At 62.4% G+C, this 56379-nt stretch carries 53 protein-coding genes (1 of these 53 cut by a window edge); 23 read left to right on the plus strand and 30 right to left on the minus strand.

All coding sequences use genetic code 11. The features are described 5' to 3' along the window. The first annotated feature begins 29 nt into the window (after positions 1 to 29). Entirely contained in the window at positions 30 to 371 is a 342-nt protein-coding gene (locus BLU76_RS14845) for a type II toxin-antitoxin system RelE/ParE family toxin (RefSeq protein WP_063325158.1), read from the plus strand. A 10-nt stretch (positions 372 to 381) separates the two neighbouring features. Then, positions 382 to 684 (plus strand): XRE family transcriptional regulator, encoded by a 303-nt coding sequence (locus BLU76_RS14850; protein ID WP_057448352.1) that lies wholly within the window; start codon positions 382 to 384, stop codon positions 682 to 684. Positions 685 to 911: 227 nt separating this feature from the next. On the opposite strand, the gene BLU76_RS14855 is transcribed toward BLU76_RS14850, so the two are convergent. The 3 genes from BLU76_RS14855 to BLU76_RS14865 all read right to left on the minus strand — a co-directional run bounded on the left by BLU76_RS14855 (position 912) and on the right by BLU76_RS14865 (position 4934). Continuing rightward, complete coding sequence (locus BLU76_RS14855; RefSeq protein WP_092144053.1) at positions 912 to 1271, minus strand: DUF6124 family protein; 360 nt, start codon at positions 1269 to 1271, stop codon at positions 912 to 914. Between the two features lie 477 nt (positions 1272 to 1748). Then, positions 1749 to 3395: a Na+/H+ antiporter gene (locus tag BLU76_RS14860; RefSeq protein WP_092223254.1), complete on the minus strand. Its 1647-nt coding sequence runs from the start codon at positions 3393 to 3395 to the stop codon at positions 1749 to 1751. Positions 3396 to 3578: 183 nt separating this feature from the next. Then, complete coding sequence (locus BLU76_RS14865; RefSeq protein ID WP_092223255.1) at positions 3579 to 4934, minus strand: type III effector protein RopAA; 1356 nt, start codon at positions 4932 to 4934, stop codon at positions 3579 to 3581. A 178-nt stretch (positions 4935 to 5112) separates the two neighbouring features. Between BLU76_RS14865 and BLU76_RS14870 the strand changes: the two genes are divergently transcribed. From BLU76_RS14870 to BLU76_RS14885, 4 genes are all read left to right on the plus strand, one after another. Continuing rightward, positions 5113 to 5475 (plus strand): ArsC family reductase, encoded by a 363-nt coding sequence (locus BLU76_RS14870; RefSeq protein WP_063322771.1) that lies wholly within the window; start codon positions 5113 to 5115, stop codon positions 5473 to 5475. Positions 5476 to 5507: 32 nt separating this feature from the next. Beyond that, positions 5508 to 6542 carry a 2,3,4,5-tetrahydropyridine-2,6-dicarboxylate N-succinyltransferase gene (gene dapD / locus BLU76_RS14875; protein WP_063322772.1) on the plus strand — a complete coding sequence of 345 codons (1035 nt, stop codon included), beginning with the start codon at positions 5508 to 5510 and terminating at the stop codon, positions 6540 to 6542. Between the two features lie 174 nt (positions 6543 to 6716). Then, positions 6717 to 7922, plus strand: a complete 1206-nt coding sequence (locus BLU76_RS14880) for an aminotransferase class V-fold PLP-dependent enzyme (protein ID WP_092223257.1) — start codon at positions 6717 to 6719, stop codon at positions 7920 to 7922. Then, a complete protein-coding gene (locus tag BLU76_RS14885) occupies positions 7919 to 8326 on the plus strand; it encodes a SufE family protein (protein WP_092223259.1) in 408 nt (135 codons plus the stop codon). The genes BLU76_RS14880 and BLU76_RS14885 overlap by 4 nt, the downstream gene beginning before the upstream one ends. A 126-nt stretch (positions 8327 to 8452) precedes the next feature. Here the strand turns inward: BLU76_RS14885 and tcdA are convergent, their stop codons facing one another. Next, positions 8453 to 9271 (minus strand): tRNA cyclic N6-threonylcarbamoyladenosine(37) synthase TcdA, encoded by an 819-nt coding sequence (gene tcdA / locus BLU76_RS14890; protein WP_063322775.1) that lies wholly within the window; start codon positions 9269 to 9271, stop codon positions 8453 to 8455. 278 nt (positions 9272 to 9549) lie between these two features. On the opposite strand from tcdA, the gene dapE reads away from it, so the two are divergent. The 3 genes from dapE (at position 9550) to BLU76_RS14905 (ending at position 11970) form a co-directional block, all read left to right on the plus strand. After that, entirely contained in the window at positions 9550 to 10701 is a 1152-nt protein-coding gene (gene dapE, locus BLU76_RS14895) for a succinyl-diaminopimelate desuccinylase (protein WP_092144038.1), read from the plus strand. After that, positions 10701 to 11510 carry a putative RNA methyltransferase gene (locus BLU76_RS14900; RefSeq protein ID WP_092223261.1) on the plus strand — a complete coding sequence of 270 codons (810 nt, stop codon included), beginning with the start codon at positions 10701 to 10703 and terminating at the stop codon, positions 11508 to 11510. Before dapE ends, BLU76_RS14900 begins: the two co-directional genes overlap by 1 nt. A gap of 82 nt (positions 11511 to 11592) precedes the next feature. Next, entirely contained in the window at positions 11593 to 11970 is a 378-nt protein-coding gene (locus tag BLU76_RS14905; protein ID WP_003198200.1) for a hypothetical protein, read from the plus strand. Positions 11971 to 12117: 147 nt separating this feature from the next. On the opposite strand, the gene BLU76_RS14910 is transcribed toward BLU76_RS14905, so the two are convergent. Beyond that, positions 12118 to 12327 carry a cold shock domain-containing protein gene (locus BLU76_RS14910; RefSeq protein ID WP_003198198.1) on the minus strand — a complete coding sequence of 70 codons (210 nt, stop codon included), beginning with the start codon at positions 12325 to 12327 and terminating at the stop codon, positions 12118 to 12120. A gap of 234 nt (positions 12328 to 12561) precedes the next feature. Here BLU76_RS14910 and plsB point away from each other — a divergent pair, with 234 nt between their 5' ends. The 4 genes from plsB to BLU76_RS14930 all read left to right on the plus strand — a co-directional run bounded on the left by plsB (position 12562) and on the right by BLU76_RS14930 (position 16840). Then, positions 12562 to 15060, plus strand: coding sequence for a glycerol-3-phosphate 1-O-acyltransferase PlsB (gene plsB, locus BLU76_RS14915; protein WP_092223263.1), 2499 nt, complete (start codon positions 12562 to 12564; stop codon positions 15058 to 15060). Between the two features lie 187 nt (positions 15061 to 15247). Continuing rightward, positions 15248 to 15622 (plus strand): hypothetical protein, encoded by a 375-nt coding sequence (locus tag BLU76_RS14920; RefSeq protein WP_092144030.1) that lies wholly within the window; start codon positions 15248 to 15250, stop codon positions 15620 to 15622. Positions 15623 to 15713: 91 nt separating this feature from the next. After that, positions 15714 to 16118 (plus strand): YbaY family lipoprotein, encoded by a 405-nt coding sequence (locus BLU76_RS14925; protein ID WP_063322781.1) that lies wholly within the window; start codon positions 15714 to 15716, stop codon positions 16116 to 16118. Between the two features lie 32 nt (positions 16119 to 16150). After that, positions 16151 to 16840 carry a DUF4197 domain-containing protein gene (locus BLU76_RS14930; RefSeq protein ID WP_092223265.1) on the plus strand — a complete coding sequence of 230 codons (690 nt, stop codon included), beginning with the start codon at positions 16151 to 16153 and terminating at the stop codon, positions 16838 to 16840. Positions 16841 to 17025: 185 nt separating this feature from the next. Here BLU76_RS14930 and BLU76_RS14935 read toward each other — a convergent pair whose 3' ends face one another. Continuing rightward, complete coding sequence (locus tag BLU76_RS14935; RefSeq protein WP_092144024.1) at positions 17026 to 20091, minus strand: efflux RND transporter permease subunit; 3066 nt, start codon at positions 20089 to 20091, stop codon at positions 17026 to 17028. 6 nt (positions 20092 to 20097) lie between these two features. Continuing rightward, a complete protein-coding gene (locus BLU76_RS14940) occupies positions 20098 to 21198 on the minus strand; it encodes an efflux RND transporter periplasmic adaptor subunit (protein WP_092144020.1) in 1101 nt (366 codons plus the stop codon). Between the two features lie 93 nt (positions 21199 to 21291). Between BLU76_RS14940 and BLU76_RS14945 the strand changes: the two genes are divergently transcribed. Continuing rightward, positions 21292 to 21927: a TetR/AcrR family transcriptional regulator gene (locus BLU76_RS14945; protein WP_092223267.1), complete on the plus strand. Its 636-nt coding sequence runs from the start codon at positions 21292 to 21294 to the stop codon at positions 21925 to 21927. Positions 21928 to 22046: 119 nt separating this feature from the next. Here the strand turns inward: BLU76_RS14945 and BLU76_RS14950 are convergent, their stop codons facing one another. Continuing rightward, positions 22047 to 22829: a class I SAM-dependent methyltransferase gene (locus tag BLU76_RS14950; protein WP_092144014.1), complete on the minus strand. Its 783-nt coding sequence runs from the start codon at positions 22827 to 22829 to the stop codon at positions 22047 to 22049. A gap of 91 nt (positions 22830 to 22920) precedes the next feature. Between BLU76_RS14950 and BLU76_RS14955 the strand changes: the two genes are divergently transcribed. Further along, the gene (locus tag BLU76_RS14955; protein ID WP_092144011.1) at positions 22921 to 23541 is read left to right on the plus strand and encodes an energy transducer TonB; all 621 of its coding nucleotides are present in this window, start codon (positions 22921 to 22923) and stop codon (positions 23539 to 23541) included. A gap of 1 nt (position 23542) precedes the next feature. Here the strand turns inward: BLU76_RS14955 and BLU76_RS14960 are convergent, their stop codons facing one another. From BLU76_RS14960 to ppc, 7 genes are all read right to left on the minus strand, one after another. Beyond that, positions 23543 to 24241 (minus strand): extensin-like domain-containing protein, encoded by a 699-nt coding sequence (locus BLU76_RS14960; RefSeq protein WP_092223269.1) that lies wholly within the window; start codon positions 24239 to 24241, stop codon positions 23543 to 23545. A 16-nt stretch (positions 24242 to 24257) separates the two neighbouring features. Beyond that, entirely contained in the window at positions 24258 to 25079 is an 822-nt protein-coding gene (locus BLU76_RS14965; protein ID WP_092144005.1) for an isocitrate lyase/PEP mutase family protein, read from the minus strand. Between the two features lie 31 nt (positions 25080 to 25110). Continuing rightward, entirely contained in the window at positions 25111 to 25971 is an 861-nt protein-coding gene (locus BLU76_RS14970) for a DUF72 domain-containing protein (RefSeq protein WP_092223271.1), read from the minus strand. Beyond that, entirely contained in the window at positions 25971 to 26282 is a 312-nt protein-coding gene (locus BLU76_RS14975) for a hypothetical protein (protein WP_063322791.1), read from the minus strand. Before BLU76_RS14975 ends, BLU76_RS14970 begins: the two co-directional genes overlap by 1 nt. An 804-nt stretch (positions 26283 to 27086) precedes the next feature. Further along, positions 27087 to 27764 (minus strand): tRNA (adenosine(37)-N6)-threonylcarbamoyltransferase complex dimerization subunit type 1 TsaB, encoded by a 678-nt coding sequence (tsaB, locus tag BLU76_RS14980; RefSeq protein ID WP_092223273.1) that lies wholly within the window; start codon positions 27762 to 27764, stop codon positions 27087 to 27089. A 93-nt stretch (positions 27765 to 27857) separates the two neighbouring features. After that, positions 27858 to 28505: an adenylate kinase gene (gene adk, locus BLU76_RS14985; RefSeq protein ID WP_072343510.1), complete on the minus strand. Its 648-nt coding sequence runs from the start codon at positions 28503 to 28505 to the stop codon at positions 27858 to 27860. Positions 28506 to 28796: 291 nt separating this feature from the next. Further along, the gene (ppc, locus tag BLU76_RS14990) at positions 28797 to 31427 is read right to left on the minus strand and encodes a phosphoenolpyruvate carboxylase (RefSeq protein ID WP_092223368.1); all 2631 of its coding nucleotides are present in this window, start codon (positions 31425 to 31427) and stop codon (positions 28797 to 28799) included. A gap of 179 nt (positions 31428 to 31606) precedes the next feature. On the opposite strand from ppc, the gene BLU76_RS14995 reads away from it, so the two are divergent. From BLU76_RS14995 to BLU76_RS15005, 3 genes are all read left to right on the plus strand, one after another. Then, positions 31607 to 31951, plus strand: coding sequence for a pilin assembly protein (locus BLU76_RS14995; RefSeq protein ID WP_072343512.1), 345 nt, complete (start codon positions 31607 to 31609; stop codon positions 31949 to 31951). Between the two features lie 283 nt (positions 31952 to 32234). Next, positions 32235 to 32648: a DUF4398 domain-containing protein gene (locus tag BLU76_RS15000; protein WP_003198164.1), complete on the plus strand. Its 414-nt coding sequence runs from the start codon at positions 32235 to 32237 to the stop codon at positions 32646 to 32648. 51 nt (positions 32649 to 32699) lie between these two features. Then, entirely contained in the window at positions 32700 to 33488 is a 789-nt protein-coding gene (locus tag BLU76_RS15005; protein WP_063325159.1) for a lipotoxin F family OmpA-related lipoprotein LptF, read from the plus strand. A 188-nt stretch (positions 33489 to 33676) separates the two neighbouring features. Here BLU76_RS15005 and BLU76_RS15010 read toward each other — a convergent pair whose 3' ends face one another. The 15 genes from BLU76_RS15010 to BLU76_RS15085 all read right to left on the minus strand — a co-directional run bounded on the left by BLU76_RS15010 (position 33677) and on the right by BLU76_RS15085 (position 50231). Then, the gene (locus tag BLU76_RS15010; RefSeq protein ID WP_003198160.1) at positions 33677 to 34006 is read right to left on the minus strand and encodes a PA3694 family proteiin; all 330 of its coding nucleotides are present in this window, start codon (positions 34004 to 34006) and stop codon (positions 33677 to 33679) included. After that, the gene (locus tag BLU76_RS15015) at positions 34003 to 34908 is read right to left on the minus strand and encodes an alpha/beta hydrolase (RefSeq protein ID WP_003198158.1); all 906 of its coding nucleotides are present in this window, start codon (positions 34906 to 34908) and stop codon (positions 34003 to 34005) included. Before BLU76_RS15015 ends, BLU76_RS15010 begins: the two co-directional genes overlap by 4 nt. An 83-nt stretch (positions 34909 to 34991) precedes the next feature. After that, positions 34992 to 36269 carry a flavohemoglobin expression-modulating QEGLA motif protein gene (locus BLU76_RS15020; protein ID WP_063322801.1) on the minus strand — a complete coding sequence of 426 codons (1278 nt, stop codon included), beginning with the start codon at positions 36267 to 36269 and terminating at the stop codon, positions 34992 to 34994. 36 nt (positions 36270 to 36305) lie between these two features. After that, positions 36306 to 36860 carry a hypothetical protein gene (locus BLU76_RS15025; RefSeq protein ID WP_072343518.1) on the minus strand — a complete coding sequence of 185 codons (555 nt, stop codon included), beginning with the start codon at positions 36858 to 36860 and terminating at the stop codon, positions 36306 to 36308. A gap of 144 nt (positions 36861 to 37004) precedes the next feature. Further along, the gene (locus tag BLU76_RS15035) at positions 37005 to 37721 is read right to left on the minus strand and encodes a TetR/AcrR family transcriptional regulator (protein ID WP_058545985.1); all 717 of its coding nucleotides are present in this window, start codon (positions 37719 to 37721) and stop codon (positions 37005 to 37007) included. 101 nt (positions 37722 to 37822) lie between these two features. Then, a complete protein-coding gene (gene lysS, locus BLU76_RS15040) occupies positions 37823 to 39325 on the minus strand; it encodes a lysine--tRNA ligase (protein ID WP_092223278.1) in 1503 nt (500 codons plus the stop codon). A gap of 108 nt (positions 39326 to 39433) precedes the next feature. Further along, positions 39434 to 40529, minus strand: a protein-coding gene (prfB, locus tag BLU76_RS15045) for a peptide chain release factor 2 (protein WP_095963568.1) whose coding sequence is annotated in 2 segments (ribosomal slippage) — positions 39434 to 40456 and positions 40458 to 40529 — 1095 coding nt in all. Because the reading frame shifts where the segments join, the coding sequence is not laid out codon by codon here. A gap of 269 nt (positions 40530 to 40798) precedes the next feature. Beyond that, a complete protein-coding gene (locus BLU76_RS15050; RefSeq protein ID WP_092143983.1) occupies positions 40799 to 41800 on the minus strand; it encodes a response regulator in 1002 nt (333 codons plus the stop codon). Positions 41801 to 41845: 45 nt separating this feature from the next. Continuing rightward, a complete protein-coding gene (locus BLU76_RS15055; RefSeq protein WP_092152525.1) occupies positions 41846 to 42856 on the minus strand; it encodes a chemotaxis response regulator protein-glutamate methylesterase in 1011 nt (336 codons plus the stop codon). Then, on the minus strand, positions 42853 to 45117 hold the full coding sequence (locus tag BLU76_RS15060) for a hybrid sensor histidine kinase/response regulator (RefSeq protein WP_092223280.1): 2265 nt from the start codon (positions 45115 to 45117) through the stop codon (positions 42853 to 42855). The genes BLU76_RS15055 and BLU76_RS15060 overlap by 4 nt, the downstream gene beginning before the upstream one ends. Continuing rightward, a complete protein-coding gene (locus tag BLU76_RS15065) occupies positions 45114 to 45785 on the minus strand; it encodes a chemotaxis protein CheW (RefSeq protein WP_092223282.1) in 672 nt (223 codons plus the stop codon). The genes BLU76_RS15060 and BLU76_RS15065 overlap by 4 nt, the downstream gene beginning before the upstream one ends. Continuing rightward, positions 45782 to 47047 carry a CheR family methyltransferase gene (locus tag BLU76_RS15070; RefSeq protein WP_092143971.1) on the minus strand — a complete coding sequence of 422 codons (1266 nt, stop codon included), beginning with the start codon at positions 47045 to 47047 and terminating at the stop codon, positions 45782 to 45784. Before BLU76_RS15070 ends, BLU76_RS15065 begins: the two co-directional genes overlap by 4 nt. Next, on the minus strand, positions 47044 to 47580 hold the full coding sequence (locus tag BLU76_RS15075; protein ID WP_092143969.1) for a chemotaxis protein CheW: 537 nt from the start codon (positions 47578 to 47580) through the stop codon (positions 47044 to 47046). The genes BLU76_RS15070 and BLU76_RS15075 overlap by 4 nt, the downstream gene beginning before the upstream one ends. Further along, positions 47580 to 49202: a methyl-accepting chemotaxis protein gene (locus BLU76_RS15080; RefSeq protein ID WP_092143966.1), complete on the minus strand. Its 1623-nt coding sequence runs from the start codon at positions 49200 to 49202 to the stop codon at positions 47580 to 47582. The genes BLU76_RS15075 and BLU76_RS15080 overlap by 1 nt, the downstream gene beginning before the upstream one ends. A gap of 318 nt (positions 49203 to 49520) precedes the next feature. Then, entirely contained in the window at positions 49521 to 50231 is a 711-nt protein-coding gene (locus tag BLU76_RS15085) for a tellurite resistance TerB family protein (RefSeq protein WP_092143963.1), read from the minus strand. 184 nt (positions 50232 to 50415) lie between these two features. On the opposite strand from BLU76_RS15085, the gene BLU76_RS15090 reads away from it, so the two are divergent. The 5 genes from BLU76_RS15090 to BLU76_RS15110 form a co-directional block, all read left to right on the plus strand. Further along, entirely contained in the window at positions 50416 to 51330 is a 915-nt protein-coding gene (locus BLU76_RS15090; protein ID WP_092223284.1) for a LysR family transcriptional regulator, read from the plus strand. A gap of 144 nt (positions 51331 to 51474) precedes the next feature. Continuing rightward, positions 51475 to 52932 (plus strand): gamma-aminobutyraldehyde dehydrogenase, encoded by a 1458-nt coding sequence (locus BLU76_RS15095; protein WP_092223286.1) that lies wholly within the window; start codon positions 51475 to 51477, stop codon positions 52930 to 52932. Positions 52933 to 53022: 90 nt separating this feature from the next. After that, positions 53023 to 54174, plus strand: a complete 1152-nt coding sequence (gene ydcS, locus BLU76_RS15100) for a putative ABC transporter substrate-binding protein YdcS (RefSeq protein WP_092223288.1) — start codon at positions 53023 to 53025, stop codon at positions 54172 to 54174. 233 nt (positions 54175 to 54407) lie between these two features. Next, a complete protein-coding gene (locus BLU76_RS15105; protein WP_003198125.1) occupies positions 54408 to 55445 on the plus strand; it encodes an ABC transporter ATP-binding protein in 1038 nt (345 codons plus the stop codon). A 1-nt stretch (position 55446) separates the two neighbouring features. Then, positions 55447 to 56379: the 5' portion of an ABC transporter permease gene (locus BLU76_RS15110; protein ID WP_092223290.1), read on the plus strand. The gene runs 15 nt beyond the window's last position; the window shows 933 of its 948 coding nt (coding positions 1-933); the start codon lies at positions 55447 to 55449; the stop codon falls past the right edge of the window.

The following is a 56379-nucleotide window of genomic DNA, read 5'->3' on the forward strand; positions in this document are numbered from 1 at the left end:
CAATGCACCTATTTCGGTACACTTCATTCATGGTTGATATTGCCCCAATACTGAACGTACGTTTTTTCCGCACAGACGCTGGGAATGAACCCGTTCGCGAATGGTTGACTGACCTGCCTCGCGAGCACAGACGGATGATCGGGACCGACATCAAGACTGTTCAGATTGGTTGGCCAATAGGTATGCCGGTGGTTCGCAAACTGGACACCGGGCTGTGGGAGGTCAGGATTGACCTTGGAGATACCATTGCCCGTGTTCTCTTCACCGTGGCGGGCTCCGATATGGTTCTACTCCACGGTTTCATCAAGAAAAGTCAAAAAACGCCAGCCACCGACATGGCAACCGCCAAGCAGCGCAAAGCAAGATTATGAGGTACCGCAAATGAACAAGCACATCGGATCTGATTTTGACGATTTCCTCGCCGAGCAAGGCATCGCCGAAGAAGTTTCCGCCGCTGCGCTCAAACGCGTTATTGCCTGGCAGATTGCCGAAGCCATGAAGCTTCAGAAAGTGACCAAAAAGGCCTTGGCACAACGGATGCACACCAGTCGCACTGCTGTTGATCGTGCGCTGGATCAGAACGATGCAGGAATGACACTGGCAACGCTTGCCAGCGCGGCGCGTGCGCTGGGTCAGAGGGTGGAAGTACGGTTGGTGCCTGAGCAGGAAGAGGCTCACGCATAAATGCTGTTGTGGCGAGGGGATTTATCCCCGCTGGGCTGCGAAGCGGCCCCAAAGCAGTCCACTCAATTTACCTGACACACAGGGTTGTCAGGTTTTGGGGGCGCTTCGCGCCCCAGCGGGAGCAAGCTCCCTCGCCACAGGGGCTTGGTGTCGATTGGCATATTTGTGAACGACACAAATCCCCTGTGGGAGCGAGCTTGCTCGCGATGAGGCCGGCGCTTATTGCATCAAGTCCGCAGCTCTACCCGATCCAAAGCCTTGTTCGCCAACAACGTCCCCAACTCGATCATCTGCGCCACTCCCAATGCTACATGCCGCCGCGAGCCGTCCAGGTCAAACGCCAGGTCGCTGAGCATCGCATTGGCCGAAGCCAGGGTTTCGCTGAGGTTGGCCAATAAGGCTTCGGTATCGACACTGTCCACCACCGTGAACATCTGCGCCGAGGGCTTGGGGGCTGACTCGCTATCGTCAGGCTTGAGGTAATGATCCAGCGCACGATCAGCGGCTTCTTGCAGCTTTTCGGGGGCGTAGTCGCCGTAGGGGAACGTGGAGGCTGGCTTTGGAGGATTCGGTGTCTCTTTGATCATGTCATTGCTCCTAGGGGAATTAGAAGCCGCCACCGAGTCTTCTCACGGACTGGAGGGTGGCAGCCGTACGCGGGGTGAGAATCCGAGTCCCTAGAAGCCCGGCCATGCCGAAGCATGCCCGCGCACGGCCGCCATAACACAATGCCCAGACGAAAAGCGCCTGCACTTTATATGGTCGGCGCCTGCGCGCCTACTAGGGGAAATCGGATTCTCACGTCCGATCGCTGATTTGGCAGCGACACCCAAAGGCTAGAGCCCTCGCTTCCGACGGACAACCTTAAAAACTTGTCGGAAACTTCGGTGCGTCTGACAGACCACCATCCCTGTGGCGAGGGAGCTTGCTCCCGCTGGGCTGCGCAGCGGCCCCAAAGCGGTCAACTCAATTTACCTGACATACCGGGCTGTCAGTTTTTGGGTGCGCTTCGCGCCCCAGCGGGAGCAAGCTCCCTCGCCACAATTAGCTTTGCGCAATGGCCTCTATTTCCCCAACCCCAAATTCGCCTCCGCCAAATCCAACTCCCCCAGCACCTCACGCAGCACGTCATCGCCAATCTGGTGATGACGACTAAGGCGATACAACTCCAAGCGCTGCGCCCGAAAAGCCTTCAGGCGCAGCCGGCGCTCCAGCAGGTCCATCTCGAGTGCCAGCGCCTGGGCTTCGGCGGAGTCGTTGAACACGTCCAACTGATGACGATACTCGGACATCAACCGCGCCTTGACCTCGGTCGCCAGCGCCGCCTGGGCGGCATCCGGCGTACTGGCAGTCTCGGTCGGTTCCTCCACTTCCAGCGCATGGATCGCCGCTTCAGCGGTCTTGCGCCAAGCATCGCGGACCTCGGCGCGACGTTTGTCATCGGGGCTCCTCTCGATGCCCCGTAGCAACAATGGCAAGGCGATGCACGCCGCGATCAACGACAACAGAATCACACCGGCAGCAATGAAGATCAGCAAGTCTCGCTCGGGAAATGCCTCGCCGGCGCCCAACAGCAACGGCACCGACAGTACGCCCGCCAGCGTCACCGCACCGCGCACCCCGCCGAAGGTCAACAGCCAGCAGGAACGTGCGTTCGGCACCAGGATCAGCTCACCCTTGCCACGCCAACGGCGCAACAGCCCCGACAGACGCCAGATGCTTTGCACCCAGACAAACCGCAGCACCAGCAACACCAGGAAAATCGCCACCACCTCCACGCAGCGGTAGAACAGCGTTGGCCACAGCGTCGTCTCGTGGCTGGTCACCGCCTTGATGATGTCCGGCAGTTGCAAGCCCAGCAGCAGGAAGATCAAGCCATTGAAGGCAAACTCCAACAGCGACCAGACACTGCGATTGAGCAGCCGCGTGCCGGTCTGGCGCGGCAGCAGGTCGAGCCAGCTCTGCATCATCCCCGCTGCCACCGCCGAGAGAATCCCCGAGGCGCCCAAGCGCTCAGCCAGCACATAGGCCGCGAACGGCAGCAGCAACATGAACACCACATGGGTAGCCGGGTCGTCCCAGCCCCGGGCAATCATCCAGGCCCGCAGCCGCCCCAACAACCAGCTCAAGGCCACGCCGACCAACAGGCCGCCAACCGCCACCAGCACGAATGTCAGGCTCGCGCCCGCCAGGGAAAATACCCCGGTGATAGCCGCCGCCAAGGCGAACTTGAAGGTCACCAGGCCCGACGCATCGTTCATCAGCGCCTCGCCCTGGAGCATGTGCATCAGCGGCCCGGGCAAACGGTCCCGGGCAATCGCCGAGACCGCCACGGCGTCGGTCGGTGACAGGACAGCCGCCAGGGCGAAGGCCACCGGCAGCGGGATACTCGGCAGCAGCCAATGAATGAAATAGCCGGCGCCCACCACCGTGAACAACACCAGGCCCACCGCCAACGTCAGGATCGGCCCTCGCAGGCGCCACAACTCACGCTTGGGCATGCGCCAGCCATCGGAGAACAGCAACGGTGGCAGGAAGAGAAACAGGAACAGTTCGGGATCGAGGGCCACGTGCAAGCCCAGGGACGGCCAGGCCAGCAGCGCACCCGCGCCGATCTGCACCAGGGGCAACGGTAATGGGACCAACCGTCCGAGCAGGCGCGAAACGCCCACCAGCATCAACAGGATCAGGACGGTATAGGCGCTTTGCATAACGGACTTCCAATGACAGCCATATACATCTGCGGCAACCGCTGGCCGGTGAAGTGCCATATTAACTGCCAAGGTGAACCGTTGCCGTTGCACATTGGTCGCACCTCAGCGGCATCAATGCGCAGTCGTCCCTTGGCCGCTCCTAACCTCCACGCGGCAGGAGCGACCGCGGATTATCGGAAGCTAAACAGCTCGCTCAGCGGCACTGAGCGTTGAGCGGGCCGAGACAAAATCGACGTCGTCACCCTCATTGTCGCTATCTTCCCCGATCTGTTCGGCCGTCGACATTTCGACCAAGGGCAACATTCCCTGCAGCTCATCTGGATGAGCGGGACCGGCGGATAGCCTGTCCAATGCGGCAGAGGCCTTGTCCGCCAACGGCTGGGTCATCACTCCCGTTGTCACCCAGGCGGCGAGCACCGGGGCCATCGTGGCTGTAACCGTCGCCTTACCAGCCGCCGCAACACCCGCAGGCGAAATCCCGGCGCTCCTGGCTGCGTTGACAGCGGCGGTCTGCGCCATACCGATCGCAGTAATACCACCGGCCAACGCTCCGAGACCACTGACCAAACCTGTCGGCGTAACCAAGGCTTGCAACGATTTGCTGCCATCACGCATCGCGTCCAGCGGCAGGCTGCCGACTCGCTTCGCAATGCCCATCGCAGCACTCCCTACGCCATAATTCTTGAGGTCTTTGTAACGCTGATGCCAGTCTTGACGCCCCAACAGGTATTCCGGGCCAATCCGGTGTTTCGATTTATCGATGGAATGTTGCAGGTCATAGGCAGCCATGCCTGAAAGCGGAGAACCGACGGCAGCTATCACAGAGTCCACCTTGCTGCCCGTTTGCGCATCAACGGTCTTCGTCACGACGGGTTGGATGACCGTGCGCAACACGTTTCGCGCGGAGAAGGTCTGGAAAGTCAGGCTGCCTTCAATAGCCTGAGTCGTCAGGCTCGGCTTCACCGCCTGGGCGGCTTCCTGCATGACCGGCTCCAGATCGGCATTTTCGGCCACCAGCCACTGGGTGTCGCTGGTGGCGCGCTTGATCAGGCCATTGCCGACCGTGTCGGCGGCGCTGCTGACCAGGCCGGCAATCGCCGACAGCGCCAACGGCGCGGTAATCGAGCCATTGCCGGTCACCGCCGGGGCGAAGTCCAGCGCGATGGACGCCGCGCCGAAGGGAACCGAACGAAGGAATCCAACGGTGTCATGGGCCGCGCGATCCAGCCGCGAGCCTTTGGTCAGCACGGCATCGACGCTTTCCGCGGTTTCCCCGTCATTGGCCAAGGTACGTGAACGATCGTCGATCAGTGCTTCGAAGGCCTCGCGATTGGCACCGTTTATATGCGGCTCGAATACCCGGGTGAGCTGGGCCTTGATTGCACCAGTCCGATTTGCCAGGTCCTGTGCAGCCGTGACAGGGCCGATCGGGATGGATGCAGCGGTCCCGGTAGTCGATGTCGTTGAATGGGACGGGAGCGTCTCTTCAGTCTGAAGCGTCAGTGGATGGGGCGGTGTCAGGGAGATGGAATCCATGGGCGGGTCTCATGTGCGAAAAAAAGTGCCGGGTTTACCTGTGCTGTGTGGTCACCTCTTTCCTATCGGTTCCGCCTCGTCCGATCCGTCGCGACAGTCAAGGCACTGAAAGGAACGACGTGGCATAATCGTCCGCTGATTTTCAGGACGATACCGGGAACGTTTTGGGGGAGCATTCATGCCCAAGGAAAACAAGCACTTACAGCTTTTCGGCATCAAAGCCTGCGATACGATGAAAAAAGCGCGTACCTGGCTCGATGAGCACGCTGTACGCTACGACTTTCACGATTACAAGACCGCCGGCATCGACCGTGAGCACCTGACCCAATGGTGCAACGAGCATGGCTGGCAAGTGGTGTTGAACCGTGCCGGTACGACCTTTCGCAAACTCGACGACGAACGCAAAGCCGATCTCGACCAGACGAAAGCCATCGAACTGATGCTCGCCCAACCCTCGATGATCAAGCGCCCGGTGCTCGATCTCGGTGACCGAACCCTGATTGGCTTCAAGCCAGATATCTATGCGGCAGAAATCAAGTAAACCTGCCCAGTCCATTTTGTAGAGGTAATTTCATGTCCACTACCCTGTTCAGCCTGGCCTTCGGTGTCGGCACTCAAAACCGTCAAGGCGCCTGGCTGGAAGTGTTCTACGCACAGCCATTGCTCAACCCGTCGGCTGACATCATCAAGGCCATCGCGCCGATCCTCGGCTACAGCGAAGGCAACCAGGCCATCACCTTCACCACCACCCAGGCCTCGCAACTGGCTGAAGCCCTCAAGGGCGTCGATGCCGCACAGGCCGCCCTGCTGACCCGCCTGGCTGAAAGCCACAAGCCGCTGGTCGCCACCCTGCTGGCCGAAGATGCCCAACTGAGTTCCACGCCTGAGGCTTACCTCAAGCTGCACCTGCTGTCCCATCGCCTGGTCAAGCCCCACGGCCTGAACCTGGCTGGCATCTTCCCGCTGCTGCCGAACGTGGCCTGGACCAGCCAAGGCGCGATCGACCTGGCCGAACTGGCCGAGCACCAGCTCGAAGCCCGCCTGCGTGGCGAACTGCTGGAAGTGTTCTCGGTGGACAAGTTCCCGAAAATGACCGACTACGTAGTCCCGGCCGGCGTGCGCATCGCCGACGCCGCGCGGATCCGCCTGGGCGCCTATGTGGGCGAAGGCACCACGGTCATGCACGAAGGTTTCGTCAACTTCAACGCCGGCACCGAAGGCCCGGGCATGATCGAAGGCCGTGTCTCGGCGGGCGTATTCGTTGGCAAGGGCTCGGACCTGGGCGGCGGTTGCTCCACCATGGGCACCCTGTCGGGCGGCGGCAACATCGTGATCAAGGTCGGCGAAGGCTGCCTGATCGGCGCCAACGCCGGCATCGGTATCCCGCTGGGCGACCGCAACACCGTGGAGTCGGGCCTGTATGTGACCGCCGGCACCAAAGTGAAGCTGCTGGACGAAAACAACCAACTGGTCAAAGTGGTCAAGGCCCGCGACCTGGCTGGCCAGCCCGACCTGTTGTTCCGCCGCAATTCCGAGACCGGCGCGGTGGAATGCAAGACGCACAAGTCGGCCATCGAGCTGAACGAAGCACTGCACGCTCACAACTAAGCGTCACACCACCACCTGTGGGAGCGAGCCTTTGTGGGAGCTGAGCTTGCTCGCGATGAACGATGACGCGGTCTTGCAGTTGAACCGTGTCGCTGCCATCGCGAGCAAGCTTGGCTCCCACAAAAAAAGCCCGCTCCCACAGGGTCCGGCGTCATTCCAGCAGGGCCCGAAAGCATGTTGATTCCCTCCCCCTGGCGCACCGACTTCCCGGCCATCGCCGCCCTGCAACGGCAAGGCCAGACCTACCTGGACAGCGCCGCCACCACGCAAAAACCTCAAGCACTGCTGGACGCCCTGACGCATTACTACGCCAACGGCGCGGCCAACGTGCACCGTGCGCAACATTTGCCGGGGGCCCATGCCACCCAGGCGTTCGAGGACAGCCGCCTCAAGGCTTCGCAATGGCTCAATGCCGGAAACTGCGGGCAGGTGGTCTTCACCCACGGCGCGACTTCGGCGCTGAATCTGCTGGCCTACGGGCTGGAACATTTATTCAACCCGGGCGACGAGATCGTCATCAGCGCCCTGGAACACCACGCCAACCTGCTGCCGTGGCAGCAATTGGCCGAGCGTCGTTCGTTGACCCTGGTGGTGTTGCCACTGGACGCCGACGGGGTGATCGACCCTGGCGCCGCCGCCGAACTGATCGGCCCGCGTACGCGCTTGCTGGCGGTGAGCCAGTTATCCAATGTGCTGGGGGCCTGGCAACCGGTGCCGGCGCTGCTGGCGCTGGCCAAGGCCCAAGGCGCGTTGACGGTGATCGACGGCGCCCAAGGCGTGGTCCATGGTCGCCATGACGTGGAGGCACTGGGCTGCGACTTTTATGTGTTTTCCAGCCACAAACTTTACGGCCCCGACGGGCTGGGCGTGCTGTTTGGCCGTACCGAAGCCCTTGGCAACCTGCGTCATTGGCAATTCGGCGGCGAAATGGTGCAACAGGCCGATTACCACAGCGCCACCTTCCGTCCGGCGCCGCTGGGCTTCGAAGCCGGCACGCCGCCAATTGCCAGCGTGATCGGGCTGGGGGCAACCCTGGATTATCTGTCCGACCTCGATCCGCAGGCGATCATCGACCACGAGGCGGCGCTGCACGACTACCTGCTCCATGGCCTGCTGGCCCGCAACGGCGTGCGCCTGGTGGGCAACCCGCGCCTGGCCTTGGTCAGCTTCGTGGTCGAAGGCATCCACAACGCCGACTTGGCCCACCTGCTGACCGAGCAAGGCATCGCCGTGCGCGCCGGGCATCACTGCGCCATGCCGCTGTTCAAGCACCTGAAACTGTCCGGGGCGATCCGCGTGTCGCTGGCGCTGTACAACGACTCCGCCGACATCGAACGCTTCTTCGACGCCCTCGACCAGGCCTTGGAGATGTTGCGATGAACCTGCCCGCCGAGGCTGCCACAGCGCTGCAGATTTTCCAGGACGCGTCAGGTTGGGAACAACGGGCCCGGCTGCTGATGCAATGGGGCGAGCGTTTGCCGCCCCTGAGCGACGAGGACAAGTGCGAAGCCAACCTTGTTCACGGCTGTGAAAGCCAGGTGTGGTTGGTGGGTCGCTTGCACGACGGGCACTGGCAGTTTTCCGCCAGCAGCGATGCGCGGTTGATCCGTGGGCTGGTGGCGTTGCTGCTGGCGCGGGTCAACGGGTTGTCCGCCGAGGCGTTGCAGCAGGTGGATCTGCCAGATTGGTTCAACCAGCTGGGATTGTCGCGGCAGCTGTCGCCGTCCCGTAGCAATGGCTTGAATGCGGTGTTGAAGCGGATGTTTGAGTTGACCCGCCAATGATTGTGGCGAGGGAGCTTGCTCCCGCTCGGCTGCGAAGCAGCCGCCTTGGATTCAGCATGATTGACGCCGCCAATGGGGGGCCGCTTCGCGGCCCAGCGGGAGCAAGCTCCCTCGCCACAAAAGCGCTCACTGCCCAGGCTTGACCCTGTCAGCCGGTCGCCGCACTCCGGCCACAATCTTATCCACAGCCTTGGTCGCCGCGACCATGCCAAACGTCGCCGTGACCATCATCACCGCGCCAAACCCACCGGCGCAGTCGAGCTTGACGCCGTCGCCGACAAAACTTTTCTGCAGGCAAATGCTGCCGTCCGGTTTCGGGTAGCGCAGTTGTTCGGTGGAGAACACGCAAGGCACGCTGTAGTGGCGGGTCACGGTGCGGGAAAAGCCGTAGTCGCGGCGCAAGGTGGAACGTACCTTGGAGGCCAGTGGATCGTTGAACGTGCGGTTCAAGTCGCAGACCTGGATCAGCGTCGGGTCGATCTGCCCGCCCGCGCCACCGGTGGTGATGATCTGGATCTTGCGGCGCTTGCACCAGGCGATCAGCGCAGCCTTGGCGTTGACGCTGTCGATGCAATCGATCACGCAGTCAATGTTCGGTGTGATGTATTCGGCCATGGTGTCGCGGGTGACAAAGTCGGCCACCGCATGCACCGTGCAATCGGGGTTGATCCCGCGCAGCCGCTCGGCCATGACCTCGACCTTGGGCTTGCCGACGGTGCTGTCCAGTGCGTGCAACTGACGGTTGGCGTTGCTGACGCAAACATCGTCCAGGTCGAATAGCGAGATCTCGCCCACGCCGCAACGGGCGATGGCTTCCGCCGCCCAGGAGCCGACACCGCCCACCCCGACAATTGCCACATGGGCCGCCCGCAGGCGCGCCAGGCCTTCGATGCCATATAAACGGGCGATGCCGGCAAACCGTGGATCTTCTGTACTCATGACCATTACCCCAAAAACCGGCGCGCATTATAGGGCTTTGCTGGAGCAAATTAAGCAAAACCTCTGTGGGAGCGAGCTTGCTCGCGATGGCGGTGTATCAGTCGACATCGATGCTGGCTGATCTGACGCCATCGCGAGCAAGCTCGCTCCCACAGGTTTTGTGTTCTACCTGTCCCGCACCAGGGGCCCATGGTGGTCGTTTTGCTATAAGATAACTGCCATTTTGCGCGAGCCTGCCCGCGCCTGTACAAGCCTTGCGTCCATTCTATATTTCCGGAGCTTCCATGACGGCCCACGCCGACCTCTCGCCGACCCTGCAACTCGCCTGCGATCTGATCCGCCGTCCGTCCGTGACGCCGGTGGATGCCGATTGCCAGAAACTGATGATGCAGCGCCTGGGCAACGCAGGCTTTACGCTCGAACCGATGCGCATCGAGGATGTGGATAACTTCTGGGCCAGCCACGGCAAGCATGACGGCCCGGTGCTGTGCTTCGCCGGGCACACCGACGTGGTGCCGACCGGTCCGGTGCAGGCCTGGCAGCTCGACCCGTTCGATGCGGTCATCGACGAGCATGGCATGCTCTGCGGTCGTGGCGCGGCGGACATGAAAGGCAGCCTGGCGGCGATGGTCGTGGCAGCCGAACGGTTCGTCGCCGACTACCCGGACCACAAGGGCTCGCTGACCTTCCTGATCACCAGCGATGAAGAAGGCCCGGCCCACCACGGCACCAAGGCCGTGATCGAGCGCCTCAAGGCCCGTCAGGAACGACTGGACTGGTGCATCGTCGGCGAACCGTCGAGCACCACGCTGGTGGGCGACGTGGTCAAGAATGGCCGGCGCGGTTCCCTCGGCGCGAAGTTGACCGTGCGCGGCAAACAAGGCCACGTGGCTTATCCACACCTGGCGAAAAACCCGATCCACCTGGCCGCTCCAGCGTTGGCAGAATTGGCCGCCGAGCATTGGGACCACGGCAACGACTTCTTCCCGCCCACCAGTTTCCAGATCTCCAACCTCAACGCCGGCACCGGCGCGACCAACGTGATCCCCGGTGACCTGGTGGCGGTGTTCAACTTCCGTTTCTCCACCGAGTCCACCGTCGAAGGCCTGCAACAGCGCGTCGCCGACATCCTCGACAAGCATCAGTTGGACTGGCACATCGACTGGGCGCTGTCTGGCCTGCCGTTCCTCACCGAACCCGGTGCGCTGCTCGACGCCGTATCGTCGAGCATCAAGGACGTTACCGGCCGGGAGACCCAGGCGTCCACCAGCGGCGGCACGTCCGACGGTCGCTTCATCGCCACCATGGGTACGCAAGTGGTGGAACTGGGGCCGGTCAACGCGACCATCCACCAGGTCAACGAACGCGTACTGGCCGCCGATCTCGACGTACTGACCGAGATCTACTACAAGACGCTGATCAAGTTGCTCGCCTGATGCTCGCCTGCCCTATTTGCAGTGAACCGCTGAACGCGGTGGACAACGGCGTGGTGTGCCCGGCCGGCCACCGCTTCGACCGCGCGCGGCAGGGTTACCTGAACCTGCTGCCGGTGCAGCACAAGAACAGCCGCGACCCCGGCGACAACCAGGCGATGGTCGAAGCCCGGCGCAACTTCCTCAACGCCGGGCATTACGCCCCGGTCGCCCGGCGCCTAGCGGAACTGGCCGCCGAACGCGCGCCCGGACGCTGGCTGGATATTGGTTGTGGCGAGGGCTACTACACCGCGCAGATCGCTGAAGCGTTGCCCTACGCCGATGGCTATGCCCTGGACATTTCCCGAGAAGCGGTCAAGCGCGCCTGCAAACGCAATCCGCATCTGACCTGGTTGATCGCCAGCATGGCCCGGGTGCCGCTGGCGGACGGCTGCTGCCAGTTCCTGGCCAGCGTGTTCAGTCCGCTGGACTGGCAGGAGGCCAAGCGCTTGCTCAGCCCCGGCGGCGGCCTGATGAAAGTCGGCCCCACCGCCGGCCACCTGATGGAATTGCGCGAGCGCCTGTACGACGAAGTGCGCGAATACATCGACGACAAGCACCTGGCCCTGGTGCCGCCGGGCATGGTGCTGGATCACAGTGAAACCCTCGAATTCAAGCTGACGCTCGCCAATGGCCAGGACCGCGCCAATCTGCTGGCCATGACGCCCCACGGCTGGCGCGCCAGTGCCGAACGCCGTGCCAGCGTGATCGAGCAGGCCGAGCCGTTCCAGGTCACGGTGTCGATGCGCTACGATTATTTCGTTCTTCAATAACCTTTTGATTCCGGGCCCGGGCAACCGCTCGGGCCCCGTTAAATCCGCGAATGGATTTTTCAAGACCGCAGCGAGGATATCCATGCGCCAACCCGATATCGAGATTTACCTCAAAGACGCCGACGTCGACCACAAGGCCATCGCCGCCTGGCTCGGCCAGGCCCTGGGCCCGTGCAGCGACTGGGTCCAGAAAGGCCAGACCTACAAGTGCAAGGCCGGCAACATCCCGGTGACCTGGCTGCCCAAGGCCGTGGGCAAATGGAACAGCCTGTACCTGGAAAGTGACCAGACCCCGTGGGAAGACGACATCGCCTGCGCCCGCGCCGCCTTCGCCGCACTGAACGTCGAAGTGCGCTGCGCGCCTGGGTCATGGGTCGAGGAAGAAGGCGAGGAATCGGCGGATCGCTGGATTCGCATCAGTGCCGACGGGGAAGAAGAGATTACCTGGAAGACGGCGTGACGCTGACTTCCAGCCCACCGAAGAGCCAATGTGGGAGCGAGCTTGCTCACGATAGCGGCAGATCAGCCAGACTAGAAGTGACTGACACACCGCTATCGCGAGCAAGCTCGCTCCCGCAATGGGTTTTGTGTAGCCAGTGAATGCGGTTTACAACCCCACCACATCCTCAGCCTGCAGGCCTTTCTGGCCTTCCACGACGGCGTATTCGACCTGCTGGCCTTCGGTCAGGGAACGGTGGCCTTCACCGCGGATGGCGCGGTAATGCACGAACACATCCGCCCCACCTTCGCGTTGGATGAAGCCGTAACCCTTGGCGTCGTTGAACCACTTCACACTGCCGGTTTCCCGTGCTGCCATGATGCTCACTCCCATTTTTATCTTATAAGTCGGCTTTTCGATGGAAAGCCGTACGAACTTTCACCACCGTCAGGCCGTCCATGGGGAGGCCGGGTAGCAACCTGGCGAGTATATGACACCCGGAAAAACTCTCAACTGACTTTACTTCGGCGCTTTTTTGCCGATTTTCGATGAATCCGGCACACTAGCGAGCCCGAGCAGCCGCTCGGTTTTATTCACTCATGCAGAAGCCGTATGACCCGCTCCCCGTTCCGCCGTCTTGTGTTTGGCACCCTGCGCCGACTGTTGTACCTCTGGGTTCGCTCAGAGACGATCAACCAGTCGTCCTTCACCCTCAACCTCGACCGCAGTCGTCCGGTGTTCTACGTCCTGCAAGATCCTTCGCTCACTGACCTGGCGGTGCTCGACACCGAATGCACCAAGGCCGGCCTGCCCCGTCCGGTGCTGCCGGTCTCGGTGGGTAACCTGCTGGAGCCGGCGGCGTTTTTCTACCTGACGCCGGCGCCGGACTGGATCGGGCGCCAGGACAAGCGCGGTGCGCCGCCCACCCTGACGCGGCTGGTCAACGCCCTGACCCACAATGCCGCCGAAGACGCGCAGATCATCCCGGTCAGCGTGTTCTGGGGCCAGTCGCCCGACAGCGAGTCCAGCCCCTGGAAGCTGTTGTTCGCCGACAGTTGGGCCGTCACCGGGCGCCTGCGTCGCCTGTTGAGCATCATGATCCTGGGGCGCAAGACCCGCGTGCAGTTCTCCGCGCCGATCCATCTGCGCGAGCTGATCGAGCATGACAAGGGCCACGAACGCACCGTGCGCATGGCCCAACGGATCCTGCGGGTGCACTTTCGCAACCTGAAGGCCGCGGTCATCGGCCCCGACATTTCCCATCGGCGCAACCTGGTCAAGGGCCTGCTGAACCAGCCGCTGGTCAAGCAGGCGATTATCGACGAGGCCGAGCGGGAAAAGATCACCCCGGAAAAAGCCAAGGCCCAGGCCCTGCGCTATGGCAACGAAATCGCCTCGGACTACACCTACACCGCGATCCGCTTTCTGGAAGTGGTGCTCAGCTGGTTCTGGAACAAGATCTACGACGGCATCAAGGTCAACCACATCGAAGGTGTGCAAAACGTTGCCCAGGGCCACGAAGTCATCTACGTGCCGTGCCACCGCAGCCACATCGACTACTTGCTGCTGTCGTACCTGTTGTTTCGCAACGGCCTGACGCCGCCGCACATCGCCGCCGGCATCAACCTCAACATGCCGGTGATCGGTGGCCTGCTGCGCCGTGGCGGGGCGTTCTTCATGCGTCGCACCTTCAAGGGCAACCCGCTCTACACCGCCGTGTTCAACGAATACCTGCACACGCTGTTCACCAAAGGTTTCCCGGTGGAGTACTTCGTCGAGGGTGGGCGTTCGCGCACCGGGCGCATGCTGCAACCCAAGACCGGCATGCTCGCCATCACCCTGCGCAGTTTCCTGCGTTCATCGCGCATGCCCATCGTGTTCGTGCCGGTCTACATTGGTTATGAGCGCGTACTGGAAGGCCGCACCTACCTGGGCGAACTGCGTGGGGCCAGCAAGAAAAAAGAATCGATCTTCGACATCTTCAAGGTCATCGGCGCCCTCAAGCAACGCTTCGGCCAGGTGGCGGTGAACTTCGGTGAACCGATCAAGCTGGCGGAATTCCTCGACGTCGAACAACCGGGTTGGCGCCAACAGGAGCTGGGCCCGCAGTTCAAGCCGGCCTGGCTCAACGCGACCACCCACCGCCTCGGCGAGCGCGTGGCCCGGCACCTGAACGAAGCCGCTGCGATCAACCCGGTCAACCTGGTCGCCCTGGCGCTGCTGTCCACCAGCCGCCTGGCCCTGGACGACCGCGCCATGGCCCGGGTGCTGGACCTGTACCTGGCGTTGCTGCGCAAGGTCCCGTACTCGCCCCACACCACCCTGCCCGAAGGCGATGGCCGGGTGCTGATCGAACATGTAAAAGGCATGGACCTGCTGTCGGAACAGAGCGATGCCCTGGGCAAGATTCTGTACCTGGATGAGCAGAACGCGGTACTGATGACCTACTACCGCAACAACGTCCTGCACATCTTCGCCCTGCCGGCGTTGCTGGCGAGCTTCTTCCAGAGCAGCTCGCGCATGAGTCGCGAGCAGATCCTGCGCTACACCCATGCGTTGTACCCGTACCTGCAATCGGAATTGTTCATTCGCTGGTCGCTGGAAGAACTGGACGGCGTGGTCGACCAGTGGCTTGAAGCATTCGTCGAACAAGGGCTGCTGCGTTTCGAAAAAGACCTGTACCTGCGTCCGGCGCCAAGTTCGCGGCATTTCGTGCTGCTGACCCTGCTGTCAAAAAGCATTGCCCAGACCTTGCAGCGCTTCTACATGACCGTCTCGCTGCTGCTCAACAGCGGCCAGAACAGCGTCAGCGCCGAAGAGCTGGAAGACCTCTGCACCGTCATGGCCCAGCGCCTGTCGATCCTGCATGGCCTGAATGCGCCGGAGTTCTTCGACAAGAGCCTGTTCCGCCACTTCATCCAGACGATGCTCGACCTCGATGTACTGCGCCGCGACGAAGCCGGCAAACTCAGCTACCACGAGCTGCTGGGCGAACTGGCCGAAGGCGCAGCCAAGCGGGTGCTGCCAGCGGAAATTCGCCTGTCGATCCGTCAGGTGGCGCTGCATCGCAGTGACGATGCAGCGGACGTCGCCATCAGCCCCGACAGTTGAAGGTTGCCGATCACTCACCGAGAAACATGGGAGGTTCCGGTGAGTTGATGGGGCAGTCAACGAGTTTACTCCGACACCGCGCAGCGGCTAAGGTGACGTCAAACGAAGAAAAGGCCTACAGAGAACTTTGGAGCAGGCCTCTAGGATGGGTTCACGTCAATGTCGACGTACTGAAAAGGAATTCAGCATGAACATCATCACGTTAACCCTGCAACTGCCCGAAGGCTTTCAACTCCCGGAAGACGCTCGCACCGAAGTCAGTGTGCGAAATGCAGCCGGTGCACAGATCAGCGCCAGCGGCGGCCAGGGCTCCAATGTGGCGCCTAAGGAGCCAGCGGCCCAGCAGCCTTGGCAATATCGCTTTCTTGTCGAGCCCAAGATGACACCCGTAGGGGAGAAACTCTCGGTCAAGGCACAAGCGTACCGAGGCGACACCGCTCTTTTTCTTGAAACCGAACAGGCCTTCACCTGGGATGGCGGCAATCAACACGTTGACATCCCGCTGAGCCTGGCGCCAGCATCGCTGGCTGAAACTGTTCAAGCACCCGCGTTCGGTTCCTGAACCGCGACGTTACGAATGGATGCTTGGACGCAAATCCGCTAAATGCTCATTGACGCCCGTGTGGCTGGCGTCAATGAGCCAGGTGCATCCAATGAAAAAACTTGCTCTGCTTGCATCCATGGCATTACTGGCCGCTTGCCAATCGGCAACGCCCCCCTCCACGACCGTTGCGGCCCTCGATGGCGAAGTGTTCTATCTGCAACGCATTGCCCTGCCACCCAACGCTACCTTGAGCGTGAGCCTGCAGGACGTTTCCCTCGCCGACGCCCCTGCGGTGGTCCTCGATGAGCAGAGCGGCCCGATCAAAGGCCAGGTCCCGCTGCCGTTCCACCTCAGTTATGATCCAACCCAGGTCAAGCCCGGCCACCGTTATGCCGTGAGCGCCCGCATCGAAGTGGACGGCCAGTTGATGTTCATCACCACCGAACAACACACCGTGCAACTCGATGGCAAGGATCCGCAGCCGTTGAAGATTCGCGTCAACGCCGCACGCTGAGTCCTTTTCAAATTCTCTTCAAGGAAGCCCTCATGCTCCGTCCTACTCTCCGTTTCACCGGCCTGTGCGCGGGCCTGTTGATCTGCGCCAATGCCATGGCCCTGTCCTTGGGCGACCTGTCGCAAAAAGACGCCACGGGCGGTCTCAAGGACGCCTTGACCCAAGGCGCGCAGGTGGCGGTCAAGCAACTGGGCACACCCGGCGGCTTCAGCAACAACCCGGATGTGAAAATCGAACTGCCAGGCAAGCTGGGCAAAGTCGCCAGCAAGATGAAGGCCTTCGGCATGGGTGAACAGGTCGATCAACTGGAAACCAGCATGAACCAGGCCGCTGAGGCTGCCGTGGTCCAGGCTCAGCCGATCCTGGTCAATGCCGTGAAGAACATGAGCGTGGACGATGCCAAGGGCATTCTCAGCGGCGGCCAAGACTCTGCCACGCAATACCTGAACAAGAGCAGCCGCGAGCAGATCCGCGCCAAGTTCCTGCCCATCGTCAAGCAAGCCACCGACAAGGTCGGCCTGGCGCAGAAATACAATGCCTTCGCCGGCCAGGCCGCGACCTTCGGTGTGCTCGACACCAAGAGCGCCAACATCGAGAACTACGTGACCGAGCAGGCGCTGGACGGCTTGTTCGAGATGATCGGCAAGCAGGAAGCCATCATTCGCCAGAACCCGGCGGCGGCGGCGACCAGCTTGGCGAAGAAGGTTTTCGGCACCCTCTGAGCCCCAACCCGAACCAACTGAAGGAGCTTGCTCGCGATGAACACACTGCCTAGCTGACAAACCACGATCCCGTGGCGAGGGAGCTTGCTCCCGCTCGGTTGCGCAGCAACCGCAAAAGCTTGGGGCCGCTACGCAGCCCAGCGGGAGCAAGCTCCCTCGCCACAGGTTCGGTGTGCAGCTGTTGATCAGGTTTTCTTGACCCTGAACCAAGCCGCATACAACGCGGGCAAAAACAGCAACGTCAACGCCGTCGCCACGATCAACCCGCCCATGATCGCCACGGCCATCGGGCCGAAGAACAGGCTGCGCGACAGCGGGATCATCGCCAGCACCGCCGCCAGTGCCGTGAGCACAATCGGGCGGAAGCGGCGCACTGTCGCTTCGATGATCGCCTGCCAGGGCGACAGCCCCGCCTTGATGTCCTGTTCGATCTGGTCCACCAGGATCACCGAGTTGCGCATGATCATCCCCGACAGCGCGATCGTACCGAGCATGGCGACAAAACCAAACGGCTGGCGAAACATCAACAGGAACAGCGTGACACCGATCAACCCCAGTGGCGCGGTGAGAAACACCATGGCCGTGCGCGAAAAACTGCGCAGTTGCAGCATCAGCAGGGTCAACACCACCACGATGAACAACGGCACCCCGGCGTTCACCGATTTCTGGCCGCGGGCCGAATCCTCTACCGTACCGCCCACCTCCAGCAGGTAACCGTCCGGCAGTTGCGCACGAATCGGCTCCAGGGTCGGGAAGATCTGCTGCACCAGCGTCGCCGGTTGTTCCTTGCCGTAGATATCGGCCCGTACGGTCACGCTCGGCAAGCGGTTGCGGTGCCAGATCACGCCTTCTTCGAAACCGTATTCCAAGGTCGCGATCTGCGACAGGGCAACGCTCTTGCCGTTGTCGGTCGGCACCGCCAGGCTCGGCAGCAACGACAACTCGGTGCGCTCATGCACCGTGCCACGCAGCAGGATCTCGATCAGTTCGTTATCTTCCCGGTACTGGCTGACGCTGGAGCCGGTAAGGGAGCTGCGCAGGAAGCTTGCCAGGGTGGCCGTGCTCACCCCGAGGGCTCGGGCACGGTCCTGATCGACGTTCAGGTACACCACCTTGCTCGGCTCTTCCCAGTCCAGGTGCACATTGGTCACATAAGGGTTTTCGCGAACTTTCTCCGCCACTTTGCGCGCCAGGGCGCGGACCTTTTCGATGTGCTCGCCCGTGACGCGGAACTGCACCGGGTAGCCGACCGGCGGGCCGTTTTCCAGGCGAGTGACCCGCGAGCGCAGGGTCGGGAACTGTTCGTTCAGGGTCGCGATCAACCAACTGCGCAAAGGTTCGCGGTCTTCGATGGTCTTGGCCAGCACCACGAACTGGGCAAAGCTGGACGCCGGCAGTTGTTGATCCAGCGGCAGATAGAAGCGCGGTGAACCGGTGCCGACGTAGGCCACGTAATTGTCGATGCCCGCGTGGTCCTTGAGCAGCGCTTCAAGGCGCTTGACCTGCTCGGCGGTGTTGCTCAGGGAGGCGCCTTCCTGCAGCTTCAGGTCGACCATCAGTTCCAGCCGCCCCGATGCCGGGAAGAACTGCTGCGGCACGAAACGGAACAACACCACCGAGCCGACGAACAACAGCACGGTCAGGATGATGACGGTTTTGCGGCGACGTACGCACCACTCCACCATCCGCCGGACACGCTGATAGAACGGCGTGCCGTACGGGTCGGTCTGGCCGTCAGCCGTGCCATGTTTGGCCGCGTGAATTTTCGCCAGGTCCGGCAGGAGCTTTTCCCCCAGGTACGGCACAAACACCACGGCAGCCACCCAGGATGCCAGCAATGCCAGGGTCACGACCTGGAAAATCGAACGGGTGTATTCGCCGGTGCCCGATTGCGCGGTGGCGATTGGCAGGAAGCCGGCCGCGGTGATCAACGTACCGGTGAGCATCGGGAATGCCGTGCTGGTCCACGCAAAACTGGCGGCCTTGATCCGGTCGAAGCCCTGCTCCATCTTGATCGCCATCATCTCCACCGCGATGATCGCGTCGTCCACCAGCAGCCCCAGCGCCAATACCAGCGCGCCGAGGGAAATCTTGTGCAGGCCGATGCCCAGGTAGTACATCGCGGCAAACGTCATTGCCAGCACCAGCGGGATCGCCAGGGCCACCACCATCCCGGTGCGCAGCCCAAGGGAGAAGAAGCTCACCAGCAACACAATCGTCAGCGCTTCCACCAACACCTGGACGAACTCACCGACCCCGGTCTTCACCGCCGCCGGCTGGTCCGACACCTTGCGCAATTGCATGCCGGCCGGGAGCGTGTTCTGGATCCGGGCAAAATCGACCTCGAGGGCCTTGCCCAGCACCAGGATGTCGCCACCGTCCTTCATGGCCACGGCCAGGCCGATGGCATCTTCACCCATGAAACGCATGCGTGGCGCCGGTGGGTCATTGAACCCCCGGCGCACATCCGCCAGATCACTGATACGGAACGTACGATCGGCGACCCGGATCGGAAAGTTGCGGATCTCTTCCACGGTCTGGAAATTCCCGGAAACCCGTAGCTGCAGTCGCTCGCTGCCGGTTTCGAAGAAGCCAGCGGTCGACACGGCGTTCTGCTCTTCCAAGGCCTGCTGGACAGCCGCCAAGGGCAGGCCGAGGGTCGCCAGCTTCACGTTCGACAACTCGATCCAGATCTTCTCGTCCTGCAAACCGAGCAGTTCGACCTTGCCCACGTCCTTGACCCGTTGCAGCTGGATCTGGATGCGGTCGGCGTAGTCCTTGAGCACGGCGTAGTCGAAGCCGTCACCGGTCAGCGCATAGATGTTGCCGAAGGTGGTGCCGAATTCATCGTTGAAAAATGGCCCTTGGATACCCGGCGGCAAGGTGTGGCGGATGTCACTGATTTTCTTGCGGATCTGGTACCACAGCTCGGGGATCTGTACCGAATGCAGGGAGTCACGGGCCATGAAGGTCACCTGGGACTCGCCCGGACGGGAGAACGAGACGATTCTTTCGTAATCGCCGGTTTCCATCAGCTTCTTTTCGATGCGCTCAGTGACCTGTCGCGAGACTTCCTCGGCCGTGGCGCCCGGCCAGTTGGTGCGGATGACCATGGCCTTGAAGGTGAACGGCGGGTCTTCGCTCTGGCCGAGCTTGGTGTAGGAAAGCGCGCCAACGACGGCCAGCAACAACATCAGGAACAGTACGATCTGGCGGTTGCGCAGCGCCCATTCGGAAAGATTGAAACCCATCGGGGATTACTCCTTGGCCGTCAGATTGACCACGCGGTTGGAGCGATCCACCGGCCGCACCTGCTGGCCGTCGAGGAGCACATGCACGCCGGCCGCCACCACCCAATCATCGGGGCTGAGGCCTTCCAGCACCGGAACAGTCTTTTCGCCGAAGGCGCCGACCCGCACCGGGACTTTCTTCAGGGTGTTGTTGGCGTTGACTACCCAGACATAGGTCGCGCCATTTTCAGCCGTCAAAGCCGACAAGGGCACCGACAGCGGCACCTTGTCGGCGGTCTGGATAAACACCCGCGCACTCTGGCCCAGCTCGGCCGGAACGTTGCCGGCGGTGAAAGCCACACGGGCGGCGAAGGTGCGAGACTTGGGATCGGCGGCCGGCGACAGCTCGCGAATGCGTCCGCTGAAGCGCTGGTCGGGCTGGCTCCACAGTTCGACCGAAACCGGCTGGCCGATCTTGAACCGGCCAAAACCCTGCTCCGGCAGACTGATCAGCACTTCACGCTCGCCGTCGGTGGCCAGGGTAAAGACGGTTTGCCCGGCCGACACCACCTGCCCGACTTCCACCGAACGCCGGGCAACGACGCCATCCTGGGGCGCACGCAATATCGAATAACTGGCCTGGTTGTTGGCGACGTCGAACTCGGCCTTGATCTGCTTGAGCCGCGCGGTGCCGGATCGGTAAAGGTTTTCGGCGTTGTCGTACTGGGAGCGGCTGACCATCTGCCGTTCCATCAAGGTTTTGTAGCGGTCACGCTCGGCGCGTACCAGGTTCAGGTTGGCCTCGGCGGCGGCGACCTGGGCACGGGCAGCTTCCAGTTGCAGGCGCACATCTTCGGGGTCGAGCTCGGCCAATGGTTGATTGGCCTTGACCCGCTGACCCTCTTCGACCAGGCGTCGACTCACTTTGCCACCAATGCGAAAAGCCAGGTCGGGCTCGAAACGGGCGCGCACTTCGCCGGGGTAACTGTCCATCGCCTGGGCCGAAGGCTGTGGTTTCACCACCATGGCGGGGCGCACGGCGACCGGGACCGGCTCGTCATGACCGCACGCAGACAATAAAAAAGCCAGGGTGACTGGCACGGCGAGGGGCAAGGCATAGCGGAACATGGCGAGTGACCTTTCGCTAATGGTGCTTGGAATAATTATACTGGCGAGTATGTTATTAATAGCAAACTCACCAGTCCAGTATTAAAGCGAAGAATGTCGAACAATCCTCCAATCCCCTCCGGTCCCGGCCGTCCCAAGGACCTGGCCAAGCGCCAGGCCATTCTCGACGCGGCGAAGCGCTTGTTCGTGAGCATGGGTTACGCCAGTACCAGCATGGACGCCGTCGCTACCGAGGCCGGGGTCTCGAAGCTGACGGTCTACAGTCACTTCAACGACAAGGAGACGCTGTTTTCCGCTGCCGTGATAGCCAAATGTGAAGAGCAGGTGCCGCCGCTGTTTTTCGAATGGCCGGACGGCGTTCCGATCGAACACGTGCTGCTGAACATCGCCCGTGGCTTCCACCAGCTCGTCAGCAGCGAGGAATCGTTGAACCTGCATCGGCTGATCATGGCCCTGGGCAGCCAAGACCCGAAGCTCTCGACGATCTTCTACGAAGCAGGCCCACAGCGGATGCTCTCAGGCATGGAGCGGCTGCTGATCAAGGTCAACCAGAGCGGCGCCCTGAGCATCGACAAACCGCGCAATGCCGCCGAGCATTTCTTCTGCCTGATCAAGGGCGCGGCGAACTTCCGTCTGTTATACGGCTGCGGGCCTCAGTTGGAAGGCGAAGCCGCCGAGGCCCATGTACAGGAAGTGGTGGGGTTGTTCATGCGGGCTTATCGGCCTTAGCTCGACCGGTAGCCTTTCGCTGACTGGAAGGGCCACATCGCGAGCAAGCTCGCTTGTAGGGTTAGATGAACGCCACAGATCCAATGTGAGAGCTTGCTCGCGATACAGGCGACACGGTCTCAGGGCTTGAGCGCTTTCTTGGGGTAGATGTCGTAGCGACTGGATTTGCCATCGAGCCCATGACTTGGCTTCGGCCCTTCGATACATGGGGCCTTGCGTGGGCGCTTGACCACCACCCGGTGAGTCGCCAGGGCCAGGGCCGCGGCCAGCAGCGCCGGGGCGTCCGGGTCATCGCCCACCAGGGGGCGGAACAAGCGCATTTCCTTCTTCACCAGGGCGGTTTTCTCCCGATGGGGAAACATCGGGTCCAGGTAGATGACCTGGGGCGGCTCGCCCTCCCAGTTGCGCATCACCTCGATGGAATTGCCCTTGAGCAAGCGCATGCGCGCCACGATGGGCGCCACGTCGAAATCCTCCGCCCCACGGGCCAGGCCATCCTCCAACAGCGCTCCAATCAGCGGTTGACGCTCGATCAGGCTCATCTCGCAGCCCAGGCTGGCCAGCACAAACGCATCCTTGCCCAACCCGGCGGTGGCATCCAGCACTCGTGGCCGCACACCTTGGGCAATGCCGACCGCCTTGGCGATCATCTGGCCACTGCCGCCGCCGTACAACCGACGGTGGGCCGCACCGCCCTCGACGAAGTCCACCCGCACCGGCCCTGGCGCGTCCGGGCCCAGTTGCTGCAACTGCAACCCCTGCTCGCCGACCTGCAAGGCAAACTCGCCATCGTCCACCTGCAAAGGCAGGCCAAGCCGCTCGGCCCAGTGCTCGGCCTGCGGTTGAAAGGCCGGGGCCAAGGCCTCGACATGGATGCGGCAGGCCGCGGGTTGCTCACTCATGGAAACATGCTCAAAAAATTAAGGATCGGCAAAAACGGCCGATAACAACGGTGAACGGTATTTTGCCAGAGCTGAGCGTCGACCGAGAAAAATGTCAGACATTCAATCCACATCGATAGGCGTTATCTCCCCTTACGGCGATTACAGCCTGCGTAACACCCAAGCGCTGAGCGGCGTCAGTCACCTGTGGCAGGATTTTTTCGCCCGGGCCCTGGCCGATCAACTGGGTGATAACGCACCGGCGCCTGGCAGCTACCAGCCAGTGGCCCTCGATGAAGCGGTTGAACCGACCCTCGGCGCCGAGTTGCTGGAACACATCATCAGCCAGCGCACCTGCGAAGTGACCGATACACCGGTCAAGCCGCCTGAGCCGTTGTTCCTGCCCATCGCCGAATTCGAACTCGATCTGCTGGACAAGCCGTTCCCACCTTTCCCAGCGGAAGAAATCGCCGCCCAGCAAAAACAGCAGACCTTCGAAAGCAACTGGGTTCGTCCACTCGTTCTCACCGCCGGCCAACCGCTGCCGGAGCCCGGCCCGGCACCGCAACCGCGCCCACTGCACCTGCCAATCGCCGAGTTCGAACTCGACTTGCTGGACAAGCCGTTCCCGCCCTTCCCGGAAGAGGAATTGGTGGCACAACAGAAACAACTGGACTTCGACACCCGCTGGGCACGTCCGATCGTGCTGCAGAATCTGCGTATCGCCGCCTGAATCAGCGACAGATCCACCATGGTCCCACGTCCAGATGAAAATGGTTGCGGTGCGCCGCGTTGTAATCCGGGCTCAAGACCACACTGAACATATCGCAGGCGCCCTCGCGTACCTGGCGCAGGAACCGCGCGTCGGCGCTGTCCTTCGGCCAGTCCCTGAGCACGCTGATCGTGCGGCCATCGGCCAGGCGAAACCCGGCGATGTCCAGCGCACTGGCGGTGGCGTGCTGACTGCGCGCCCCGCTTTCCCGACCGTACATGTTGCGGCAGGCAAAACTGCCGAGATGATCAACCCGTGCCACTCTCTGGCCATAGGTCGCGACTGCCGCCGGCTGCAACGCATGGCGCTCGAATAGCGCGAACGCCACCGCCAACGGGCAACTGGCAAGGAAACTGCTGCTCAGGGCCACCTCACCGCCCTGTACCCTCAGCACGTTGGTCAGCGGGCAATCTGTATGGGCACCGCTGTCAGCCTGGCGAGCGGTGCGCAGCCCCGAGGTGGCGAGGGCCTGGTCGCAGAGCTGCGGGTCGTTGCGCAGGGCCATGAGTTTGAAACGGGTCAGCAGGTTCGGCGCAAGGTTGACGTCCAGCGGCGCCCAGGGATTCCATTGGGGCGGCAGCGACACCCGGCCGCGCCATACCCCCAGCACTGCGACGCCAACGAGCAGTGCCACGACAGCAAGAACTTTCAAAAACCGCACGACGTTGCCTCGGGCCTCAACCCTTGAATAATTGGTTGGCCTGCTTGAATGGCATCGAGCGGCGCGTGAAAGTGAATGTGCCCTGCTGCTGGATTTCTTCGGCGGCGCGGAAGAACTCGCCATAGGCCGCCAGAGCCAGGGCCGATCCGACGCTGATGCGCTTGACCCCCAGTTCACTCAACTGCGCGACGGTCAGGTCCAGCGCCCCGGACATCAGCACGTTCACCGGTTTCGGCGCCACGGCCCGCACCACTGCAAGCACTTGCTCGGCACTGCTCAGCCCCGGGGCGTACAACACGTCGGCCCCCGCGTCTGCGAAGGCCTTCAAGCGGCGAATGGTGTCGTCCAGGTCCGGATTGCCGTGCAGGAAGTTCTCCGCCCGGGCGGTCAGCAGGAAGGGGTACGGCAAGCTGCGCACTGCGTCGGCGGCGGCCTTGACCCGTGCCACCGCATGCTCGAAGCAATAGATCGGGCTGTCTTCGCGCCCCGTGGCATCCTCGATCGAACCACCCACCGCACCGGCCTCTGCCGCACGGAGCAGGTTACGCGCGCAATCGTCGGGGGCATCGGCAAAACCATTTTCCAGGTCCACGGCTACGGGCAGGTCGGTGGCCGCCACAATCGCCCGCACATTGGCCAGCGTGTCCTCCAGGCCCAGCGCGCCATCGGGCCGGCCCAAGGAAAAAGCATGGCCGGCACTGGTGGTCGCCAGGGCTTCAAAGCCGAGGCTGGCCAACATCTTGGCCGAACCGACATCCCACGGGTTGGGAATGACAAAAGCCCCTTCACGTTCGTGCAAGGCCTTGAACGCCTGGGCTCGACGAGTTTGCGCATCCATGTAGTTCGCTCCTGGGCAGAGAGTGTTGGCCTCAGAGCAAACCCAGTTGCTCGGCGGCGGGCTCTCTATATAGCTCAGGCAGGGCCGGCAAGCCAGGCAAACGACTCATCAGGCGAGTGTGGAAGCGTTGCGCGAGTTTCGCCGCCAGCAGGTTGTCGGCGGTGTGCAGGAAGATATAAGGCGTGCGCCCTTCTTCGATCCATCCGGCGATTTTCTCTACCCACGGCGTCAGGAACGGTTCATTGGCTTCCAGCACCGGATGGCCGATGAAGCGCACCTGCGGGCACTGGGTGAAGGCCGTCGGTCGCGGTGGCACTCGCGGTTTTTTCGATTGGGCATGGAGCACGCCAGGGTCGGTGGAGGTGCAACTGAACAGCGCCCGGGGATCAAGGCAGATACGTTCGATACCGCGGTCGAGCAACAAGCGGTTGAGTCGCCGTTCGGCATCGCCCTTGGCAAAGAACTCATCGTGGCGCACTTCCACGGCCAACGGCCGCTCGAAAGCGTCGATGAAACCCGCCAGCTCGGGCAATCGATTGGGGGTAAAGGCCTTGGATAATTGCAGCCAGAACGGCGAAACCCGCTCACCCAGGGGGCTGAGCAATTGCACGAAGGTTTCGGTGGCTGTCAGCCGCTCACGCAAGTCGCCGTTGTGGCTGATGTCACCGGGCAGTTTGGCGGTGAAGCGAAAATGTCCGGGCATGGTTTCGGCCCAACGCTGGACGATGGCCGCGGAGGGACTGGCGTAGAAAGTCGTATTACCTTCCACGGCATTGAATACTTGGGAATAGAGATTCAGGAAGTCGGAGGTTTTGGCGTCCTGGGGATAAAGATAATCGCGCCAGGCGTTTTCGCTCCAGGAGGGGCAGCCCAGGTAGTAAGGCAAGAGCATCAGATGTAGAGATCGAGACCCAGCACTTCCATATCCCAATCGACGAAACCGGCGGTACTCAGGTAGCTCGCCAGGGCCGTGGCGACACTGCGGCTCATCGCACGGTGGTAAAGCATGTCCTGCTGGCGGGCGGGAAGATTGCTCAGGCGTTGCGCGGAGGCTTTGGCGGCGCGGGCAGCCAGTTGCTCTTCAGACGGAAACTCCAGTTCGCCATCGATATCCTCATCGAAGGACTCTTGCTCAGCGATTTTGCCTGCACGAGGCTTGCGCTTGATGGGATAGGACTGGGATGAAAAGCCGTCTATACGCATAACAGAATGCTCGGTATCAATGATGGCAATTTAGCGGCACTTTCGCAGCCGCGCAAATGCGCAAGTGATAACTAGAACACATAAAGTCCAAAAGGTTTAAAAACGGGCTGAAAAAGTGACGACTGGCAATATTGGGTGTGACTTTTGGCAGGGGAAATGACTTGCGCAAGAGCACCGCTTTGGGGAAGAGCAATGCCTTTGTGGCGAGGGAGCTTGCTCCCGCTCGGCTGCGCAGCAGACGCCACTGTCGCCGGGCTGAAATATCTTCAGTGGTTGGGAAAAACGGGGGCGGCTGCGCCACCCAGCGGGAGCAAGCTCCCTCGCCACAAGCGCTCAATGGTCTTCCAGAGTGGGTCGTCGCCTGCCTTGTGCAGGCATCCAATGCATGGGCGTTCGCCAATGTCATGGGCTAGCGAGCTTCTGTGGCGAGGGAGTTTGCTCCCGCTCGGCTGCGCAGCAGACGCCACTGTCGCCGGGCTGAAATATCTTCAGTGGTTGGGAAAAACGGGGGCGGCTGCGCCACCCAGCGGGAGCAAGCTCCCTCGCCACAAGCGCTCAATGGTCTTCCAGAGTGGGTCGTCGCCTGCCTTGTGCAGGCATCCAATGCATGGGCGTTCGCCAATGTCATGGGCTAGCGAGCTTCTGTGGCGAGGGAGCTTGCTCCCGCTCGGCTGCGCAGCAAACGCCACTGTCGCCGGGCTGAAATATCTTCAGTGGTTGGGAAAAACGGAGGCGGCTGCGCCACCCAGCGGGAGCAAGCTCCCTCGCCACAACGCTGCCCGCTTGAGAGTGGCGTGATGCTTTTTACCGCTCGGACTTGGGCGTTGCCACCTTGTCCCGCAGGTACACCGGCTGCGCATCATCGGCGGGAATGGCGTCGCCGCGTTCCCAGGCGAAGCGCGCCAGGGCCAGCAGGTCTTCGGCGTGAGGCAGCAGGGTGGCGTCCTGGCCGGTCAGGCTGACGGCGATGCGCTCGCCGTAGCCCCAACCGGTACCGGCACCGAACCATGCACCGTCGGCCCCGCTTGGCAACGCCGCGGCCTCGGGTGGCAATACCGCCTCAGCACCGACCAGGCGCATCTCGCCGTCGGTTTCGCGATAGCAGCCCCAGTACACCTCGTCCATGCGCGCATCGATGGCCGCTGCGACTTGGCGGGCGCCCTGTTCACGCAAGGCGCGCTGGGCCAGCACCGCCAGGTTCGACACCGGCAACACCGGCCGCTCCAGGGCAAACGCCAACCCTTGCACCACGCCGATGGCGATGCGCACGCCGGTAAAAGCCCCCGGCCCGCGACCGAAGGCAATCGCATCCACCGCCTGCAAGGTCGTCCCGGCATCGCTCAGCAGTTTCTGGATCATCGGCAATAGTTTCTGCGCATGCAGGCGCGGGATCACCTCGTAATGGCTCGTGACCTTGCCGTCGTGCAGCAAGGCAACGGAGCAAGCTTCAGTCGCGGTGTCCAGGGCCAGCAAGGTGCTCATCGATGTGTCCGTAAATCAGGTGGAAAAAAGTGCGCCAGTATAAACAACTACGGCCCGCAAGCGGGCCGTAGTTGATGCAACTGATCAGACTTTTCAGCTCAGCGCTTCGAGCACCTTGCCGGTGATCGCATCGACCGAGCCAACGCCCGGGATGTGGCTGTACTTCGGCTTGCCCTGGGCAGCCGACAGGTTCTGGTAGAACGCCACCAGCGGCTTGGTCTGGGAATGGTAGACCGACAGGCGATGACGCACGGTTTCTTCGGTGTCGTCCTTGCGCTGCACCAGCTCTTCACCGGTAACGTCGTCCTTGCCCGCGACTTTCGGCGGGTTGTAGACGGTGTGGTAGACACGGCCGGATGGCTCGTGGACGCGACGACCGGCAATGCGCTGGACGATCTCTTCGTCGTCGACCGCGATTTCGACCACGTGATCGAGCTCAACACCGGCAGTCACCAGGGCTTCGGCCTGGGGAATGGTGCGCGGGAAGCCGTCGAACAGGAAGCCGTTGGCGCAATCGGCTTGAGCGATACGATCCTTGACCAGGGCGATGATCAGGTCATCCGACACCAGGCCGCCGGCATCCATGATGCTCTTGGCCTTGACGCCCAGCTCGGTGCCCGCCTTGACTGCGGCACGCAGCATGTCGCCAGTGGAAATTTGCGGGATACCGAATTTTTCGGTGATGAACTTTGCCTGAGTACCTTTACCGGCCCCGGGAGCTCCCAGCAGAATGACGCGCATCGATGTGCTCCTCAATTTTTTTATGTAAAACGCTCGGATTCGCCTCGTGGGGCCAATCTTCGAAAAACAGGATCGTGACCGCCCAAACGGCCAAAGGCTGATCAAGATACACAGCAGGCCCGACCCACACAAGCCGCCGAAAGTCGGAGGAACCCGCACCCGATACGACCTTCGGAGGAGGTGGCGAGAGTCGCAACCGGGCAACAAACTGTCGCCTGGCCAACCCGTTCCCTCCCCCGGCGGACAACGCCCGGGAACGCCGGGCGAGCCGTTTCGGTGCGCTGCCTGATCTTAGCCGGTATTGCGCAAACCGGCGGCAATCCCCGCCACAGACACCAGCAACGCCTGTTCCACGGGGCTGCCCTGGGCCACATCCTGCCGCCGCGAGCGCGCCAACAGTTCGGCCTGCAGCAGGTGCAGTGGGTCGAGGTAAGTGTTGCGCAGGCGAATGAATTCCAGCGTGGCTGGGCTATGTGCCAGTAGCTGCGACTGACCGGTCAACCCAAGGACCACCGAGCACGCCTGCGACAATAGGTCGCGTAAATGCGCACCCAAAGGCAGCAGCCCAGGTTCCACCAAACGCTCGTCGTAGGAGCGGGCAATGTCGGCGTCGGCCTTGGCCAGCACCATTTCCAGCATATCGATGCGGGTCCGGAAGAACGGCCACTGTTCGCGCATTTGCCCCAACAGCTCGCCTTCGCCACGCTCCAGGGCCTTGCTCAGTGCGGTTTCCCAGCCGAGCCAGGCCGGCAGCATCAAGCGGGTCTGGGTCCAACCGAAGATCCACGGGATCGCCCGCAGGCTTTCGATGCCACCGGCCCGACGCTTGGCCGGACGGCTGCCCAGGGGCAGGCGCCCCAGTTCCTGCTCGGGGGTGGACTGGCGGAAGTACTCGACAAATTGCGGGTTTTCCCGCACCACGGCGCGGTAGGCACGGACGCCATCGGCCGCCAGCTCGTCCATCAGGTCCCGCCACTGCGGCGTGGGCGGCGGCGGTGGCAGCAGCGTCGCTTCGAGCACGGCGGCGAGATAAAGGTTGAGGTTCTGTTCGGCGATGTCCGGCAGGCCGAATTTGAAACGAATCATTTCGCCCTGCTCGGTGGTGCGGAAACGCCCGGCCACCGAACCCGGTGGCTGGGACAGGATCGCCGCGTGCGCCGGACCACCACCACGGCCCACGGTGCCGCCGCGACCATGGAACAACAGCAGTTCGACTTGCTGCTCGCGGCAGATGTCCACCAGCCGCTCCTGGGCCCGATACTGCGCCCAGGCCGCCGCAGTGGTCCCGGCATCCTTGGCCGAATCGGAATAGCCGATCATCACTTCCTGAGGACCTTGCAGCCGCGAGCGATAACCGGGCAGCAGCAACAGCCGCTCGATCACCGGCCCGGCGTTGTCCAGGTCGGCCAGGGTCTCGAACAGCGGTACCACGCGCATTGGCCGCAACACGCCGGCGTCCTTCAACAACAGCTGCACCGCGAGGACATCGGAAGCCGCACCGGCCATGGAGATCACGTAGGAACCCAGGGACGCCGCTGGCGCCGCGGCCACTTCTCGGCACGTCGCCAAGACTTCCGCCGTATCGGCCGATGGCTTGAAATGGGCCGGCAGCAGCGGACGCCGGTTGCTCAGTTCCGCCAGCAAGAAGCTGATGCGCTGCTCCTCGTTCCAATCCTCATAGCGCCCCAGCCCCAAGTAGTCGGTTATTTCCGTCATGGCGGCGGTATGGCGCGTCGAGTCCTGGCGCACATCGAGGCGCACCAGGAACAGACCGAACGTCACCGCCCGGCGCAGGCAATCGAGCAGCGGCCCGTCGGCAATCACGCCCATGCCGCATTCGTGCAACGAGTGGTAGCACAGCTCCAGGGGGTCCAGCAGCTCGCGGTTGTGCTGTAACACGTCGGCGCTTGGCGGCGTGGCGGCACTCAAGGAGGCGTGGGCCCAGTTGCGGGTGGCGCGCAGGCGTTCACGCAATTGCTTGAGCACGGCGCGATAAGGTTCGGCGCTGTCGCCGGCCTGGGCACGCAAGGCCTCGCTGGCGTGTTGCATGGACAACTCGGCCGCCAGTTGATCGACATCACGCAGATACAGGTCCGCCGCCATCCACCGCGCCAGCAACAGCACCTCGCGGGTCACGGCAGCGGTGACATTCGGGTTGCCGTCGCGGTCGCCGCCCATCCACGAGGCAAAACGGATTGGCGCGGCCTCCAGCGGCAGGCGCAAGCCGGTCGCGGCATGCAGGGCCTGGTCGGCCTTGCGCAGGTAATTGGGAATGGCCTGCCACAACGAGTGTTCGATCACCGCGAACCCCCACTTGGCCTCGTCCACCGGGGTCGGCCGGGTGCGGCGGATTTCTTCGGTGTGCCAGGCTTCGGCGATCAAGCGTTGCAGGCGTTCGTGAATCTGCGCGCGCTCGACGCTGGTCAGGTCGCGGTGATCCTGGGCCGCCAGTTGCGCGGCGATGGCGTCATATTTCTGGATCAGTGTACGGCGAGCCACTTCCGTGGGGTGTGCCGTGAGGACCAATTCGATCTCCAGCCGCCCCAATTGCCGGGCCAGGGCCTCGGCGCCATGGCCTTCGGCCCGCAACCGGGCGAGCAGCTCGGGCAACACCCGCGCCTCGAAGGGTTCCGGCTGCGATTCTTCGCGGCGGTGGATAAGTTGATATTGCTCGGCGATATTGGCCAGGTTGAGAAACTGGTTGAATGCCCGCGCCACCGGCAGCAGTTCGTCCTCGCTCAACTGGTTGAGGCTGGCGCTGAGTTCGGCGTCCACGGAACCGCGTCGGTCAGCCTTGGCGCCCTTGCGGATCTGCTCGATCTTGTCGAGAAACGCATCCCCGTATTGTTCGCGGATGGTGTTGCCCAATAACTCACCCAGCAGGTGAACGTCTTCGCGCAAGCGTGCATCGATATCGGTCATCAGCATTTCTCCAGCAAAAAGTCCGGACAGCTCTTGGATTAGAGAGTGCCGATGCCCACCGTTTCTGACAAGCGACGAAGGGACTTTAAACCTTGCAGGACAAAGCTAGTCTCATGATTAAGCCACACAACGGCTTGTCACTCACCGCGCCTGCCACGAGCAGGCTTATTGAGGTCATCATGAAAATTCGTGAGCTTGCCCAGCATTGGGAAGAAAACGCCAAGGGCCGTCTGACCGAGACTGGCTACACGATTCACCTGGACGTGGAAGCCGCCGCCCGGCTGGCAGCAATCTGCGACATGTACCCCAAGCGCCAGCCCGAGGAGCTGCTCGGCGAGCTGATCGGAGCGGCACTGGAAGAGCTGGAAGCCAGCTTCCCCTACATCAAGGGCTCGCAAGTCGTCGCCACCGATGAAGAAGGCGACCCGCTGTACGAAGACGTGGGTCCGACCCCGCGATTCCTCGCCTTGTCCCGGCGGCATCTGCACGACCTTTCCTCGCAGAACGACAAATCCAAACACTGACCGCTTTCATTCCTGGTTGCGACTTTCCGGCGCGGTGGCTTTCCACCCGCGCCGCAATACCGCTGCGCGCCTTGAAAGTTCAGCTTTTTTGCCGCTGACCGATCAGTCAGTAATTCTTTTGGCGAATGGCCATCTTCGCTGAACTTTTGAAAAACGCCTCGGGTCACACCGAGTAACCATACTGGAACGGTTGTTTAAATAAACGCGCCTTGGCGCCAGCGCCAAACCAGACGTCACGGCTTCGGTCCCAGCATGGATTTGTCGTTTTTTCAGGAGTTTTCCAATGGAGTTGAAGCCTATGAATACCTGCACTGCCAAACCCTCATCCACTGGCCTGCGCGGCTTGAAGTTGGCTGCCCTGGCGATCGGTAGCAGCTTCATTCTCGCCGGTTGCGCCGGTAATCCACCTTCGGAGCAGTACGCGGTGACCCAATCGGCGGTCAACAGCGCCGTCAGCGCCGGCGGTACCGAATTCGCTGCTGTGGAAATGAAATCGGCCCAGGACAAACTCAAGCAGGCGGAAATCGCCATGCATGACAAGAAGTACGACGAAGCCAAGCGTCTGGCCGAACAGGCCGAGTGGGACGCCCGCGTCGCCGAGCGCAAGGCTCAGGCCGCCAAGGCCGAACAAGCACTCAAGGATTCTCAGAAAGGGGTTCAGGAACTGCGTCAGGAAGGCATGAACAAGGTTCAGTAAGCCGTTCACGCCACGACGTACTTCTCATTGATAAAAGGACGACAGACTATGATGCACAAACACTTGATGATGCCCGCCCTGCTCGCTGCCTGCGTAGCCCTGGCCGCTTGCTCCCACGACCCGAACGCGAACCTGGAACAGGCCCGCACCAATTACAACGGCCTGCAGGCTGATCCAGCGGCGACCAAAGTGGCCGCACTGGAAACCAAGGACGCCGCCGACTTCCTGGCCAAGGCTGACAAGGCCTATATGGACAAGGAAGACGAAGCCAAGGTCGACCAGTTGGCCTACCTGACCAACCAGCGCGTCGAAGTGGCCAAGCAGACCATCGCCCTGCGCAACGCCGAAGCCGAGCTGAAAAACGCCGGTGACGAACGTGCGCGTGCCTTGCTCGATGCGCGTAACGCGCAGATCAAGCAACTGCAGGACAGCCTCAACGCCAAGCAGACCGAACGCGGTACGCTGGTGACCTTCGGCGACGTGCTGTTCGCCACCAACAAGTCCGACCTGCGCGCCAGCGGCATGACGAATGTGAACAAACTGGCGCAGTTCCTCCAGGAAAACCCGGACCGCAAGGTGATCATCGAAGGCTACACCGACAGCACCGGTTCGGACTCCTACAACCAGTCGCTGTCCGAGCGCCGCGCCAACTCGGTGCGTATGGCTCTGGTGAATATGGGCGTGAACATGGACCGTATCGTGACCCAAGGCTATGGCAAGGAATTCCCCGTGGCTGACAACACCAGCGTCTCGGGCCGTGCCATGAACCGTCGCGTGGAAGTGACCATCTCCAACGACAACCAGCCAGTGGCCCCGCGCTCGACCATGAGCGCCAACTGATCGACTGACGGCCAACAAAAAGCCCCGCCTGACTTCAATCAGGCGGGGCTTTTTAATGGCTGCACATTTTGTTGAGCGGGTCGTATCCCCTGTGGGAGCGAGCTTGCTCGCGATGGCGGCAGGTCAGTCGACATAGGTGTTGACTGATCCACCGCTATCGCGAGCAAGCTCGCTCCCACAGAGAATTGTTACGGCTGCAGTTTCTGCGGCGTCTCCTGCCCCATGCAGCGCACCGCGCGTTTCTTCTCGTTGATCAGCACGCCGGTCAGGCCTTTCTGCTCGGTGTCGAACAACACCAGCACACCATCGATGCACTGGGCAACCTGGGGGGCCGGTTCCAGGGAAACCTTGTAGTCCTCGCCCGGTACGGTCTTGAGCATGGTGAATTGGTTGAGCAGCAACGCATCCTCAGGCTTGGCGAAGTGCAGGTAGCCGTAGTACCACAGCGTCGCAACGGTGCCGAGGATGCTGCAGATACCGGTGATGATCAGGGGGATGGCGTTACGTTCTTCGCTCATTGCGGGCTCTCTGGTGATTCAACGGGTGATTTCGGGTAATTCGGGACCTCGCCCAGGCGGCGCAGGCCGTCGAAGTGCTGGGGATCGTCGAGGTAGCGCAGCATCACAGTGCGCCAGGTTGGGTCGGCGAACGTCTGCACATGGCCGCCGCGTGTCAATTGCAGGACCCGCGGCGGCGGCGCAGCTTGATACAGGCGGATGCCATTGGAAAGGGGAACGATGGGATCGTCCAGGCTGTGGTAGATCAATTTCGGCACGCCATTCAATTGCGCCACGGAACTGATCGCGCTGTCACCGTCCGGTACCAGCCAGGACAACGGCACCTGGAACGGCCAGGTCAGCCAGGACGTACTCAGGGCAAAACGGCCGACGTCGCGATAGCTGGCGGGCACGCCATCGAGCACCAGCGCCTTGAGCTGTCGCTGGCGCTGCGGATGCTCGACCAGGTAATGCACCGCCAGCGCACCGCCCAGGCTCTGGCCGAGCAGCACCAGCGGCTTGCCCTGCACCTCGGGCGCCTGGTCGAGCCATTGGAACGCGGCGTCAATGTCCTGGTAAATCGCCGGCAGGCTCGGCTCGCCTTCGGACAGGCCATAACCCCGGTAGTCGACCATCAACACCTGGTAGCCCTGCTCCGGCAACCACCAGCTCCCGCCCAGGTGCCAGGCCAGGTTGCCGCCGTTGCCGTGCAAATGCAGGACCGTGCCCTTGACCTCCACACCCGGTTTGACGGGCAGCCACCAGCCGTGAAGCTTGAGACCGTCGGCGGTGGTCAGGGTGACGTCACGGTACTCGAGCCTGGCCCGCTCCGGGGTGAACGGCAGGCCGTGCTCGGGGTAGAACAGCAGGGAACTGCAACCGCTCAGGGCCAACAATAGGCAAATGATGCCGAGGGTTCGCATCCGGTGAAGCCTCGCAAAAAACAGAATTGGAACACGGTCCCCTGCGGGAGCAAGCCCGCTCCCACAATTGGACAGTGTGATGCTCAAAGGATATTGGAATAATCCGCTTCGATCCGGTCCAGGCTCAGATGGTTCAGGAAGTTGGAGAAACACATCCAGGCCGACAAGGCGTTCATGTCGCGGAACTGCTCGGGCAGATATTTGGGCGGCACCACCAGGCCTTCGTCCACCAGTTGCCGCAACGTACGCATGTCCTCGAGGGTGGTCTTGCCGCAGAACAGCAGCGGCACCTGCTCCAGTTTGCCTTTGCGCACGGCCAACTGAATGTAGTTGTAAACCATGATGAAGCCCTTGAGGTAGGACAAGTCTTTGGTAAATGGCAGCCCCGTCGGCACCGAGCCACGGAACACCCGGCTGGCGTTGCCGTAGCTTTCGGCCATTTCAAAACCCTGCTCGCGGAAGAACTCGAAGATCTGCAGGAAATCGGCGCCCTCCTCCACCATATGAATGGCCCGGGTACGGTTGGTCAGTTTGCGCAGGCGGCTCGGGTAGGAGGCGAAGGTGATGATTTCCATCAGGATCGCCAGGCCTTCCTGGGTGACCGTGGACGAGGGTGGGCCCTTGGACAGGAAGGTGCAGATTGGCTGGTTGAGGCCGTTGAGCGTTGTGCCGACGTGCACCAGCCCTTCGTGAACTTCCAACGCACGCACGTCGCGCTCGTTGAACATCGCATCGGTGCGGATCTTGATGTAGTCCGCGCCCGCCGCTGCGTCGGCCACGATACCATCGGACTCGAATACCCGGATGGTTTCCTCGGCTTCGCCAAACACCCGGTTGAGGCGGTGTTGCAGCAGGCTGACGGCTTCCTTGGCGCTGAGGACTTTCGGCTCGTCCTTGAGGTCGCCACGGCCATCGATGTTGTTCAGGTAATCGGAGAGCATCAGGCCCAGGTCGGCCAGGGTCGGGTCGCCGGCGTGGAAGGCATCGGAGGCGGCGCCATAGAGCTCCTGGGAGATCAGCCCGAAATCCTCGGTGCCACGGGCCTCGAGCATGCGCACCACCATGCGGTATTCCTTGCACATGCGGCGCATGATCTGGCCAACCGGGTTGAACTGCCCAAGCTGGCGGGTGATGTCGCGCTCGATGTTCTGGAACTCCAGCTTCACCTTGCTCGAATCGAAGGACAGTGGCCGGTTGAGGTAATAGTCGCGATCCACCGCAGGCATTTCCTTGCCCTTGGCCTTGAGAAAGCCCTTGCGGATGTTCTCGTCCCACTTCACCGCGTCGAGGATGCGAATCGGCGTTTGCGCCAGCACAATGCGATCGGACAAGGTGCGTATCGTCTGCTGGTAATCGTCCACCCGGAACTCCTGTGAAAAAACGTCCGCTTGTCGCTGTTATTGGGGTTTGACCAGCCGCTGGTAGCGCACGGCCTCCGAGAACACATCGGAATTGGCCGGGTCGTCGAGGTAACTGAACACCTTGTTCATGTCGCTGTCCACCAGCACCCCGTCACCTTCCTCGCTCTGGTTCGGCTGGCCGCTGAGGCGTTTCTGGCCGATGGCCTGGTTGATCTGATCCACGTCCAGGTTGTAGACCACCAGCTCTTGCTTGTCGGTCAACTCGAAACCGGCGATCAAATAGTGACCGCCAAACCGGGCCGGCACCTTGGCCGACACGTACCAGCGGCTGCCATGACGGGAAACAGTCAACGGGATGGCTTCACGCTCATGGGGCCTGGCCCTGAAGTAGCTGATGGCTTGGTAGCGGTGCCTGCCGACCTTCGTCAGCTCCAGGTTCAACGGTTCGCCCCAGGCATTGGTGCTGGTCCAGTGACCGAGCAGGCCCTCTGGCGCGGCTTCGCTTTGCGGCAACGGTGCCTTGAAGGACACCAGGCAGCCACTGAGCAACAGCAACGACACGGCCAGGACAACGGCACGCCAGGCTTTCATTTGAACTCCCTATGGTAGGTGGCGCCTTGCCTTTGTGGCGAGGGAGCTTGCTCCCGCTGGGCTGCGCAGCAGCCCCTTTTTTGGTGAGCGCTGCGCGCTCAAGCGGGAGCAAGCTCCCTCGCCACATAAACTGCGGTGCTTCAACTACACCGACGCCAGTACCAGGTGCATGTAGCGGGTCAGGATGCCGAGCATATCTTCATCGGCTACCGGCTCGGCGCCATTGAGCAAGCCCTGATATTCCATCCGACCGATAATCGCCGTCAACACTTTGGCATCCTGTTGCGGCTCACGGGAGCCCAATACCTGGAAAAACTGACAGGTGCCGTGCAGCAAAATCTGCTGGTGGGAACGCACCAGCACCGCCAGGCGCGGGTTGAGCAGCGCTTCCTGGCGGAAGGCCTGTTCAGCCATCAGGTACTCACGGCGACTGTCCAATTGGTGTTGCACGTAGTCGGCGGTCATCCGGGCTATGTCGTCCGCCAGTTGCGAGCGCGATTGGGCGCTGCCGTCACCGTAAGCGACCATTTCCCGCAGCAAGCCTTCGTTACTGGCCCACAGCTTGGCCATGAACGCCGCGCTGCGCTCCACATACTGGGCGAAGGTATCGGTGAGCAGGTCGTCGATGTCCTTGAAGTAATACGTGGTGGCCGACAACGGCACGCCCGCTTCGGCAGCTACGGCGCGGTGCCGCACCGCCCGCACGCCATCGCGCACCACAATGCGCATGGCCGCGTCGAGAATCTCCTGGCGACGCTGCTCACTGCCCTGTCGGCTGGCCTTGCGGCCCTGGTACTGAACACTTTCAGCGACAGCCGTGGCGACGCCCGCTGCACCTTCTGAAGCCATTGCACGATTCACGACAGGTCTTCCTCGCTCTTTGAAAAACTAACCAATTGATACGTTTGTACCAGACAGGCAATAAAAAGCCGCCCATCGAGGCGGCTTTTTAGTTGAAGCACTTACGCTTGAGGCCGCATGTGCGGGAAGAGAATCACGTCCCGGATCGACGGCGAGTTGGTCAACAACATCACCAGGCGATCGATGCCGATGCCTTCGCCTGCGGTCGGCGGCATGCCGTACTCCAGGGCACGCACGAAGTCGGCATCGTAGTGCATGGCTTCGTCGTCGCCGGCGTCCTTGTCAGCCACCTGGGCCATGAAACGCTCGGCCTGGTCTTCTGCATCGTTGAGCTCGGAATAGGCGTTGGCGATTTCACGACCACCGATGAACAGCTCGAAACGGTCGGTCACGCTTGGGTTCTCGTCGTTGCGACGGGCCAGCGGCGACACTTCGAACGGGTACTGGGTGATGAAGTGCGGCTGTTCCAGCTTGTGCTCGACCAGCTCTTCGAAAATCATCACTTGCAGCTTGCCCAAGCCTTCGAAACCAAGCACCTTGGCACCGGCCTTCTTGGCGATGGCGCGAGCCTTTTCGATGTCGTTCAGGTCATCGGCAGTCAGTTCAGGGTTGTACTTGAGGATCGAGTCGAACACCGACAGGCGCACGAACGGCTCGCCGAAGTGGAACACCTTGTCGCCGTACGGCACGTCGGTGGTCCCGAGAACAAGCTGCGCCAGCTCGCGGAACAGCTCCTCGGTCAGGTCCATGTTGTCTTCGTAGTCGGCGTAGGCCTGGTAGAACTCGAGCATGGTGAACTCGGGGTTGTGCCGGGTCGAAACGCCTTCGTTACGGAAATTGCGGTTGATCTCGAAGACTTTCTCGAAGCCACCGACCACCAGCCGCTTGAGGTACAGCTCCGGCGCGATGCGCAGGAACATTTCCATGTCCAGGGCGTTGTGGTGGGTTTCGAACGGCTTGGCCGCCGCACCGCCGGGGATGGTCTGCAGCATCGGCGTCTCGACTTCCAGGAAGTCACGCTTCATCAGGAAGCTGCGGATGTGAGCGATGACTTGCGAGCGCACGCGGAACGTCTGGCGCACGTCTTCGTTGACGATCAGGTCGACGTAGCGCTGGCGATAACGCTGCTCGGTGTCGGTCAGGCCGTGGTGCTTGTCCGGCAGCGGGCGCAGGGACTTGGTCAGCAGGCGCACGCTGGTCATTTCGACATACAGGTCACCCTTGCCGGAACGGGCCAGGGTGCCTTCGGCGGCAATGATGTCGCCCAGGTCCCAGGTCTTGACGGCGGCCAGGGTTTCTTCCGGCAGGGTCTTGCGGTTGACGTAGACCTGGATGCGACCGGTCATGTCCTGGATCACCATGAACGAACCACGATTGAGCATGATACGACCGGCCACCTTGACTGGAATCGCCGCCTCGGCCAGCTCTTCCTTGGTCTTGTCCGCATACTGCTTCTGCAAGACGTCGCAGTAGGCGTCGCGGCGGAAGTCGTTGGGGAAGGCCTGGCCCTTGGCGCGCTCGGCAGCAAGCTTTTCCTTGCGCAGGGCGATCAGGGAGTTTTCTTCCTGTTGCAGGGCTTGCGGGTCGAGTTCTAGGTCGCTCATGTCTTTAAGGATTCCATCACAGGTTCGTTGCCCCCGGCCCCGGGCCGGAGTTTGCGGGCCAGCCTGCTCCTTGATGGAAGCGTGCCTGCCCGCCGCATGGGTGTCGCGTTACAGCCCTTGTTTGAGGCTGGCGATCAGGTATTCATCGATATCGCCATCGAGCACCTTGTCGCAATCGCTGCGTTCGATGCTGGTCCGCAGATCCTTGATCCGCGAGGCATCGAGCACGTACGAACGGATCTGGTGACCCCAGCCGATGTCCGACTTGGTGTCTTCCAGTGCCTGGGACGCCGCGTTGCGCTTCTGCACTTCCTGCTCGTAAAGGCGAGCCCGGAGCATCTTCATCGCGGTGTCTTTGTTGGCGTGCTGGGAACGCTCGTTCTGGCAACTGACCACGGTGTTGGTCGGTACGTGGGTAATCCGTACGGCCGAGTCGGTGGTGTTGACGTGCTGGCCACCGGCCCCGGAGGAACGGTAGGTGTCGATGCGCAAGTCCGCCGGGTTGATCTCGATCTCGATGTTGTCATCGATTTCCGGCGAAACGAAGACGGCCGAGAACGAGGTGTGGCGACGGTTGCCGGAGTCGAACGGGCTTTTACGCACCAGGCGGTGCACGCCGATCTCGGTCCGCAGCCAGCCAAAGGCGTATTCACCCTTGATGTGCACGGTAGCGCCCTTGATCCCGGCGACTTCACCGGCCGACAGTTCCATGATGGTGGCGTCGAAACCGCGTTTGTCAGCCCAGCGCAGGTACATGCGCAGCAGGATGTTGGCCCAGTCCTGGGCTTCGGTGCCGCCGGAACCGGCCTGGATGTCCAGGTAGGCGTTGTTCATGTCCATCTCGCCGCTGAACATGCGACGGAATTCCAGCTTGGCGAGGTTCTCGTCGAGGCGTGTCAGCTCGGCGACGACATCGCCGACCGCGCCTTCATCGTTCTCTTCGACAGCCATGTCCAGCAGGTCGCGGCAATCGGCCAGGCCGCTGGACAACTCGTCCAGGGTCTCGACGATCTGCGCCAGCGCAGAACGCTCGCGGCCCAGCTCCTGGGCGTACGAAGGGTTGTTCCAGACATTCGGATCTTCAAGCTCGCGATTGACTTCGGTCAGACGCTCATGCTTTTGATCGTAGTCAAAGATACCCCCGAATAGTTTCGGAGCGCTCGGACAGGTCCTTGATGGTGTTAAGGATCGGGTTGATTTCCATGGCGGGCAGCACTCGTTGGCGAACTTTTGAAAGCCGGCGAGTATAACGTAATCAAGCGCCAGCGGCAGCCCGCCTGGCGGCTTTAGGGGCAATGAAACCTGGTACACACCCCTGTGGCGAGGGGATTTATCCCCGTTGGGCTGCGAAGCAGCCCCAGAATCGGACCCTGCGGTGCTTCAGGCAAATCGTGTCAGCTGCATTTGGGGCTGCTTCGCAGCCCAACGGGGATAAATCCCCTCGCCACAAAAGCGTCCATCATCGACCGAAGGTTATTCGAAACCCACCCGATTCCGCCCATTGTGCTTGGCCAGGTACAACCCCTTGTCCGCCGCCGAGATCAGTTGCCGGCAATCGCCACCTTGCTGCGGCGTGACGGTCGAGACGCCAATGCTGATGGTCAGGTTCTCGCCGCCGTCAGGCGTGGTATGGGGGATTTTCAGGGCGACGACGCCCTGTCGCAGTTTCTCGGCCATTAGCCGGGCGCCGCCCGGCGAGGTCCCGGGCAGGACCAGGGCGAACTCCTCGCCGCCGTAACGGGCTGGCAAGTCGGAGGGACGGCTGCACGCCTCGCGGATCGCCGTGGCGACCTTGCGCAGCGCTTCGTCGCCCTCCAAGTGGCCGAAGTTGTCGTTGTAGGCCTTGAAGTAGTCCACATCGATCATCAGCAGCGACAGTTGGCTCTGGTCGCGCATCGCCCTGCGCCATTCCAGTTCCAGGTATTCGTCGAAGTGCCGGCGATTGGACAGGCCGGTCAGGCCGTCGGAGTTCATCAAGCGTTGCAGCACCAGGTTGGTGTCGAGCAGTTGCTGCTGGCTGACCCGCAGTGCCCGATAAGCCGCGTCGCGTTGCAACAGCATCATGTAGGAACGCGAGTGATAGCGGATGCGCGCCACCAGTTCGATGTTGTCCGGCAACTTGACCAGGTAGTCGTTGGCCCCGGCGGCGAACGCCGCGCTCTTGACCAGCGGGTCCTCCTTGGTGGACAGGACAATGATCGGGATATCACGGGTGGCCGGATGGTTACGGTACTCGCGCACCAGGCTCAGGCCATCCAGGCCGGGCATCACCAGGTCCTGGAGAATCACCGTCGGCTTGATGCGAACCGCATGGGCGATGGCCTGGTGAGGGTCGGAGCAGAAGTGGAAGTCGATGTTGTCTTCATTCGACAGCCCGCGTCGCACCGCCTCGCCAATCATCGCCTGGTCGTCAACGAGCAAGACCATGGCGGCGTTCTCTTCGCGCTTGAATTCGTCGAGCTGCAGATCATTCATGGTGGCTTACCTGAGTATGGCCTGAGGCAACGCGGGCGGAATTCTTCATGGGGTAAAAATCTCCAACAACCGTGGCGCGATAGCGTCCAGGGCGAGAATATGGACGGCGGCGTCGATGGCGGCCGCCGCTTTGGGCATCCCGTACACCGCGCTGCTGCGCTGGTCCTGGGCGACGGTCACATAGCCCTGCTGGCGCATGAGTTTAAGCCCTTGTGCACCGTCGCGGCCCATGCCGGTGAGCAATACGCCCACCGCGTCACCGCTCCAGTACTGGGCAACACTTTCAAAAAACACGTCGATGGAGGGCCGGTAGATCTCGTTCACCGGCTCGGCGGTATAGGCCAGGGTGCCGTCCTTCAACAAACGCAGATGATGGTTGGTCCCGGCCAGCAACACCGTACCACTTTGCGGCGTCTCGCCGTGCCGGGCCAGGCGCACCGTGTGGCCCGACACGCTGCCCAGCCACTCGGCCATGCCTGCAGCGAACACCTCGTCCACATGCTGGACCAGCACAATGGCCGGGGCAAAGTGACGCGGCAGCGCCTTGAGCAGCACTTCCAGCGCCGCCGGCCCGCCCGCCGACGACCCGATGGCCACCAGGCTCTTGCGCGACACTGCCGCACGCTGCGCCGCCGGCGCGGGGCGCTCATGCTTGTTGCGCTCACCGATCAGCCAGCCGATGTTGGTGATCTTGCGCAACAGCGGTGCCGCCGCGTCCGCCGGATTACCGACACCCAGGGCCGGGGTATCGACCACATCCAGCGCGCCATGGCCCATGGCCTCGAACACCCGGTGGACGTTCTGCTGGCTGTCCCCGGTGACGATCACGATCGCGCAGGGGCTGTCGGCCATGATCCGCCGAGTGGCCTCCACACCATCCATGATCGGCATGAGCAAATCCATCAGGATCAGGTCCGGGGTGTACTCGGCGCAACGCTGCACCGCCTCGGCCCCGTTGGCGGCCACCCAGACCAGTTGGTGCGCCGGCTCGAACGCCAGGGCCCGGCGCAGGGCCTCGACCGCCAGGGGCATGTCATTGACGATGGCGATCTTCAAGCGCGCGCCCCTCCGATCAATTCGACCACGGCATCAAGCAAGGCGTCGTCATGGAAACTCGCCTTGGCCAAATAATAGTCGGCACCGGCGTCGAGGCCACGGCGGCGATCTTCTTCACGATCCTTGTAGGACACCACCATCACCGGCAGCGATTGCAGCCGGTTGTCACGCCGCAACAGCGACACCAGCTCAATGCCGTCCATGCGCGGCATGTCGATGTCTGTGATCAGCAAGTCGAAATCCTCCGAGCGCAATGCATTCCAGCCATCCATGCCATCCACCGCCACCGCCACGTCATAGCCGCGATTGAGCAACAACTTGCGTTGCAGCTCGCGCACGGTCAGGGAATCGTCCACCACCAGGATCCGCTTGCGCGGGGCCTGGGCCTGGTTCTGCCGGGCGATGCGCTCCAGGCGTCCGGTATCGAGCAACTTGTCCACCGAACGCAGCAGGTCTTCGACATCGACAATCAACACCACTGAACCGTCGTCGAGCAAGGCCCCGGCGGAAATGTCCTGGACCTTGCCCAGGCGTTCGTCCAGGGGCAGGACCACCAGGGTTCGCTCGCCGATGAAGCGCTCCACCGCCACGCCGTAGATCGTCTCGCGCTCGCGGATCACCACGACCTTGAGGGTTTGGCTGCTGCCTTGCGTCGCCGGGCGATTGAGCAACTGGCTGGCGGCGACCAAGCCGATATGCCGGCCTTCGTGCCAGAAATGCTGGCGGCCTTCGACCTGAACGATGTCTTCCGGCGCCAGGTCGCACATGCGTTCGATGTGGGCCAGGGGAAAGGCGTACGCTTCATCGCCGACTTCCACCACCAGGCTGCGCACCACCGACAGCGTCAGCGGCACCTCAAGATGGAAACGACTGCCCTCGCCCGCCGTCTGCTCCAGTACCACCGCGCCGCGCAGTTGCCGGACCATGTGCTGGACCGCGTCCAGGCCGACGCCGCGCCCGGACACTTCGGTGACCTTGTCGCGCAAGCTGAAACCGGGCAAGAACAGGAAAGTCAGCAGTTCCTCTTCGCTCAGGCTGGCGGCGGTTTGCTCAGGGGAAAGGCCGCGCTCGACGATGCTGCGGCGCACCCGTTCCAGGTCTACCCCGGCACCATCGTCCGCCAATTCCAGGACCAGCAGGCCAGCCTGATGGGAGGCGCGCAGACGAATCACGCCTTCGGCAGGCTTGCCGGCCAGTATCCGTTGTTCCGGGGGTTCGATGCCGTGGTCCACGGCGTTGCGCAGCAAGTGGGTCAGTGGCGCTTCGAGCTTTTCCAGCACATCGCGGTCGACCTGGGTTTTCTCGCCTTCAATCTCCAGGCGCACCTGTTTGCCCAGGCTGCGGCCCAGGTCACGGACCATGCGAGCCTGACCCGAAAGCACATCGGCGAACGGGCGCATGCGGCAGGCCAGCGCCGTGTCGTACAGCACCTGCGCCCGCTGACTGGCCTGCCAGGCGAACTCATCCAGCTCAGCGGTTTTCTGCGCCAGCAGTTGCTGGGTTTCGGCGAGCAAACGGCGGGCATCGCCAAGGGCTTCCTGGGCTTGCAGGCTCAGGGCATGGTCCTTGAGGTGTACATTCAGCTCTTCAAGGGCGCGCAAACCGGTGCTTTGCTGGCGCTTGAGCCGCTGCATCGTCGCCAGCCAAGGCTTGAGGCGCTGGGTCTCCACCAGGGACTTGCTCGACAGATCGAGCAAGCTGTTGAGGCGTTCGGCCGTGACCCGCAAGACCCGCTCGCCGCCTTCGGTGACCCGTTTGTGCTTGGGGGCCGGCTCCGTTGCCGGGGGCGGTTCCACTTCCGTCAGCTCGATGCGTAGCGGCTCGACCGCTGTCTCGACGCTTGGTACGACCACTGCCGGGGCCTGTGGCGCGTTGGGATCAAGCAGCCGCCCCATCAACGCCACATAGGCGTCGATATCCGGGGCACCGACGCTGTTGCCCGGGGTGGCGATGCGCATCAGCAGGTCAGTACCTTGCAGCAAGGCATCGATGTGTTCAGCGCCCAGCACCAGGCGCTGCTCCTGGGCGCTGACCAGGCAATCTTCCATCACATGGGCCACGCTGACCCCAGCGTCCACCCCGACAATACGTGCCGCGCCCTTGAGGGAATGCGCCGCGCGCATGCACGACTCCAGGTAATCGGCCTGGGTCGGATCGCGCTCCAGGGCCAGCAGGCCGGCACTCAGTACCTGGACCTGAGCTTCGGCTTCCAGGCTGAACAGCTCCAGCAACGAGGCGTCGCGCATCTGGTCAGGGGTCATGACAGGCTCCGAGCCACGGCGGACAGCAGTTGTTCTTCATCCAGCCAGCGCAGGCTACGGCCCTTGAAGGGCAGCACACCACGGGTGTACTTGCCCGTCGATTGCGAAGCGCTCGCCAGGACGCGTTCATCGATGGCGTGGATGCCGTCGACCTCATCCACCGGCACCACCACCGGCCCGCCCTTGGCCGCGACAATCAACATGCGCGGCATCACCCGCGCGCCGGAAACCACCGCCGCGCCGGGTTCCAGGTCCAACAGCTCCACCAGCGACAGGCAGGCCACCAGCGCCCCGCGTACATTGGCCACCCCCAACAAGGCCCGCGAGCGCTGGTGAGGCAAGGAATGGATCGGCTGCAACGGCGCCACTTCCACCAGGCTGCGCGTCGTCAGGCCCAGCCATTCCTCGCCGAGGCGGAACATCAGCAGCGAGCGCGTGACCACATCGGTGTCCGCAGGGGCAAGAGACAGATCCCGCTGATCCTGAGGCAAGGCATAACGGTCGAGCAGCCGGGTGGCGGCCGCCGAATACACCGAGCAATTGCGGCAGTGAATATGCTCGACCAACAACGGGCAGGATTTGTCGCCATGCACGCCGATGCGATTCCAGCAGTCGTCGATAGCCTGGGCATCGTCATGGGTAACGGTGTAAGAAGCCGAACCGCTCATCGTTTGTGCTCACTGTCTGCCGCGCGCCCGCTACGGGCGGCGCGTTCCTGCAATCGACGGGCTCCGGCCGCGTCTCCCTGGGAAGCCAGCAGCGCCGCCAGATGCACCAGGGCCTCGGCGTGTTGCGGTTCAAGATAAAGCGCCTTGCGATAAAAACCCTGGGCTTCAAGGGCGCTGCCAGCCATGTCGCTGAGCAGGCCCAACCAATAGAACACCTGGGCGTTTGGCGCGTGGCTGCGCAAGTAGGCCTCGCAAGCCACGCGGGCCTCGGCGCTTTTGCCACCGTTGGCCAGGGCAGCAATATTGGCCAGCAAGGCCGCAGCGTCACTGCTTTTGGGTTCGGCAATCGGCGTCACGCTTGCCGCAAACGGCCGCGGCCGAATCACCGGCGGGACAACGCGGGGCGGTGGCTGGCGAACCGGCAGCGGGGTCGGCATCAAGGCCGGCAACGGTTGCGGCTCGGGTGCCCCCTGGCGGCTGAAGGCGAACGATTGGGCGATCCCGATCGAGCGCATGCCCAATCGGCCCAGCAAGCTGCCCTCGGCGGGGCCGATAAACAGCACACCGTCCTGATGGGTCAGGCGCTTGAGCACCTCGAACACCTGCTGCTGGGTCGGTTGGTCGAAATAGATCAGCAGGTTGCGACAGAACACAAAGTCGTAAGGTGCCTCGTTCACCAACAAGGCCGGATCCAGCAGGTTGCCCACTTGCAAACGCACCTGTTCGCGCACCCGCTCGCTGAGGCGGTAGCCCTCGTCTTCGGCGTCGAAGTACCGCTCGCGAAAACCCAGCTCCGCACCACGGAAGGAATTCCTGCCGTAACGCGCTTCCTTGGCCCGCGCCACCGACAGCGGGCTGACATCCAGGCCGTCCACCTTGAACTGATGCGGTCCCAGGCCTGCGTCGAGCAAGGCCATGGCAATCGAATAAGGTTCTTCGCCGGTGGAACACGGCAAGCTGAGGATGCGCAGCGCGCGCAGGTGCTTGATCTCGGCCAGGCGCTTGACGGCCAGCCTGGCGAGGGTGGCGAAGGATTCAGGGTAGCGAAAGAACCAGGTCTCAGGGACGATTACCGCTTCGATCAGCGCTTGCTGCTCCTGGGCCGAATACTGCAGGCCCTGCCAATATTCATCGGCGGTTCGCCCGGGCACGGCACCGATACGCTGACGCACGGCTCGCTCAATGATCGCGGTGCCGACGGAGGTCACATCCAGGCCGATGCGCTCCTTGAGAAAATCGAAAAAACGCTGGTCGTTGTTCATGGCGTTGCCTCGAGGTCGTCGAGGTTCAGCGGCGGCGCAGGAAACAGCAGCGCCCGAACCGACTCATCGAGCAGGTCATTGACCCGCACCCATTGCAGCAACCCCTGGGCATCTTCGCGTACCGGGCCGAGGTACGGCGCCTGCCGGTTGTCCAGGCCATAGGGTTTGAAATCGGCCGGGTCACAGCGCATGGTGTCGGTCGCCTGCTCAAGGATCAGGCCCAGCACCTGTCCCGTTTGTTGCGCGTCGCCCTGATAGCGCACCAGCACCAGTCGCGTACTGGTCCGGGCCTCGGCGCTCTGGCCAAAGGTCAGGGCGCACAGGTCGATCACCGGCACCACCGTGCCACGCCAGGCAAACACCCCCGCCACCCAGGACGGCGCCCGGGCGATCGGTTTGAGGGGCAGGCGCGGCAGCACTTCCACCACATCGATGGCCTGCAGGGCGTAACGTTCGTTGCCGATGCAGAACACCAGGAACAACGACTGGCGGGCCGTCGGTGCGGCGCCACGCCGGGTCTCGAGTTCGCCCATCAGACTTTGAAACGCGAGACGCCGCTGCGCAGCCCTACGGCTACCTGGCTCAGTTCGTCGATGGCGGAACTGGCCTGGCGCAGGGACTCCACGGTCTGGCTGCTGGCATCGCCCAGTTGCACCAGGGCGTGGTTGATCTGCTCGGCACCGGTGGCCTGGGCCTGCATGCCTTCGTTGACCATCAACACCCGCGGTGCCAGGGCCTGGACCTGATGGATGATCTGCGACAGCTGCTCACCCACCTGCTGCACTTCGGCCATGCCTCGGCGCACTTCTTCGGAGAACTTGTCCATGCCCATCACGCCGGCCGATACCGCGGACTGGATCTCGCGCACCATCTGCTCGATGTCATAGGTCGCCACGGCGGTCTGGTCGGCCAGGCGTCGTACTTCAGTGGCGACCACGGCGAAACCACGACCATACTCACCGGCCTTTTCGGCCTCGATGGCCGCATTGAGGGACAACAGGTTGGTCTGGTCGGCCACTTTGACGATGGTCACCACCACTTGGTTGATATTGCCGGCCTTCTCGTTGAGGATCGCCAGCTTGGCGTTCACCAGATCGGCGGCACCCATCACCGAATGCATGGTTTCCTCCATGCGCGCCAGGCCTTGCTGGCCAGAGCCAGCGGCCACCGAGGCCTGGTCGGCGGCGGTGGACACTTCAGTCATGGTGCGCACCAGGTCTCGGGAGGTGGCGGCGATTTCCCGGGAGGTCGCGCCGATCTCAGTGGTGGTGGCGGCGGTTTCGGTGGCCGTGGCCTGTTGCTGGCGCGAGGTCGCAGCGATCTCGGTGACCGAGGTGGTGACCTGCACGGAAGAACGCTGGGCCTGGGACACCAGTGAGGTCAGCTCGGCCATCATGTCGTTGAAGCCGGTTTCCACGGCACCGAATTCGTCTTTGCGCGCCAGGTTCAGGCGCCCGCTCAGGTCGCCGCTGCGCATGACCTCGAGGATCTCGACGATGCGGTTCATCGGCCCCATGATCGCCCGCATCAGTAACAGGCCACAGAGTACGGCGACGACCAGCGCGACCAGTAACGACAGGCCCATGGCGATCTTGGCCGCCGTTACCGCGTCGCCAATGGTCTGGGTGGCACTTTGCGCCAGTTCGCGATTGCGCTCGATGATCTGGTTCAAGTGCCCGCGGCCGTCGAGCCACGCCTTGGTCAGCTCCGTGTTCAACGCCAGTCGCGCCCCTTCGTAATCCTTGCGCTGATACAGGTCCAGGACCTTCGCCAAGGCCTTGTTGAAATCCTGGTGATTGACTTCGAACTCGTCGAAAGAGACTTGGTCGGCCGGGTCCTGGATCAGTTTCTGATAGTTCTGTATTTCTTCGCGCAGGTGCTGCTCGAAGCCCTGGTAGCGGGCCTTGTCCTCGGCGGTGATTTCCCGGTTGCCCGAAAGGCCGACGATTTGCTGGGTCAAGACGTAGCTGTCCACCCAGCCACCGCGAATCATGGAGCTGTAATACACCCCAGGCACCGCATCGACCCGGACGTTTTCTTCACTGTCCTCGATCTTCAACAACCGTGAATACGAGACAACCACCATCAACAGCATGATGGCGATGATCACCGCAAAACTCGCCAGGATGCGTTGGCGCAATGTCCAATTCTTCACAGTAAAACCTCGGGCACTTGAAAATGCTGGGGAGTATAGCCGAGGGTTGCGTGGTGACTTAAGGGCGGCGTGGGGCGAAGGCAAGGTTCATTAATCGCCCAGGGCCAGATGAGAGCCCTGTGGCGAGGAAGCTTGCTCCCGCTGGCGTGTGGAGCACGTCCAAACGGACCGACGCGGTATGAGCTGACCCACCGCATCGGCTGGTTTGGGGCGGCTGCGCCACCCAGCGGGAGCAAGCTCCCTCGCCACAGGGGTTGCGCCCTTCTGTGGGAGCCTGCTCGCGATGGCGGTGGATCAGGGAATAGCGCTGGGGCTGTTCTAGGCGGTCGCCTGGCGCACCTGTTTTTCCAGTTCCACTTTCAACCCCGGCTCCAATTTGAGTTGGCGCGCCAGTTCATCGAGGTAGGACTTCTCCATGAAGTTTTCCTCGTCCACCAGCATCACGCTGGCGATGTACATTTCTGCCGCCATCTCCGGGGTGCTGGCGGCGCGGGCGACGTCGGTGGGGTCCAGGGGCTTGTTGAGTTCGGCGTGCAGCCAGTGTTGCAGTTCCTGGTCGTTGTCGAGCTTGGTGAACTCGCCTTCGATCAACTGCCGCTCGCGCTCGTCCACATGGCCGTCGGCTTTGGCCGCCGCCACCAGCGCCTTGAGGATCGCTTGGCTGTGCTGCTCGACCTGCGCCGGAGGTACACGGTCGAGGGTCTGCGGTTCGGATTTCGGCGCGGTGCCTTGCTGGGCCTGCCAGTTGCCGTAGGCCTTGTAGGCGATCACGCCCAAGGCTGCGAGGCCGCCATAAGCCAAGGCCTTGCCGCCGAAGCTGCGGGCTTTCTTGTTGCCCAGCAAAAGGCCCATGGCGCCGGCGGCCAGTGCCCCGCCGCCCGCGCCGGAAAGCATCCCGCCCAGGTTGCCGGAGCCGCCGAGCAATCCACCCAGACCGCCGGATGACTTGCCTTGGGACCCGCCAGCCTTGTTCTGCAACATTTCCTGGCCGGACTTGAGAAGCTGATCGAGCAATCCACGGGTGTTCATTTGTTGCCTCCACCTATTCGGGTCAACTTAAGGCCCCCAGCGTAGATCGAAAGTGCCCCGGCGCCGTTGGCGAGATTGCTTCCAGATGTTGCCTGGCTCATTCAAAGACGCGCTCACCTATCCTTCTAAAAAAACGATATACACTCCAGCACATTGATAAAAATCGCCCACCGGGTATTCGACCATGATGACCCTGCGCCAGATCCGCCATTTCATCGCTGTGGCCGAAACCGGCTCGATCTCCGCCGCTGCGCAAACGGCGTTCATTTCCCAGTCGACCTTGACCCTGGCCATCCAGCAACTGGAGCAGGAAATCGGCGTCAGCCTGTTCAACCGCCACGCCAAAGGCATGACCCTGACCCATCAGGGTCATCAATTCCTGCGCCAGGCCCATTTGATCCTGGCTACGGTCGACAATGCCAAGCGCAGCCTGCAACAGAGCACCGACCAGATCGCCGGCCAAGTCACCATCGGCGTCACCAGCCTGGTCGCCGGCTATTACCTGGCTGACCTGCTGACCCGTTTCCAGCGCGCCTATCCCAACGTGGAAATCCGGGTGATGGAGGACGAGCGGCCCTACATCGAGCATTTACTGGTCAGCGGCGAAATCGACGTCGGGGTGTTGATCCTGTCCAACCTGGAAGACCGCCATGCCTTGCAGACCGAAGTGCTGACGCATTCACCACACCGCTTGTGGCTGCCGGCGCAGCACCCATTGCTGGAACACGACAGCATCAACCTGGCCGACGTGGCCCGCGAACCGCTGATCCAGCTGAACGTCGATGAAATGGACCGTAACGCCCAACGCCTGTGGCGCGGTGCCGGCCTGCAACCGAAGATCACCCTGCGTACGGCATCGACCGAAGCGGTGCGCAGCCTGGTGGCGGCGGGGTTGGGCGTGTCGATCCAGCCGGACATGACCTACCGGCCTTGGTCGCTGGAGGGTGACATCATCGAAGCACGACCGATTGCCGACCTCAACCAGACCCTCGACGTCGGCCTAGCCTGGCGCCGGGGCACGGCGCGACCGGCGTCGGTCGACCCGTTCCTGGCCGTCGCCCGGGAACAGCCTCATGGCGGGCGCAAGCCATCTATTTAATCGAACGCAGCCTTGAGTATTTCGAATTTGTCGGCCTTGAGGCTGAGCACTAGTCTTGCTGCATCACCACATTCCATTGTGGGAGCGAGCAAGCTCGCCCCCACAGGTTCGGTGTTTCAACCGACATAAAAAGAGAAATCGGACATGGCTGGTATGCAAACCCCGTTGTGCACCGCGTTGCTGATCGACGGGGAACTCGTTCCCGGTGCAGGCATTGTCGAGCCGATTCTCAACCCAGCTACCGGCGAAGTGGTGGCTCATATCGCCGAGGCCAGTACCGAGCAAGTCGAAGCCGCGATCCTCGCCGCCCATCAGGCCTTCGACGGTTGGTCGCGCACCACGCCGCAACAACGCTCGAACCTGCTGCTGGACATCGCCAGCGCCATCGAAAAGAACGCCGATGAGCTGGCCCGCCTCGAATCCCTGAACTGCGGCAAGCCGCTGCACTTGGCGCGCCAGGACGACCTCAGTGCGACGGTGGATGTATTCCGTTTCTTCGCTGGCGCCGTGCGCTGCCAGACCGGCCAGCTCAGTGGCGAATACCTGCCCGGCTACACCAGCATGGTGCGCCGCGACCCGATTGGCGTGGTGGCGTCCATCGCACCATGGAACTACCCGATCATGATGGCCGCGTGGAAAATCGCCCCGGCCCTGGCGGCCGGCAATACGCTGGTGTTCAAGCCGTCGGAACACACACCGCTGTCGATCCTGGCCCTGGCGCCGACACTGGCCCAGATCCTGCCTCGAGGCGTCATCAATATCCTCTGCGGGGGCGGCGAAGGTGTGGGCAGCCATCTGGTCAGCCATCCCAAGGTGCGCATGGTCTCGCTGACCGGCGATATCGTCACCGGGCAGAAGATCCTTCAGGCAGCAGCGAAAACCCTCAAGCGCACGCACTTGGAACTGGGCGGCAAGGCACCAGTGATCGTGTGCAACGACGCCGACATCCAGGCCGTGGTCGAAGGCGTTCGCACCTATGGTTATTACAACGCTGGGCAGGATTGCACCGCGGCGTGCCGGATCTACGCCCAAGGCGCGATTCACGATCGCCTGGTGGCCGAACTCGGTGCGGCGGTCAGCAGCCTGCGCTTTGCCGGCAAGCGCGACGCCGACAACGAGATCGGCCCGCTGATCAGCACCCGCCAGCGCGACCGCGTCGCCAGTTTCGTCGAGCGCGCCCTCGGCCAGCCGCACATCGAACGCATCACCGGCGCGGCGGTGCATTCCGGCGCCGGTTTCTACTACCAGCCCACGCTGCTGGCCGGCTGCAAGCAAAGCGATGAAATCGTCCAGCGCGAGGTGTTTGGCCCGGTGGTCACCGTGACCCGCTTCGACGAACTCAGCCAGGCAGTGGACTGGGCCAACGACTCCGAATACGGCCTGGCCTCCTCGGTATGGACGCAGAACCTGGACAAGGCCATGCAGGTGGCGGCGCGGCTGCAATACGGCTGCACCTGGATCAACAGCCATTTCATGCTGGTCAGCGAAATGCCCCACGGCGGCCTGAAACGTTCGGGTTACGGGAAGGACCTGTCCAGCGATTCGCTCCAGGACTACAGCGTGGTGCGCCACATCATGGCCCGCCACGGCCAGCATCTGTAGCTAACAGAACTACTCTAATAACAGGCCAGCCATGGCGTTTCACCCGGTTCGAACACTGCCCCGACCATAATTAAAGCAAGAGGGATTTCCATGTACGCGCACAAGACCGTATTGCTCAGTGCACTCACCACGGCGCTGCTGACCAGCGTCAGCCTCCAGGCCGCCGAACCGCTCAAGGCCGTCGGTGCCGGCGAAGGCCAACTGGATATCGTTGCCTGGCCGGGTTACATCGAACGCGGCGAAAGCGACAAGGCCTACGATTGGGTCACCGGTTTCGAGAAGGAAACCGGTTGCAAGGTCAATGTGAAAACCGCCGCCACCTCCGACGAAATGGTCAGCCTGATGACCAAGGGTGGCTACGACCTGGTCACCGCCTCGGGCGACGCCTCGTTGCGGCTGATTGCCGGCAAGCGTGTGCAGCCGATCAACACCGCGCTGATCTCCAACTGGAAAAACCTCGATCCGCGCCTCAAGGATGCACCGTGGTACGTGGTCAACCAGCAAACCTACGGCACCCCGTACCAGTGGGGCCCGAACGTGCTGATGTACAACACCGACGTGTTCAAGCAGGCGCCCACCAGTTGGAACGTGCTGTTCAGCGCCCAGAACCTGCCCGACGGCAAGCCGAACAAAGGCCGCGTGCAAGCCTACGATGGTCCGATCTACATCGCCGACGCGGCGCTGTACCTCAAGACCGCCAAGCCTGAGTTGGGCATCAAGGACCCGTATCAACTCGACGAGGCGCAGTACAAGGCCGTGCTGGAATTGCTGCGGGCCCAGCAACCGCTGATCCACCGCTACTGGCACGACACCACCGTGCAGATGAGCGATTTCAAGAACGAAGGCGTGGTGGCGTCCGGCGCCTGGCCGTATCAGGTCAACGGGCTGATGAACGAGAAGCAACCGATCGCCTCGACCATTCCCAAAGAAGGTGCCACTGGTTGGGCCGACACCACGATGTTGCACGCCGAGGCCAAGCACCCCAACTGCGCGTACAAGTGGATGGATTGGTCGCTGCAACCGAAAGTCCAGGGTGACGTCGCCGCCTGGTTCGGCTCGTTGCCGGCGGTGCCAGCGGCGTGCAAGGGCAGCGAACTGCTGGGCGCCGAAGGCTGCAAGACCAACGGTTTCGATCAGTTCGACAAGATCGCCTTCTGGAAAACCCCACAGGCCGAGGGCGGCAAGTTCGTGCCGTACAGTCGCTGGACCCAGGACTACATTGCGATCATGGGCGGGCGCTAAGTCCCTCAGTCGGCGAAAAAACCGGAGCTGAGCACCGCTCTTGTGGCGAGGGGATTTATCCCCGCTGGGCTGCGAAGCAGCCCCAAAGCAGGCGATTCAATCTGCCTGATACCCGCAGGTGTCAGGTTTTGGGGGGCTTCGCCCCCAGCGGGGATAAATCCCCTCGCCACAGGTCCGTGCCCGACAATCCAGCCATGACTCAATAGAAGTCGCGCTTTTTGGAGCCCCGCACCATGACGCTTGCAGTCCAATTCACCCAGGTATCCCGTCAGTTCGGCGATGTGAAAGCCGTTGACCGGGTTTGCATCGACATCCAGGACGGCGAGTTCTTTTCCATGCTGGGCCCATCCGGTTCGGGCAAGACCACCTGCCTGCGGCTGATCGCCGGGTTCGAACAACCCAGTGCCGGCTCGATCCGCATCCATGGCGAAGAGGCCACCGGGCTCGCGCCGTACCAGCGCGACGTCAATACGGTTTTCCAGGATTACGCCCTCTTCCCCCATATGAACGTGCGCGACAACGTGGCCTACGGCCTGAAAGTCAAAGGCGTCGCCAAGGCCGAGCGCATCCAGCGCGCCGACGAAGCGCTGGAGATGGTTGCCCTGGGCGGCTACGGCGAACGCAAGCCGGTGCAGCTCTCCGGCGGCCAGCGCCAACGCGTGGCCCTGGCGCGCGCGTTGGTCAATCGCCCACGGGTGTTGCTGCTCGATGAGCCCTTGGGCGCCCTGGACTTGAAGTTGCGTGAACAGATGCAGGGCGAGTTGAAAAAGCTGCAACGCCAGTTGGGCATCACCTTCATTTTCGTCACCCACGACCAGACCGAAGCACTGTCGATGTCCGACCGCGTGGCGGTGTTCAACAAGGGGCGCATCGAACAGGTCGACACCCCACGCAACCTGTACATGAAACCGGCGACCACCTTCGTCGCCGAATTCGTCGGCACCTCCAACGTGATCCGCGGTGAGTTGGCCCGGGAACTGAGCGGTTATCCACAGCCGTTCTCGATTCGCCCGGAACACGTGCGTTTCGCCGAGGGTCCGTTGGCCAGTGGTGAGATCGAAGTCCACGGCCTGCTGCACGACATCCAATATCAGGGCAGCGCCACGCGCTACGAGTTGAAACTTGCCAACGGCCAGACCCTGAACCTCAGCCAGGCCAACACCCAGTGGCTCGACAACACGGCGCAGCACCAGACCGGCCAGCATCTGAGCGTACGCTGGGCGCGGGAGGCGATGGTCGCGCTGCACGACACCGTCAGTGGCGAGGTGTGAGATGAACACCCTGGCCATCGCTCAAACGCCCTCGCCCGGCTCACCGTTGCGACGCTTTTCCAACCTGCTGTACCGGCGCCCCAACCTGTACCTGTCGATGTTGCTGGTGCCGCCACTGATCTGGTTCGGCGCAATCTACCTGGGCTCGCTGCTGACCTTGCTGTGGCAAGGTTTCTACACCTTCGACGACTTCACCATGACGGTCACGCCGGACCTGACCCTGGCGAATTTCACCGCGCTGTTCCAACCGTCGAACTTCGACATCATTTTGCGCACCCTGAGCATGGCGATAGCGGTGTCCATCGCCAGCGCCATCGTCGCGTTCCCGATTGCCTATTACATGGCGCGCTACACCAGTGGCAAGACCAAGGCGTTTTTCTACATCGCGGTGATGCTGCCGATGTGGGCCAGCTATATCGTCAAGGCCTATGCCTGGACACTGCTGCTGGCCAAGGGCGGCGTGGCGCAATGGTTCGTCCAGCACCTGGGCCTGGGGCCGGTATTGCAGTTCGTGCTGGGGATCCCGGGCGTGGGGGGCAGCACCTTGTCCACCTCACACCTGGGGCGTTTTTTGGTGTTCGTCTACATCTGGCTGCCGTTCATGATCCTGCCGATCCAGGCGTCCCTGGAGCGCCTGCCGCCATCGCTGCTGCAAGCCTCTGCCGACCTGGGCGCCAGGCCACACCAGACGTTCATGCAGGTGATCCTGCCGCTGTCGATCCCCGGCATCGCCGCCGGCTCGATCTTCACCTTCTCGCTGACCCTGGGGGATTTCATCGTGCCGCAACTGGTGGGCCCGCCGGGCTACTTCGTCGGCAGCATGGTCTACGCCCAGCAAGGCGCCATCGGCAACATGCCCATGGCCGCGGCGTTCACCCTGGTGCCCATCGTGCTGATCGCGCTGTATTTATCCATCGTCAAGCGACTGGGAGCT

The sequence above is a fragment of the Pseudomonas sp. NFACC08-1 genome (genome assembly GCF_900106735.1).
Taxonomy (GTDB): Bacteria; Pseudomonadota; Gammaproteobacteria; order Pseudomonadales; family Pseudomonadaceae; genus Aquipseudomonas; species Aquipseudomonas fluorescens_Q.

What these genes read in the sequence shown, in the direction of transcription:
- BLU76_RS15075 (WP_092143969.1), bottom strand. Translation starts at nt 47,580, where the DNA reads ATGGGCGAACTCGAGACCCGGCGTGGCGCCGCACCGACGGCCCGCCAG.
- BLU76_RS15015 (WP_003198158.1), bottom strand. Translation starts at nt 34,908, where the DNA reads ATGCGAACCCTCGGCATCATTTGCCTATTGTTGGCCCTGAGCGGTTGC.
- BLU76_RS15095 (WP_092223286.1), top strand. Translation starts at nt 51,475, where the DNA reads ATGGCTGGTATGCAAACCCCGTTGTGCACCGCGTTGCTGATCGACGGG.
- BLU76_RS15065 (WP_092223282.1), bottom strand. Translation starts at nt 45,785, where the DNA reads ATGAGCGGTTCGGCTTCTTACACCGTTACCCATGACGATGCCCAGGCT.
- BLU76_RS15085 (WP_092143963.1), bottom strand. Translation starts at nt 50,231, where the DNA reads ATGAACACCCGTGGATTGCTCGATCAGCTTCTCAAGTCCGGCCAGGAA.
- BLU76_RS14995 (WP_072343512.1), top strand. Translation starts at nt 31,607, where the DNA reads ATGAAAATTCGTGAGCTTGCCCAGCATTGGGAAGAAAACGCCAAGGGC.
- BLU76_RS14965 (WP_092144005.1), bottom strand. Translation starts at nt 25,079, where the DNA reads ATGGATGCGCAAACTCGTCGAGCCCAGGCGTTCAAGGCCTTGCACGAA.
- BLU76_RS15060 (WP_092223280.1), bottom strand. Translation starts at nt 45,117, where the DNA reads ATGACCCCTGACCAGATGCGCGACGCCTCGTTGCTGGAGCTGTTCAGC.
- BLU76_RS14945 (WP_092223267.1), top strand. Translation starts at nt 21,292, where the DNA reads ATGTCGAACAATCCTCCAATCCCCTCCGGTCCCGGCCGTCCCAAGGAC.
- BLU76_RS14975 (WP_063322791.1), bottom strand. Translation starts at nt 26,282, where the DNA reads ATGCGTATAGACGGCTTTTCATCCCAGTCCTATCCCATCAAGCGCAAG.
- BLU76_RS15025 (WP_072343518.1), bottom strand. Translation starts at nt 36,860, where the DNA reads ATGAAAGCCTGGCGTGCCGTTGTCCTGGCCGTGTCGTTGCTGTTGCTC.
- BLU76_RS14970 (WP_092223271.1), bottom strand. Translation starts at nt 25,971, where the DNA reads ATGCTCTTGCCTTACTACCTGGGCTGCCCCTCCTGGAGCGAAAACGCC.
- BLU76_RS15090 (WP_092223284.1), top strand. Translation starts at nt 50,416, where the DNA reads ATGATGACCCTGCGCCAGATCCGCCATTTCATCGCTGTGGCCGAAACC.
- BLU76_RS14940 (WP_092144020.1), bottom strand. Translation starts at nt 21,198, where the DNA reads ATGTTCCGCTATGCCTTGCCCCTCGCCGTGCCAGTCACCCTGGCTTTT.
- BLU76_RS14955 (WP_092144011.1), top strand. Translation starts at nt 22,921, where the DNA reads ATGTCAGACATTCAATCCACATCGATAGGCGTTATCTCCCCTTACGGC.
- BLU76_RS14865 (WP_092223255.1), bottom strand. Translation starts at nt 4,934, where the DNA reads ATGGATTCCATCTCCCTGACACCGCCCCATCCACTGACGCTTCAGACT.
- BLU76_RS15070 (WP_092143971.1), bottom strand. Translation starts at nt 47,047, where the DNA reads ATGAACAACGACCAGCGTTTTTTCGATTTTCTCAAGGAGCGCATCGGC.
- BLU76_RS14905 (WP_003198200.1), top strand. Translation starts at nt 11,593, where the DNA reads ATGCGCCAACCCGATATCGAGATTTACCTCAAAGACGCCGACGTCGAC.
- tcdA (WP_063322775.1), bottom strand. Translation starts at nt 9,271, where the DNA reads ATGGTCATGAGTACAGAAGATCCACGGTTTGCCGGCATCGCCCGTTTA.
- BLU76_RS14860 (WP_092223254.1), bottom strand. Translation starts at nt 3,395, where the DNA reads ATGCAAAGCGCCTATACCGTCCTGATCCTGTTGATGCTGGTGGGCGTT.
- BLU76_RS15105 (WP_003198125.1), top strand. Translation starts at nt 54,408, where the DNA reads ATGACGCTTGCAGTCCAATTCACCCAGGTATCCCGTCAGTTCGGCGAT.
- ppc (WP_092223368.1), bottom strand. Translation starts at nt 31,427, where the DNA reads ATGACCGATATCGATGCACGCTTGCGCGAAGACGTTCACCTGCTGGGT.
- BLU76_RS14870 (WP_063322771.1), top strand. Translation starts at nt 5,113, where the DNA reads ATGCCCAAGGAAAACAAGCACTTACAGCTTTTCGGCATCAAAGCCTGC.
- BLU76_RS14925 (WP_063322781.1), top strand. Translation starts at nt 15,714, where the DNA reads ATGAAAAAACTTGCTCTGCTTGCATCCATGGCATTACTGGCCGCTTGC.
- plsB (WP_092223263.1), top strand. Translation starts at nt 12,562, where the DNA reads ATGACCCGCTCCCCGTTCCGCCGTCTTGTGTTTGGCACCCTGCGCCGA.
- ydcS (WP_092223288.1), top strand. Translation starts at nt 53,023, where the DNA reads ATGTACGCGCACAAGACCGTATTGCTCAGTGCACTCACCACGGCGCTG.
- BLU76_RS14855 (WP_092144053.1), bottom strand. Translation starts at nt 1,271, where the DNA reads ATGATCAAAGAGACACCGAATCCTCCAAAGCCAGCCTCCACGTTCCCC.
- BLU76_RS14845 (WP_063325158.1), top strand. Translation starts at nt 30, where the DNA reads ATGGTTGATATTGCCCCAATACTGAACGTACGTTTTTTCCGCACAGAC.
- lysS (WP_092223278.1), bottom strand. Translation starts at nt 39,325, where the DNA reads ATGAGCGACCTAGAACTCGACCCGCAAGCCCTGCAACAGGAAGAAAAC.
- BLU76_RS15050 (WP_092143983.1), bottom strand. Translation starts at nt 41,800, where the DNA reads ATGAATGATCTGCAGCTCGACGAATTCAAGCGCGAAGAGAACGCCGCC.
- BLU76_RS14880 (WP_092223257.1), top strand. Translation starts at nt 6,717, where the DNA reads ATGTTGATTCCCTCCCCCTGGCGCACCGACTTCCCGGCCATCGCCGCC.
- BLU76_RS14930 (WP_092223265.1), top strand. Translation starts at nt 16,151, where the DNA reads ATGCTCCGTCCTACTCTCCGTTTCACCGGCCTGTGCGCGGGCCTGTTG.
- BLU76_RS14885 (WP_092223259.1), top strand. Translation starts at nt 7,919, where the DNA reads ATGAACCTGCCCGCCGAGGCTGCCACAGCGCTGCAGATTTTCCAGGAC.
- tsaB (WP_092223273.1), bottom strand. Translation starts at nt 27,764, where the DNA reads ATGAGCACCTTGCTGGCCCTGGACACCGCGACTGAAGCTTGCTCCGTT.
- BLU76_RS14935 (WP_092144024.1), bottom strand. Translation starts at nt 20,091, where the DNA reads ATGGGTTTCAATCTTTCCGAATGGGCGCTGCGCAACCGCCAGATCGTA.
- BLU76_RS15000 (WP_003198164.1), top strand. Translation starts at nt 32,235, where the DNA reads ATGGAGTTGAAGCCTATGAATACCTGCACTGCCAAACCCTCATCCACT.
- BLU76_RS14900 (WP_092223261.1), top strand. Translation starts at nt 10,701, where the DNA reads ATGCTCGCCTGCCCTATTTGCAGTGAACCGCTGAACGCGGTGGACAAC.
- BLU76_RS14950 (WP_092144014.1), bottom strand. Translation starts at nt 22,829, where the DNA reads ATGAGTGAGCAACCCGCGGCCTGCCGCATCCATGTCGAGGCCTTGGCC.
- dapE (WP_092144038.1), top strand. Translation starts at nt 9,550, where the DNA reads ATGACGGCCCACGCCGACCTCTCGCCGACCCTGCAACTCGCCTGCGAT.
- dapD (WP_063322772.1), top strand. Translation starts at nt 5,508, where the DNA reads ATGTCCACTACCCTGTTCAGCCTGGCCTTCGGTGTCGGCACTCAAAAC.
- BLU76_RS15010 (WP_003198160.1), bottom strand. Translation starts at nt 34,006, where the DNA reads ATGAGCGAAGAACGTAACGCCATCCCCCTGATCATCACCGGTATCTGC.
- BLU76_RS15005 (WP_063325159.1), top strand. Translation starts at nt 32,700, where the DNA reads ATGCACAAACACTTGATGATGCCCGCCCTGCTCGCTGCCTGCGTAGCC.
- BLU76_RS14850 (WP_057448352.1), top strand. Translation starts at nt 382, where the DNA reads ATGAACAAGCACATCGGATCTGATTTTGACGATTTCCTCGCCGAGCAA.
- adk (WP_072343510.1), bottom strand. Translation starts at nt 28,505, where the DNA reads ATGCGCGTCATTCTGCTGGGAGCTCCCGGGGCCGGTAAAGGTACTCAG.
- BLU76_RS14920 (WP_092144030.1), top strand. Translation starts at nt 15,248, where the DNA reads ATGAACATCATCACGTTAACCCTGCAACTGCCCGAAGGCTTTCAACTC.
- BLU76_RS14910 (WP_003198198.1), bottom strand. Translation starts at nt 12,327, where the DNA reads ATGGCAGCACGGGAAACCGGCAGTGTGAAGTGGTTCAACGACGCCAAG.